This window comes from Maridesulfovibrio sp. (assembly GCF_965230075.1).
Taxonomy (GTDB): Bacteria; Desulfobacterota; Desulfovibrionia; order Desulfovibrionales; family Desulfovibrionaceae; genus Maridesulfovibrio.
Window position 1 is genome coordinate 4,585,172 of record NZ_OZ245945.1, and the last position, 57,671, is coordinate 4,642,842.

General features: G+C 49.6%; 51 protein-coding genes (2 of these 51 running past the window's edge). 37 read left to right on the plus strand and 14 right to left on the minus strand.

The genetic code is table 11. The features are described 5' to 3' along the window. A protein-coding gene (locus tag ACO05Z_RS20715; RefSeq protein WP_421904088.1) for a GGDEF domain-containing protein crosses the window boundary here: on the minus strand, nt 1–245 show its start. 613 nt of this gene lie to the left of the window's left edge; 245 of the gene's 858 nt are visible here — the first part of the coding sequence; it begins with the start codon at nt 243–245; its stop codon lies beyond the left edge, outside the window. 512 nt (nt 246–757) lie between these two features. On the opposite strand from ACO05Z_RS20715, the gene ACO05Z_RS20720 reads away from it, so the two are divergent. The 4 genes from ACO05Z_RS20720 (at nt 758) to ACO05Z_RS20735 (ending at nt 4,899) form a co-directional block, all read left to right on the plus strand. Continuing rightward, a complete protein-coding gene (locus ACO05Z_RS20720) occupies nt 758–1,090 on the plus strand; it encodes a FeoA family protein (protein WP_421904089.1) in 333 nt (110 codons plus the stop codon). A 13-nt stretch (nt 1,091–1,103) separates the two neighbouring features. After that, the gene (gene feoB, locus ACO05Z_RS20725; RefSeq protein ID WP_421904090.1) at nt 1,104–3,614 is read left to right on the plus strand and encodes a ferrous iron transport protein B; all 2,511 of its coding nucleotides are present in this window, start codon (nt 1,104–1,106) and stop codon (nt 3,612–3,614) included. A 20-nt stretch (nt 3,615–3,634) separates the two neighbouring features. After that, nucleotides 3,635–3,958: a hypothetical protein gene (locus ACO05Z_RS20730; protein WP_421904091.1), complete on the plus strand. Its 324-nt coding sequence runs from the start codon at nt 3,635–3,637 to the stop codon at nt 3,956–3,958. Between the two features lie 116 nt (nt 3,959–4,074). After that, nucleotides 4,075–4,899, plus strand: a complete 825-nt coding sequence (locus ACO05Z_RS20735; RefSeq protein ID WP_421904092.1) for a DUF4198 domain-containing protein — start codon at nt 4,075–4,077, stop codon at nt 4,897–4,899. 66 nt (nt 4,900–4,965) lie between these two features. Here ACO05Z_RS20735 and serB read toward each other — a convergent pair whose 3' ends face one another. Then, entirely contained in the window at nt 4,966–6,177 is a 1,212-nt protein-coding gene (gene serB / locus ACO05Z_RS20740; RefSeq protein ID WP_421904093.1) for a phosphoserine phosphatase SerB, read from the minus strand. A gap of 189 nt (nt 6,178–6,366) precedes the next feature. On the opposite strand from serB, the gene ACO05Z_RS20745 reads away from it, so the two are divergent. From ACO05Z_RS20745 to ACO05Z_RS20765, 5 genes are all read left to right on the plus strand, one after another. Continuing rightward, nucleotides 6,367–7,758, plus strand: coding sequence for a sensor histidine kinase (locus tag ACO05Z_RS20745; RefSeq protein ID WP_421904094.1), 1,392 nt, complete (start codon nt 6,367–6,369; stop codon nt 7,756–7,758). A gap of 369 nt (nt 7,759–8,127) precedes the next feature. Further along, nucleotides 8,128–8,814, plus strand: a complete 687-nt coding sequence (locus tag ACO05Z_RS20750) for a LexA family transcriptional regulator (protein WP_012765714.1) — start codon at nt 8,128–8,130, stop codon at nt 8,812–8,814. A gap of 168 nt (nt 8,815–8,982) precedes the next feature. After that, a complete protein-coding gene (gene panB / locus ACO05Z_RS20755) occupies nt 8,983–9,831 on the plus strand; it encodes a 3-methyl-2-oxobutanoate hydroxymethyltransferase (protein WP_421904095.1) in 849 nt (282 codons plus the stop codon). Nucleotides 9,832–9,919: 88 nt separating this feature from the next. Then, nucleotides 9,920–10,189 (plus strand): hypothetical protein, encoded by a 270-nt coding sequence (locus ACO05Z_RS20760; protein WP_421904096.1) that lies wholly within the window; start codon nt 9,920–9,922, stop codon nt 10,187–10,189. A 6-nt stretch (nt 10,190–10,195) separates the two neighbouring features. Then, nucleotides 10,196–11,155 carry a hypothetical protein gene (locus tag ACO05Z_RS20765; RefSeq protein WP_421904097.1) on the plus strand — a complete coding sequence of 320 codons (960 nt, stop codon included), beginning with the start codon at nt 10,196–10,198 and terminating at the stop codon, nt 11,153–11,155. 149 nt (nt 11,156–11,304) lie between these two features. Here the strand turns inward: ACO05Z_RS20765 and ACO05Z_RS20770 are convergent, their stop codons facing one another. The 3 genes from ACO05Z_RS20770 to ACO05Z_RS20780 form a co-directional block, all read right to left on the minus strand. After that, nucleotides 11,305–12,465: a hypothetical protein gene (locus ACO05Z_RS20770; protein WP_421904098.1), complete on the minus strand. Its 1,161-nt coding sequence runs from the start codon at nt 12,463–12,465 to the stop codon at nt 11,305–11,307. A 42-nt stretch (nt 12,466–12,507) separates the two neighbouring features. Next, nucleotides 12,508–13,104, minus strand: coding sequence for a 3'-5' exonuclease (locus ACO05Z_RS20775; protein WP_421904099.1), 597 nt, complete (start codon nt 13,102–13,104; stop codon nt 12,508–12,510). A gap of 376 nt (nt 13,105–13,480) precedes the next feature. Next, a complete protein-coding gene (locus ACO05Z_RS20780; protein ID WP_421904100.1) occupies nt 13,481–15,082 on the minus strand; it encodes a peptide chain release factor 3 in 1,602 nt (533 codons plus the stop codon). 222 nt (nt 15,083–15,304) lie between these two features. Between ACO05Z_RS20780 and ACO05Z_RS20785 the strand changes: the two genes are divergently transcribed. After that, complete coding sequence (locus ACO05Z_RS20785; RefSeq protein WP_421904101.1) at nt 15,305–16,279, plus strand: hypothetical protein; 975 nt, start codon at nt 15,305–15,307, stop codon at nt 16,277–16,279. 2 nt (nt 16,280–16,281) lie between these two features. Here the strand turns inward: ACO05Z_RS20785 and ACO05Z_RS20790 are convergent, their stop codons facing one another. From ACO05Z_RS20790 to ACO05Z_RS20805, 4 genes are all read right to left on the minus strand, one after another. Continuing rightward, a complete protein-coding gene (locus tag ACO05Z_RS20790) occupies nt 16,282–22,692 on the minus strand; it encodes an AAA family ATPase (RefSeq protein ID WP_421904102.1) in 6,411 nt (2,136 codons plus the stop codon). Between the two features lie 188 nt (nt 22,693–22,880). Next, complete coding sequence (locus ACO05Z_RS20795; RefSeq protein WP_421904103.1) at nt 22,881–23,897, minus strand: nickel/cobalt transporter; 1,017 nt, start codon at nt 23,895–23,897, stop codon at nt 22,881–22,883. Between the two features lie 7 nt (nt 23,898–23,904). After that, nucleotides 23,905–24,507, minus strand: a complete 603-nt coding sequence (locus ACO05Z_RS20800) for a DUF1007 family protein (RefSeq protein WP_421904104.1) — start codon at nt 24,505–24,507, stop codon at nt 23,905–23,907. Nucleotides 24,508–24,606: 99 nt separating this feature from the next. Beyond that, nucleotides 24,607–25,191: a TetR/AcrR family transcriptional regulator gene (locus ACO05Z_RS20805; RefSeq protein WP_421904105.1), complete on the minus strand. Its 585-nt coding sequence runs from the start codon at nt 25,189–25,191 to the stop codon at nt 24,607–24,609. Nucleotides 25,192–25,473: 282 nt separating this feature from the next. Here ACO05Z_RS20805 and ACO05Z_RS20810 point away from each other — a divergent pair, with 282 nt between their 5' ends. Both ACO05Z_RS20810 and ACO05Z_RS20815 read left to right on the plus strand, forming a co-directional pair. After that, complete coding sequence (locus ACO05Z_RS20810; RefSeq protein WP_421904106.1) at nt 25,474–26,919, plus strand: RHS repeat domain-containing protein; 1,446 nt, start codon at nt 25,474–25,476, stop codon at nt 26,917–26,919. A gap of 120 nt (nt 26,920–27,039) precedes the next feature. Next, on the plus strand, nt 27,040–27,174 hold the full coding sequence (locus tag ACO05Z_RS20815) for a hypothetical protein (RefSeq protein ID WP_421904107.1): 135 nt from the start codon (nt 27,040–27,042) through the stop codon (nt 27,172–27,174). 115 nt (nt 27,175–27,289) lie between these two features. Here the strand turns inward: ACO05Z_RS20815 and ACO05Z_RS20820 are convergent, their stop codons facing one another. Next, nucleotides 27,290–27,928 carry a TetR/AcrR family transcriptional regulator gene (locus ACO05Z_RS20820; protein WP_421904108.1) on the minus strand — a complete coding sequence of 213 codons (639 nt, stop codon included), beginning with the start codon at nt 27,926–27,928 and terminating at the stop codon, nt 27,290–27,292. 180 nt (nt 27,929–28,108) lie between these two features. Between ACO05Z_RS20820 and buk the strand changes: the two genes are divergently transcribed. The 5 genes from buk to ACO05Z_RS20845 all read left to right on the plus strand — a co-directional run bounded on the left by buk (nt 28,109) and on the right by ACO05Z_RS20845 (nt 33,529). After that, nucleotides 28,109–29,197 (plus strand): butyrate kinase, encoded by a 1,089-nt coding sequence (gene buk / locus ACO05Z_RS20825; protein ID WP_421904109.1) that lies wholly within the window; start codon nt 28,109–28,111, stop codon nt 29,195–29,197. Nucleotides 29,198–29,579: 382 nt separating this feature from the next. Then, nucleotides 29,580–30,419, plus strand: a complete 840-nt coding sequence (nifU, locus tag ACO05Z_RS20830) for a Fe-S cluster assembly protein NifU (protein WP_421904110.1) — start codon at nt 29,580–29,582, stop codon at nt 30,417–30,419. 2 nt (nt 30,420–30,421) lie between these two features. Continuing rightward, nucleotides 30,422–31,612 (plus strand): cysteine desulfurase NifS, encoded by a 1,191-nt coding sequence (gene nifS, locus ACO05Z_RS20835; RefSeq protein ID WP_421904111.1) that lies wholly within the window; start codon nt 30,422–30,424, stop codon nt 31,610–31,612. Between the two features lie 98 nt (nt 31,613–31,710). Then, nucleotides 31,711–32,634 (plus strand): cysteine synthase A, encoded by a 924-nt coding sequence (cysK, locus tag ACO05Z_RS20840; RefSeq protein ID WP_421904112.1) that lies wholly within the window; start codon nt 31,711–31,713, stop codon nt 32,632–32,634. Between the two features lie 10 nt (nt 32,635–32,644). Further along, entirely contained in the window at nt 32,645–33,529 is an 885-nt protein-coding gene (locus ACO05Z_RS20845) for a serine O-acetyltransferase (protein WP_421904113.1), read from the plus strand. A gap of 39 nt (nt 33,530–33,568) precedes the next feature. On the opposite strand, the gene ACO05Z_RS20850 is transcribed toward ACO05Z_RS20845, so the two are convergent. Together ACO05Z_RS20850 and ACO05Z_RS20855 are read right to left on the minus strand one after the other, a co-directional pair. Further along, nucleotides 33,569–34,477 (minus strand): caspase family protein, encoded by a 909-nt coding sequence (locus tag ACO05Z_RS20850; RefSeq protein WP_421904114.1) that lies wholly within the window; start codon nt 34,475–34,477, stop codon nt 33,569–33,571. Between the two features lie 37 nt (nt 34,478–34,514). Continuing rightward, complete coding sequence (locus ACO05Z_RS20855; protein WP_421904115.1) at nt 34,515–34,985, minus strand: DUF2628 domain-containing protein; 471 nt, start codon at nt 34,983–34,985, stop codon at nt 34,515–34,517. A 193-nt stretch (nt 34,986–35,178) separates the two neighbouring features. Here ACO05Z_RS20855 and hisS point away from each other — a divergent pair, with 193 nt between their 5' ends. The 6 genes from hisS (at nt 35,179) to ACO05Z_RS20885 (ending at nt 42,140) form a co-directional block, all read left to right on the plus strand. After that, on the plus strand, nt 35,179–36,417 hold the full coding sequence (gene hisS, locus ACO05Z_RS20860) for a histidine--tRNA ligase (protein ID WP_421904116.1): 1,239 nt from the start codon (nt 35,179–35,181) through the stop codon (nt 36,415–36,417). 32 nt (nt 36,418–36,449) lie between these two features. Beyond that, nucleotides 36,450–38,273: an aspartate--tRNA ligase gene (aspS, locus tag ACO05Z_RS20865; protein WP_421904117.1), complete on the plus strand. Its 1,824-nt coding sequence runs from the start codon at nt 36,450–36,452 to the stop codon at nt 38,271–38,273. Nucleotides 38,274–38,534: 261 nt separating this feature from the next. After that, on the plus strand, nt 38,535–39,047 hold the full coding sequence (def, locus tag ACO05Z_RS20870; RefSeq protein ID WP_421904118.1) for a peptide deformylase: 513 nt from the start codon (nt 38,535–38,537) through the stop codon (nt 39,045–39,047). After that, a complete protein-coding gene (fmt, locus tag ACO05Z_RS20875; protein ID WP_421904119.1) occupies nt 39,023–39,973 on the plus strand; it encodes a methionyl-tRNA formyltransferase in 951 nt (316 codons plus the stop codon). The genes def and fmt overlap by 25 nt, the downstream gene beginning before the upstream one ends. Before the next feature lie 40 nt (nt 39,974–40,013). Beyond that, nucleotides 40,014–40,832, plus strand: coding sequence for a DUF116 domain-containing protein (locus ACO05Z_RS20880; RefSeq protein WP_421904120.1), 819 nt, complete (start codon nt 40,014–40,016; stop codon nt 40,830–40,832). Between the two features lie 15 nt (nt 40,833–40,847). Further along, nucleotides 40,848–42,140 (plus strand): transcription antitermination factor NusB, encoded by a 1,293-nt coding sequence (locus tag ACO05Z_RS20885; protein ID WP_421904121.1) that lies wholly within the window; start codon nt 40,848–40,850, stop codon nt 42,138–42,140. A gap of 65 nt (nt 42,141–42,205) precedes the next feature. Here the strand turns inward: ACO05Z_RS20885 and ACO05Z_RS20890 are convergent, their stop codons facing one another. After that, nucleotides 42,206–42,967, minus strand: a complete 762-nt coding sequence (locus ACO05Z_RS20890; RefSeq protein ID WP_421904122.1) for a tetratricopeptide repeat protein — start codon at nt 42,965–42,967, stop codon at nt 42,206–42,208. A gap of 325 nt (nt 42,968–43,292) precedes the next feature. Between ACO05Z_RS20890 and ACO05Z_RS20895 the strand changes: the two genes are divergently transcribed. From ACO05Z_RS20895 to ACO05Z_RS20935, 9 genes are all read left to right on the plus strand, one after another. Beyond that, a complete protein-coding gene (locus ACO05Z_RS20895) occupies nt 43,293–43,859 on the plus strand; it encodes a helix-turn-helix domain-containing protein (protein WP_421904123.1) in 567 nt (188 codons plus the stop codon). 12 nt (nt 43,860–43,871) lie between these two features. Next, the gene (locus ACO05Z_RS20900) at nt 43,872–45,518 is read left to right on the plus strand and encodes an AMP-binding protein (protein WP_421904124.1); all 1,647 of its coding nucleotides are present in this window, start codon (nt 43,872–43,874) and stop codon (nt 45,516–45,518) included. A gap of 54 nt (nt 45,519–45,572) precedes the next feature. Beyond that, entirely contained in the window at nt 45,573–46,130 is a 558-nt protein-coding gene (locus ACO05Z_RS20905) for a helix-turn-helix domain-containing protein (protein WP_421904125.1), read from the plus strand. Nucleotides 46,131–46,270: 140 nt separating this feature from the next. Continuing rightward, nucleotides 46,271–47,917 carry an AMP-binding protein gene (locus ACO05Z_RS20910; RefSeq protein WP_421904126.1) on the plus strand — a complete coding sequence of 549 codons (1,647 nt, stop codon included), beginning with the start codon at nt 46,271–46,273 and terminating at the stop codon, nt 47,915–47,917. Between the two features lie 207 nt (nt 47,918–48,124). Continuing rightward, complete coding sequence (locus tag ACO05Z_RS20915) at nt 48,125–49,438, plus strand: methyltransferase domain-containing protein (protein ID WP_421904127.1); 1,314 nt, start codon at nt 48,125–48,127, stop codon at nt 49,436–49,438. A 77-nt stretch (nt 49,439–49,515) separates the two neighbouring features. After that, on the plus strand, nt 49,516–49,689 hold the full coding sequence (locus tag ACO05Z_RS20920) for a hypothetical protein (protein WP_421904128.1): 174 nt from the start codon (nt 49,516–49,518) through the stop codon (nt 49,687–49,689). A gap of 177 nt (nt 49,690–49,866) precedes the next feature. Beyond that, a complete protein-coding gene (locus ACO05Z_RS20925; RefSeq protein ID WP_421904129.1) occupies nt 49,867–50,322 on the plus strand; it encodes a YccF domain-containing protein in 456 nt (151 codons plus the stop codon). Nucleotides 50,323–50,442: 120 nt separating this feature from the next. After that, nucleotides 50,443–51,207 (plus strand): Fic family protein, encoded by a 765-nt coding sequence (locus ACO05Z_RS20930; protein WP_421904130.1) that lies wholly within the window; start codon nt 50,443–50,445, stop codon nt 51,205–51,207. A gap of 10 nt (nt 51,208–51,217) precedes the next feature. Next, a complete protein-coding gene (locus ACO05Z_RS20935) occupies nt 51,218–51,700 on the plus strand; it encodes a hypothetical protein (RefSeq protein ID WP_421904131.1) in 483 nt (160 codons plus the stop codon). A gap of 72 nt (nt 51,701–51,772) precedes the next feature. Here ACO05Z_RS20935 and ACO05Z_RS20940 read toward each other — a convergent pair whose 3' ends face one another. Continuing rightward, on the minus strand, nt 51,773–52,699 hold the full coding sequence (locus ACO05Z_RS20940; RefSeq protein ID WP_421904132.1) for a tRNA (adenine-N1)-methyltransferase: 927 nt from the start codon (nt 52,697–52,699) through the stop codon (nt 51,773–51,775). Nucleotides 52,700–53,025: 326 nt separating this feature from the next. Between ACO05Z_RS20940 and ACO05Z_RS20945 the strand changes: the two genes are divergently transcribed. From ACO05Z_RS20945 to hemW, 5 genes are all read left to right on the plus strand, one after another. After that, a complete protein-coding gene (locus ACO05Z_RS20945; RefSeq protein ID WP_421904133.1) occupies nt 53,026–54,012 on the plus strand; it encodes a radical SAM protein in 987 nt (328 codons plus the stop codon). A gap of 51 nt (nt 54,013–54,063) precedes the next feature. Further along, nucleotides 54,064–55,536 carry an Rne/Rng family ribonuclease gene (locus ACO05Z_RS20950; RefSeq protein WP_421904134.1) on the plus strand — a complete coding sequence of 491 codons (1,473 nt, stop codon included), beginning with the start codon at nt 54,064–54,066 and terminating at the stop codon, nt 55,534–55,536. Nucleotides 55,537–55,591: 55 nt separating this feature from the next. Continuing rightward, nucleotides 55,592–56,143: an epoxyqueuosine reductase QueH gene (locus tag ACO05Z_RS20955; RefSeq protein ID WP_421904135.1), complete on the plus strand. Its 552-nt coding sequence runs from the start codon at nt 55,592–55,594 to the stop codon at nt 56,141–56,143. Nucleotides 56,144–56,247: 104 nt separating this feature from the next. Next, a complete protein-coding gene (locus ACO05Z_RS20960; RefSeq protein ID WP_421904136.1) occupies nt 56,248–57,081 on the plus strand; it encodes a universal stress protein in 834 nt (277 codons plus the stop codon). A gap of 18 nt (nt 57,082–57,099) precedes the next feature. After that, nucleotides 57,100–57,671, plus strand: the 5' portion of a protein-coding gene (gene hemW / locus ACO05Z_RS20965) for a radical SAM family heme chaperone HemW (RefSeq protein ID WP_421904137.1). 625 nt of this gene lie beyond the right edge of the window; only the first 572 of its 1,197 coding nucleotides appear in the window; it begins with the start codon at nt 57,100–57,102; the stop codon falls past the right edge of the window.

The following is a 57,671-nucleotide window of genomic DNA, read 5'->3' on the forward strand; positions in this document are numbered from 1 at the left end:
TTATGCTGTAGCAGGCTCATTTCGTCGGTGGCAACGCCAACCTTGTTGGAATAAAGCTCCAGACGCTGGTCCAGTTTGCCTTGTTTGAGCTTAACGCAGAAATTGTTCATCTTGTGTAGTTCTCGGTTGACCATCCAGTCCTCAAGCCAGTTTGCTATTGGCATGCATAGGGCGATGCACAAACTGAAATGCAGGCAGACATACATGGCCAAAGAATTTCGGTCCGCGAATTCTGCGACTGCCATCAAGGCTCCTGCCGGTAGAATCAGCATGAGCAGGACTGCGACAAACGATTTTGCTTTGAGTTTGTTACGGCCACTTGGGCTGTTGGATAAAATAATATTTTTAAATTTGTTCTTTATTAATTTTACCATTGGTATGTACCTCCCCGGCAAAATCTATCGGAAATCCCCGACCGCAGCTGGATAACTGTGGCCCATTCTGATTGGAAATGCCGTATTGACCCCGTACCACTACTTCGGATAATGAAAACGAAAGTCAATTTCAAGCAAAAAAGGTATGTAATTTTACTTTTGATTTTTCATGGTCCATCCACTCAATGGCTGTGAGGCTTAGGTTAGAGGTGAAATAGAGGAGGGTAGATGTTAAGTTTTCCGATAAAACAGATGGTTAAGCGTAGGTTGGGGGGTGTTCAGCACGGCTGGTGCTTTTGTAGTTGACAAGAAAATTTTGGCTATATAGTAATTGATTTCGAAATTCATTCGCAAAATCGGATGCAAACAAAGAGGCAATAATTATGTTGAACAAGTTTGATTTCTTTAACCGTGAACCTGCTTCCGCAAGGAAGAGGGGGCATGGTGCTGGCGGAAGAAGACAGGGGAAGCCTTGCCGCATGCGTGGCAAAAGCCTTCTGGACATCCCAATTGGAGGAAAAGCCATTATTCGTGGTCATTCTTCCGGTGGCGCGGTGAGGCAGAGGTTGCTTGATTTGGGTTTTGTCCCCGGCAGGGAGATCGAAGTGGTCCGTGTGGCAACACTGGGCTGCCCTCTTGAATTGCGTGTAGCCGGGTACTGCGTGACCCTGCGTCGTACCGAAGCATATCAGATTGAGGTGGAAGATGAGCGCTGAGGGGAAAAAGACGATGAAAGACAACTTTCTCGTCGCTCTTGCCGGGCAGCAGAACGCCGGTAAATCAACAACATATAATATGATCACCGGGGCCAATCAGCATGTGGCCAACTATCCCGGTGTAACTGTAGATAAAAAAGTCGGTAGCTATCGCGAAGGTAAGACTCGTTACGAGGTGGTTGACCTTCCCGGTACTTACAGCCTCACTTCTTTCTCGCTTGAGGAGCGTGTATCCCGCGAATTCCTGCTGGAAGAAAAACCTGACGTGGTCGTAAACGTTATGGATGCCACCTGTTTGCGCCGCAGTCTTTATTTTACCTTTCAGGTTCTGGAAATGAATTTTCCGGTTACCGTGGCCCTGAATATGATGGATGTTGCTGCTAGTCAGGGACTCACAATTGATTTGAAAGAACTCACCAATCGACTTGGCGTGGACGTTGTTGCCACTGTCGGCCGCAAAGGTAAGGGTAAGCAGGCCCTGAAAGCTGCCATTCGTAAGGCAGTTAATCAGGAGTCCTACTCTCGTCCGGTGGTTATCGATTACGGCGACCTTGAGACACATGCAAAAGCCCTTGAAGAGCAGTTGGCTGCAGATGCCAGCCTTGGCGTGCTTTATCCTTTGCGTTGGCTGGCAATCAAGCTTTTGGAGAATGATTCCGAAGCCCGGAGAATTGTTGAGACCAAGCATGCAAACGGCAAGGTCATCATTGAAGAAGCTCTTTCCCGCAGGATGGCTTTTGAAGATGAGACCGGCGTAGATACCAGCGACTACATTGTTGCCTGCCGCGACAGGGTGGCCGGGGAAATCGTCGATGCCTGCGTGACTAAGGAAGAAGATTCCGGTCAGCCTATTTCTGAAAGAATCGACCGCTGGGTGCTGAACCGCGCTTTGGCTCCGTTCTTCCTGCTGGCAACTGTATACCTCATTTATGAACTTTCTATTGTTCAAGGGTATGAGTTGACCAAATATACGTGGCCGTTTCTAGCCAAGTTCAGGGATATTGTCGCTTCAGTCCTGCCTCCGGCTGGGTTGATTGAAGATTCTCTGTTGCGCTCCATGATCCTTTGGATGGTGGATAGTGCCAACACACTGCTTAACTACGTGCCCATTTTCCTGATTCTATTTGCGTTGATCGCTATTCTTGAGGACTCAGGATATATGGCCCGAATTGCCTTTATTCTGGACCGCATTTTTCACAGTTTCGGCTTACATGGGCAATCGACTCTGCCATTCATTCTTGGGGGAGTTTTTGCCGGGGGCTGCGCTGTTCCGGGGATTATGTCTACCAAAGGTATTCCTGATGAGCGTTCGAGGCTGGCAACCATCCTGACTGTTCCATTCATGAATTGCCTGGCCAAAATTCCGCTCTACACCTTGCTGGTGAATATCTATTTTGCGGACCATAAGTCATGGGCAATGTTCTTTATCTCGACCATTACCATCATCATGGCCCTGATCATCGCCAAGCTCCTGACCACAACGGTCCTCAAAGGTCGTGAAACAGCTCCCTTCATCATGGAGATGCCCAACTATCATGCTCCCACTTTTTTTGGTGTGGCTCAGCGGTCACTGGAAAGAACCTGGGAATACATTAAAAAGGTCGGCTCCATTGTTGTTGCGGTTTCTCTGTGCGTGTTCTCCCTGTTGCAGTTTCCCGGACTCAGCGAGGATCGTATGGATTATTATGAAACCGAGATGAACAAGGCTATTGCAACTTTTGATTCTAAAGTTGCAGGCAATGCTTACGCTGATCTTGCCACCGGTGAAAAGATGCTGCCGCTGCTTAATCTCTATGATGATTACAAGCGTGCCCGCATGAATGCTTCCGGTAAAGAAGGAGCCGCACGGGTGGACAGCTCTTTTAAAGAAGCCAACCCGGAGACTTTTGTACTGATCAAGCCCCGTGGCGATAAAGCGGCTAAGATCGTTAACCGTGCCCTGCGCAAGGTTTCAACCGCAAGGAAGTCACTGCGTCGTAAGATCAAGGAAGAAAAGATCAAAACTTCCTTTTTCGGCATGATCGGGCGTTCACTCGAGCCTGTAACCCAATATGCGGGTTTTGATTGGAAAATTAACATCGCCCTGATCAGTTCCTTTGCAGCTCGCGAATCCTCTGTTGCGACCATGGGTGTACTGTATCAGCAGGGTGCTGATGACAACCAGACCCTTGAACAGCGCATGGACAATGAGAGCCAGCACAACGGCATGAATTCCCTGCATGCACTTGCGGTTATTCTCTTCTTTGCACTGTATCCTCCCTGCCTTGCGGCCACTATTATGGTCAAGGTGCAGACCGGATCATATAGATGGATGCTCTTTTCCATTTTCTTCCCGACAGCTGTGGGCTTCGGAGTGGCTTCTGCGGTCTTCACTTTCGGGAGTGCTATTGGAGCCAGCGGTATAACAATGATGAAAGGGTTCTATGTGCTGGCCCTGTCCGTGGCCTTATTAATCGCGCTAGCGCATAAGATCGCTTCGGACAAAGTCTCGGCATCCTATAAATATCAACCAAGTAACCAATAAAAATCTCTCAGGAGACAGCTATGAAAAACATAATTGCTAAACTCGTTGTGGCAGCCGGACTGATCGCACTTTCCGCCACTGCCGCGCTGGCCCATTCCCCCCTGTGCAGCTGCTTTGATAACGGTGACGGCACCGTTCTCTGCGAAGGTGGATTCTCTGACGGTTCTTCTGCTTCCGGTGTGAAAATGTATGTTCGCAATGATTCTGGAGCAGTAGTTCTCAAGGGAGCTATGAATGAGAACAGTGAGTTCGAATTCAAAAAACCTGCAGGTCACTACACTGTTACTTTTGATGGTGGCGAAGGCCATTCCATTGAAATCGACGGTTCTGATATTGTTGAGTAGTCAATTTCCTGCACGCATTATGAGCGTTCCATAGTGCGTGCAGTTAATCCCTAAATTCAAAAAATTTTCTTTATCTTTTGATAAAGAGGATCAAAATCACAATCAGGAGAAACAAGATGAAGATGAAGGTAGTTTTTCTCAATCTGTTGTTGGTCGTTGCTATGGCGGTTCCCGCTTCTGCACATTTTCAGATGATCTACACCCCGGAAATCGCCAAGAACAAGGGCGCTGAAACCGACGTTAAGCTCGTTTTCACCCATCCCTTCGAAGCTGGACACACCATGAAAATGGGTATGCCTGAAGAATTCTTCATGCTGCACCAGAAAGGTGAAGAAGGTAAAACCAAAAAGTACGACCTCAAAAAGCTGCTCAAGCCCATCACCTGGACCAGCCTGACCAACTCCGGTGAAGCTTACGAAGCAAAGCTGCCCAAGAAAATCGTTCGTTCCATGGGTGACTACACTCTGGTTCTGGTTCCTGCTCCTTACTATGAAGGTGAAGAAGATATCTACATCCAGCAGATCACCAAGACTTACATGAACGTTGGCGGGCTGCCCGGCAACTGGGCTGCTCCTGCAGGTCTGAAGACCGAATGGATTCCCCTTGTTAAGCCTTATGCTATGTGGACCGGTATGACCTTCAAGGCCCAGCTTCTTTCCGACGGTAAGCCCGTTCCCAATGCTGACGTTGAAGTTGAGTACATGAACCACGAGCCTGACATGAAGAACAACGCTTTCAAGAAAGAAGAAAAGGCTCACGCTCCTCACGATGCTTTCGTAACCATGGGTGTTAAAACCGATGCTCAGGGCTACGTGACTTTCGCTATCCCCAAAGCTGGCTGGTGGGGCTTCTGCGCACTGGGTTCCGGTCCTGACAAAGAGTACAAGGGTAAAGAACTCTCTCAGGATGCTGTAATCTGGATCAAAGCAGTAGATATGTAATCCCTGCTTATTCTTTGGCATGATAAAAGCCCCGTAGGATGACTCCTGCGGGGCTTGTTTTGTTTCTTAATCAGTATCCCTGTCGCGTAGCCCGATCAGGTAGAGAATGGAATCCAGGCCGAAGTGAGAAATGGACTGGCGGGCATCCTGCTTAACCTTGGGTTTGGCGTGAAAGGCGATGCCCAGTCCGGCGATGGAGAGCATGGGCAGGTCATTGGCACCGTCACCCACGGCAATGGACTGCTGCAGGCTGATCTGTTCCTTTTCTGCAATCTTGCGCAGCAGTTCAGCTTTCTTGGCTCCGTCCACGATGTCGCCGATAACTCCGCCGGTCAGCTTACCGCCCTCGATTTCAAGGCGGTTGGCGTAGACGTAATCCACACCCAGCTTTTCCTGTAATTTTTCGCCGAAATAAGTGAACCCACCGGAGATGATGGCGGTCTTATAGCCGAATTTCTTCAGGTTGGAGATAAGCCGCTCCGCCCCTTCAGTGATGGGCAGCTTACGGGCGATATCTTCCATGACGCCTTCATCCAGACCCTTGAGGGTTGCCAGACGCTGGCGCAGGCTTTCCTTGAAGTCGATTTCACCGCGCATGGCTGATTCAGTAATCCGGCTGACAATTTCACCGGAACCGGCGGCCTTGGCCAGTTCATCGATGACTTCAGCCTGAATGAGGGTGGAGTCCATGTCAAAGGCGACAAGGCGTCTGTTTCTGCGGAACACGTTGTCTTCCTGCAGGGCAATGTCCACCTGATCTTCGGCAGCCATTTCCAGAAAGTTGGAGCGCATGCGGTCCAGATCTTCGGGGATGCCGCGGATGGAGAACTCAACACAGGCATGGCGTGGTGCTGGTTCACCGTTCATGGGAATGCGGCCGGACAGGCGGTGGATCATGTCGATGTTCAATCCGTTGTCCGCAATGATCTCGGAAATTCTTGAGATGTGGGCCCCGGTCAGTTTGTGGCCCACGAGGGTGGCAATATGTCTGGGTTTGCCTTGCGCAGCGACCCAGTCCATGTATTTGTCTGATTCAATGGGCTTGAACTTTACGTTGACCCCCAGTTCGTACCCTTTGAACATAATGTCCTTGAGAACCGGGGCTGATTCCGCTTCACGGGGAATGCGGATAAGTATGCCAAGTACCAGCTGGCTGTGAATCACGCTCTGGCCGATATCCAGAATATCAATGCCGTAGCCCGCCAGAACTCCTGTGAGAGCAGAAGTCAGGCCGGGTTTGTCCTCGCCGGAGATTTGAATGAGAATTATTTCGGGCATGGTTGTTTCCCTGAATAGGTTAGATGGCGGACTTTCTCATAAAATGAAGCCACAGTAAACATTCAGACTGTTGATACGGCTTCCTGATCGGGGGAAGCACAAAAAATAATCTTCTGGCTTGCTCCTTTTCATTAGGGACCGTATGATACAGAGAAGCCCCTTTCTATATTGAACCCCGGATAGATAGTTATGAGCAGCAAAAAGAAAAGCGCAGACGTGTCTTCCTATGAAGCTGAAGGTCCGCTTGGAGAAGGATTCCATCTTTCAACAGGCCCGGGACCTGAGAAGATGTTGCAGATACAGCGGCGTATCCATGAGAAAATGGATGACTATAAAGATTACAGCTTTTCCGCAACTGAAAAACGGGCTTTGATGATTTTTTTTGACCTTGCACAGGAATTTGATTCGTTGGAAGACTTCTTTGCTGTCTGTACCGCAGTTCCGAGGTCGCTTTTTAATCTTGATTGCAGGCTCTATCTGGCCATGGGACCGGATGAGTTCATTCCTGTCGGGCGCACAGAGAGCCGTGCTCCGGTATGTAGCTCCGTTCCCCTTGAAAAGATTTTTCGGGCCGGGCACCTGTTTATACCTATTCGCGGTAATATTGAATTGGTCGACCAGCTTCCTTTTAAACCCGCCGGGGATGTGATCGGTTGTTTTGAATTCTATAAGATGGATGACCTTTCTGACCATCAGTCATTGTTTTTTGAAAAATTCGTCAATCGGGTCGGCTTCCAGCTACATAGCAAGATACTTCGGCGTAAGGGGCAGGAGCATCTAGAATTCGTGCGTAATTTGGTAAAGGATGTCGGGCACAATGTCATTGTTCCGAACATGTATTTCAAGCTTTTTTATAACAGGTTGCGTGACCGTATTGAAAATATCCGCCAATTGGAATCCGGTATTGAAGGAAAAAGCGTAGCTGCAATCCGCCGTGATCTAGAGCAACTCTATGACGGACTGGTCAGCCAGTTCAATGAAATCCACAGCCATTACGAGCAGACTAGTCTGTTTCTGGAAACCCTTTTGCGCCGGCAGCATTTTGAGGAAGGACGCTATATTGTTGAAAAGCGTCCTTGCAACCTGCTCAAACAAATTATTGAACCACAGCTAGAACGTTATCGGTCCCGGTTTGAAGATCGGGGGATCAGGTTGGATATCAGTATGGGCGGTGTGCCGGACCGCGAAGTGCGCATTGTTGCTGATGTGGGGCTTATCTCTCAAGTCTACGCCAACCTTTTTTCCAACGCTGTTAAATACACCCGCGATGAGACCATGTGTGACGGGCGCAGGGATAAATTCGCCGCTTACGGCTGGGATATGGTCAAAGATTATTTCCGCAACGGCTGGGATGGCTTGAAGCTAAATGTCTACACCACTGGGCCGCATATTCAGGAACATGACCGGGAGATGCTCTTTCAGCCTGGTTTTCGCAGCGATAATGTGGGCAATGAATACGGCTCCGGCCATGGACTGTTCTTTGTGCGTCAGGTGGTGGAATTGCATGGCGGTGAGGTTGGGTATGAGCCTCAGGATGGCGGAAATAATTTTTATTTTATCCTTCCGTTGGGTGAGAATTAGCCTTCGTATGTTTTATTCGAAATAGAATAGGCTATTTTTGTATTAGTGTTGCGGGTTAAGAATAGGTTGCTTGGTTTTGTGTGGTGCGTATTTGCTATGTTTCTAATCTGTAAATCAATAAGAAGTGCAATTGTACACATTTGTTGTGTGCATGTGATTAATTTAACTTAAGCGTTTTACATTCTTTTTAGTCTGTATTGAAGTGTTCAATTTTAATGTTTTGCCAGTTTATAAATTTCGTGATAGCCCCTTAATATATTGTTCGTAAGAGATAGATTGTAAGCATAGAAAAACGATCTTCTTTATAGGGTTATTTGATTTGCAGATGATTAATAGTTGTTTTTGACTTTGCTTTCACAGGAGGTAAGCGTGTCAAAGTGGTTTGATGAAAGCTTGGAAAGAATCAAGAAGGCTACCGGAACAAGAACTCAGGTTCAGCTTGCCGAAATTCTGAATATTCGACAGTCCAGCATCTCCGATGCCAAGAGAAGAAGCTCTATTCCTGCTGAGTGGTTCATCAAGCTGTACAGGACCCACGGACTGAACCCTGAATGGCTTTCCGACGGAATTGAGCCCGTCTACCTGAAGCCCGGCAAAGGCAAAATTGCCGCTGACCAGATTTTGAGTGAAACAACCGCCCAGTATGGTCAGGTGCAGTCCAGAGGCAGGATCGTGCCGGTTTCATCCATGGCCGGTGAAGATGCGGGAGCCGAAGTCTGGAAACCGCAGCAGGTTTCAGAACTTAGCATTCCCGAAACTTACTACCGTTCATCTCTTGTTGTTCTTAAGGCTGAAGGCTCCTCCATGGAACCCTCGGTTCGCAGAGATGCATTTGTAGGGATTGATGATTCCCAGAAACGCCTCATGGCCGGTGATATTTACGCTATCCATGTCCCTTATCAGGGAGTGGTTATCCGCCGGGTCTTTTTTGATCCTGAAAATTCCCGTTTTATTCTTCGTCCTGATGATTCTCAACATCCTGAACAGTATATTCCGGTTGAAAATCATGAAAAACATGTGGTCGGACGGGTTGTCTGGGTCATGCAGGAATTATAAGTTTTTATTTTTTAGATTGTTAAGGAGGTTCGGCAACTGCCGGACCTCTTTTTTTGTGCACAATGATACATTTTTCACTAGACTTGATTTAGTGTTATCCTGTCCGTATCAAGGTTTTGCACCATAATCCTTCCTTATTCAGTCGAATCTTAATCTGTGAGGAAAAGAATGAAAAAAGTAACAGCTCCCGACATTACCGCCCTTAAAGGCCAGCGTAAGATTTCCATGGTAACCGCCTATGATTATCCTTCCGGACAGATCGTAGATGCTGCAGAAGTGGATATGATCCTTGTTGGTGATTCATTGGGGATGGTTGTGCTCGGTTATGAAGATACCCTTTCCGTTACTATGGATGACATGCTGCACCATGCGGCAGCTGTTTCCCGCGGCGCAAAACGGGCGCTTATTGTCGGTGACCTGCCGTTCATGTCCTACCAGCCTTCAGTGCAGATGGCAGTTGAGAATGCCGGGAAATTTTTGAGCCGCACCGGTGCCCGTGCGGTTAAGCTTGAAGGCGGATTTCCTTTTCTGGAACATGTACGGGCCATCATTGATTCCGGTGTTCCGGTTCAAGGCCATATCGGGTTGACCCCGCAGCATGTGGCCCGTTTCGGCGGATTCAAGGCACAGGGGAAGAACGCCCGTTCAGCCGCTGCCCTCGTTGATGAAGCTTTGGCTCTTGAGGCTGCTGGCTGTTTTTCTATTGTTCTCGAAGCCGTTCCCCATGAGGTGGCTCAGGAAATAACCGCGAGGCTGTCTATCCCGACCATCGGCATCGGTGCCGGTCCGGACACTGACGGACAGGTCCTGGTCTATCATGACATTCTTGGGCTTTTTGATCGCTTTGTGCCTATGTTTGTAAAGAAATTCGCCCAGCTGCGCGGGGAAAGCATTGATGCTGTTAAACGTTATATCGCGGAAGTTGGCGACGGCTCATTTCCAGCAGAAGGTAACTTCAGCCACATGGACCCCGAAGAACTGAAAAGGTTTAAAAGCTTATTACAGGATAAAGTTTAACACTCCGGGCCGGAATGGTTTTTTCTCTGGCCCTTGAAGCTGTTCAAGTATACTTTTATTGTATCACCAACCAATTACGGAGGAAGCGATGGCTGTATCTATTTTTGATCTCGGACTTTCCGTTGAAGCTAACTCTCTTTTCCTGCTGATCGAAGGAATGTTGGGCAGCAAAATTGATCCTGACAAGAATTGTAAGGCTGCTCCCGGCAGTGTTACCATTGAAGGTTGCCTTGCGAAATGGAATGGCGAGGAGAATGATTTTCTGGTTGCCATGAAGGAGCTAGTTGATGCCGGAATCCTCACCGAGAATGACTCTGAGCTGCGGGTAAGTGCACCTGAAAATTGGAAGAAAAAGTAGGTTTAATTGTCTCTTGAACTTCTCTGGAGTGGGTTGGGCTGGCCCCTGATCCGGCTTTTGTTATTTATCAGCCTCGGCCTTTTGGTCGGTAATATTGTTGAGGGACTGCGTTGGACTCGGGCCATGGGTAGATTGGCAAATCCGCTTATCCGGGCCGGAAGGCTTAAGGATATCAGCGGAGCCAGTTTTGCTCTGGCCTTTTTTTCCGGTGTGGCCGCAAACTCAATGCTTTCCGAAGCTTATGAAAAAGGGGAGATCAATGACCGTGAACTGGTTATCTCCAACCTTTTCAACAGCCTGCCAACTTATTTCCTGCACATGCCCACAGTTTTTTTTATTGCCGCACCGTTTATCGGCCATGTGGCCTTTACTTACGTGGGCTTGACCCTGCTGGCGGCTTTTGTGCGTACCGGGGCCATTGTGCTCTGGGGCCGCTTTTCCTTGCCCGCCGATGGTGGCTGCGGTGATGTGGCTGAACGGCTCAAGGAGCAGGAAGCAAAGTCATTTCGAGAGGTCTTGGATAAGGCTGTCAAACGCCTTAAACGCAGACTGCCCAAGGTGGCTTACCTGACCATCCCTATTTACACGGCTTTCTTTTTCCTGCGCCATTACGGTGTGTTCACTGCATTCCAAAGCTATCTGGGCGAACACCTTTCCTTTCTTTCGTGGCTTGATCCACAGGTGTTCGGCATTATCGCTTTCAGTCTTGCTGCTGAGTTCACTGCGGGGCTTGCCGCAGCAGGTTCCCTACTCGGGAGCGGGGCCATTGATCCCCGGGGAATAGTGCTGGCACTGATCATCGGTAATCTGCTTTCCACTCCGGTGCGTGCCCTGCGCCACCAGCTTCCCTACTACGCCGGAATCTTTCGCGGTAAGATGGCCTTGAAACTCATTGTCTACAATCAGGGCTTACGTGCGGCCAGCCTTGTGCTGGTCGGTAGCTTTTATTTTGTGCTGACCATGTAGTTTCTCTCTGGTGGTCCTGGCAAGGGTTAAGAATCCCAAACTTTTTATAGTGGCTTCGTCTCTTGGTATGGAAATACGTTACAAGTAAAAAAGGGTGAAACAGTTTGTACTGTTTCACCCTTTTAAAATTTTGTGAGTAAATTTAAAGCTTACTGCTTGAAAGTGCATCGCGCCTTGGAGCAGGAGATGGTTCCTAAGGTCTTTCCTGCGCTGTTTTTGAGTATGCATTTTTTATAGGCGTATCCACTGGTGGCATAGTAGTCAGTAAGCAGCTTGAATAGCTTGCGGTTGGCCGATGCAGATTTACCGTTCAAGGCTTTACTGTTGATGGTTGCGTAGAGGGTTGCACCGCGATTGCTGCTTTTGCTGATCAGCTTTTCACCGGAAGCAATGTGCAGGCTCTTGAATCGTTCCAGTCCCTGCTGCTTGGATTCGTAGGCAACAAGTTTCTTGGTGTACAGGGTGGAGTGCGGAGCCAGTTCTTTCAAGGCCTTATAGCCGTTAATGTTCTGCTGTATTTTGAATCCGGGCAGAGATTGCACGTGGCGCATAAGCAGCTCTTCTTCATTGGAACCCAGCATTTCCTGATATTCAACAGGGCAGCTGGCCAACCTGTTGCTGAGGTCTGCGGAGTAGGCTATGACGCACATTTTTTTCTCCGGTCTCGGAGTTTCTTGTGCGACTCTGTCCATGAAGGCTTCCGCTGTTTTAAGCGGTGTGTCTCCAGCGACCACAAAGAGATAGAAATCCCTCTTGATCTTGAGGTTAAGGATGCTTTTATCCTTGGGAAATTCTTTAAGGCAACGAGCTATATATTCTGCCCGTGTTTTAACCAGTTCAACCCTTTTGGCGTAATGCTCTCTGCGGGCTTTGTAATAACTGTTTTGCGGAGCAAGTTCGGAAAGTTTTTCATACCCTTTCAGGTTCTCATCCACCTGAACCGGGCTGAGCTTGTAGACGTAGTCATAAAGCAGCTTGGTCAGCTCTTTTTTGGACATGGAAGCTGAAGAAGAACTTTTCACCTGCTCAAGGTTGTTGTTCATAACAGCAACAGAAATACCGGAAAAATCACATTCCCCGGAATTCTTTTTGCGCAGTTTGCTAATCTGGGAAACAACGCTGACAGCTTTTTTCTTGCTTCCTTCCTTGAGGATAGCGAGGAAACCACCATCATTCCGGACCACGGCGTTCACGCCGGAGATGTTTTCAAGCTCGGCTTTGAAAATATCAGGGCAGTCCTGCTGTGCAAAAGCCGGAAGTGCAGTGATTATCAGAATGAACAAGGTGATGAGTATATGTCTGGCTTTCATGGTGATATCCTTTCCGGTAGCAGTTATTGTCCGCGGTAAAATTTAGAGGACTCCGAGTTCTTGGAATTTCAGGTAAATTTCACGGCTTACCCAAGCATCTGTTGCAGCATAGGTTATCTGCTGCGGGGTCAGTTCCTTGCGGCCCCAGTTAGAGCATTGTACGCCCTTGGAAATACGGAATCCGAGCAGGTTGGCGGCAAGGTTGCGCAGGCCGTTTGTCTGCATTTCCAGTGATCTGGCAAGGTCGCCGAGGTCTACGAATCCTTTGCCTTCAAAGGGGGAAACATCTCGCAATTCCTTAACATCATTGATAACCGCCACCCCGGTTTTGATTATATCGGCAGAGGAGAGCACTTCCTTAATATGATCGGAAAGGGAAATATGATTGAGGTGCAGCAGGTAAACGCAGTCTTCAGTTGCCAGCTGGATCAGGGAAGGGGGGTAGGAGACCCCTTTGCGGAAGACCGGACGGGTTTCGGTATCAAAACCAAGCAATGCACAGCTGCTCAACTCTTCAATAGCAGCCGGAACATCTTCTTCGCGGTCAATGAGTTTGATCGGCCCTTCGTATTGGCGAAGGGGCATTTCGTTAATTTCATCTTTGGTAAATTTTTTCTTATATTGTTCAGGTACTTGCATAAAATATTAAGCCCGGTAGTAATTATATTCCCTTATATGGAAACAAAGAATTCCTACCGGCCCGTGATGCTTCAGGGCAATTAAGTTCCTGAAAAACCACGGGCGGGCAGGATAAAAAGTATCCCCTTTGGATATTAGCCAAACAAGGCTTCGTCAACCCCCAGACAGCGGATTAACTGTATAGAAGCTCTCTGGTTAATTCAGTAAAGCTTTCCACTAAAGTAAGTGAAAAGCCCGATAGGGATTCCAAAGGGGATTATTCGGTCCCCTCTCTATAGCCGTAAGACTCGAGCAAGAAGCTCTCGTCTAACGGCTATAGGCCTTTGGCCTCCGGAGGCGAAATCTCCTATCAAAAGCGCGAAGCGCATCAAATCAATTACTGATGTTCGCGAGTCTGGTTAAAATTGATCTTGGGCCATTCCTCTTCAGCCTGCTGCAAACGCCATTGGCTGGGAGCGAGGAAGGTCAGGTTGTCGTCACCGTCAAGGGCCACGAAACGGGGATAGCGTTTTTTGATCCCGTCAATTTCTTTCTGCTCATCACTGCCGATCCAGCGGGCGGTGTGGTATTCCACCGGCTCGTAGAGAGCGGCAACGCCGTACTCGTCCTTGAGACGGGACATGATCACGTCGAACTGGAGCAGACCTACTGCACCGAGAATCTTGTCGTTGTTGCCCAGCGGTTTGAAGAGCTGCACCGCACCTTCTTCAGCCAGCTGGTGCAGACCTTTGTCGAGCTGCTTGCTCTTGAGCGGGTCCTTGAGGATAACGCGGCGGAAATGTTCTGGTGCGAAGTTGGGGATACCGGTGAATTTGAGTTCTTCCTTGGTCCCGGTAAAAGTGTCGCCGATCTTGATGGTTCCGTGGTTGTGGACACCGATGATGTCACCGGGAAAAGCCTCTTCAACGCCAGTTCTGTCCTGAGCCATGAAGATGGTGGCGTTGGCGATCTGCACTTCTTTGCCGATGCGGTGGTGGCGGACCTTCATGCCGCGCTTGAATTTACCGGAACAAATGCGCATGAAAGCGATGCGGTCACGGTGTGCGGGGTCCATGTTGGCCTGAATCTTAAAGGCCACAGCAGAAAAATCGGACTCAAAGGGAGATACTTCGCGGGTTGTGGTGGCACGCGGCTTAGGGTGCGGAGCCAGTTCCACAAAGGAATCCAGCATTTCCTGAACACCGAAGTTGTTGATGGCACTGCCGAAAAATACCGGAGTCTGCTTACCCGCCAGATAACGTTCCTTGTCAAAGGGGTAACCTGCGCCTTCGAGCAGCTCCAGTTCTTCGCGGAGGGAATCCGCCTGATCACCGAGCAGTTCGTCAAGGCGGGGGTCGGAAAGGTCCTTGATGACTTCACCCTTCTGGATGCCGCCGCCGTGAATGGCGGAGAAAAGATGCAGCTCGCCCTTGTGGATGTTGTAGGTGCCCTTGAAGTCGGAACCCATGCCGATGGGCCAGCTAAGGGGCGCGCATTCGATGTTCAGGGTTTCTTCAATGTCCTGCAGGAGATCGAAGGGATCGATACCTTCGCGGTCCAGCTTGTTGATGAAGGTGATGATGGGGGTGTCGCGCATACGGCAGACTTCCATCAGCTTCTTGGTCTGAACCTCAACACCCTTGGCGCAGTCGATGACCATGAGCGCGGAGTCTACTGCGGTGAGCACGCGGTAGGTGTCTTCGGAAAAGTCTTGGTGACCGGGGGTGTCCAGCAGGTTGACCTCGTAGTCGTGGTAGTTGAACTTCATGACCGAGGTGGTTACGGAAATACCACGCTCCTGTTCCATGGCCATCCAGTCGGAGGTGGCATGGCGGGCGGCTTTACGGGATTTAACGGTTCCGGCCATCTGGATCGCTCCACCGTAGAGGAGCAGTTTTTCAGTCAGAGTGGTCTTACCGGCGTCCGGGTGACTGATAATGCCGAAGGTCCGGCGACGTTCTACTTCTTTCTTGATATTGGGATCTATATTCTGGGACATGATTGTTCCTGTGCGTTGATGATATTTTGATCGTGGCGGTGAACTCTGGTAAAGGCGTTTTGCCATTAGTTATAGATGCGTTCACCGCAAGTGCTGGGTTGTCCGTATCAGGATTAGCGCAAAGGTCAAGTCTTAGATTGCTCCAATTCAGTGGTAATAGATTGTAAAAAGCTGTAGAATTAAGCTTCATCAGCAGTACAAAAATCAAGGCGGGTACAGATAATGATCAAAAAAGCCAGCTTGCGTTTATTACAGCGCCCAGCAATGGAAGAGACTGTTTTGCCGGGAGAAATTTATCGCCGGACCTCACTTAATGAGGATCTTGCCGAAGCCGGTAATCCCGAGGTTGAACTGGATGGGCCGTTGCTGCTGAACATTATGGTGAAATTTTTTCATGCCTATGTTTATCCCGGCTCCCACGAGCAGGTTTTAAAGCTCGAAGATGTGTCGTTGCTCTTCGACCGTTTCGTGCACCGCAGGCTGGGCAGTGACGTGCTGGAAAATTGCCTTGAGCTGCGCAAACAGCTTTTGTCCTACGGATTTGCCCTGTGCATGCTGGCTGACCTGCCCAAGAGTGTGCACATCTTTAAGGCCATAGCAGAGGCAAAGCCAAAGCTGGATGACGAGCCCTTTACCGGACTGGATATAGGGTCCGGCACTGGTATCCTCATGCTGGCTATGGACGTGCAGGCCAAGCGCAATGGTTTTGAAAGCTCCTCGCTGGTAGGCATAGAGCGCAATCAGATTGTTGCCGAGCGGACCAATGAGGTGCTGGGAACTATGGGGCTTGGTAATGTCCTTGTGGCCGATGCTAAAAAAGTGGATACATACGGATTTTTGGAAGAAAGAAAACTGCATTTTGTCTGCAATGAAACACTTCCCGGTGCCGGACGCAGTTTGTGGAAGGAAGATTTTATTTTTATCAGCAAAACCCTTTTTGATGGTTTGGAAGCGCATACCGCCCACGCAGGATTTTTTCCCGAAGCAGTGCTGGTGGGCCGTTCTCCTGAAGAGATGCTTACCGTACTGGACCGTTCTTCCGGATTTCAGCTCAGAGATGAAAAATATCCCCTCCGGCTTATGAAGCCATACGGCATCAGTCTGTCCGGCGAAATGACTGGTCTTGAGAATGTTGGGCAGGCTTATGAGGCCTTGATTCCGTCTCGCTGGCGGACGGTTCTGACCCGCCGCTGGTAGTGTTATTCCGAGACCGGACCAAGGTATTCCGCCAGAACCCGGAGCAGTTTTTTCTTTTTTACCGGTTTGGCCATGTGCGCTGTACAACCGGAAGCAAGAGCCCGTTGCTCATCATCTTGAAAAGCGTTGGCGGTCAGGGCCATTATCGGAGTCGGCTTGAGTCCGTTTTCCTCTTCGTATCTCCTAATGGCTTTTGTTGCTTCGTAGCCGTCCATGATCGGCATCTGAATGTCCATGAGTACTATTCCGTATTCACCCTGTTTGAATTGATCCAGTCCTTCCTGTCCATTTTCCGCATAGGTTATTTTATATGGCTTTTCCTTGAGGAAAAGGTCGATGACCATGCGGTTGTCTTCTGAATCCTCGACCAGCAGAATGGATAAATTGTCGTTTGCTTTTTCTTCTGGGATTTCAGTTTGTTCAATTGCTTCGACCTGTTCGATGTCCAGTGCTGAACTGTCATCTTCTGCTTCAGCTGGAAGCTCACAGGTGTACGCATAGCGAATGTCTTCCACGATTGCTTGCGGATGAACGGGGCGGTGTACATATGTAGCACAGAGCTGCTTGGCCCGTGCAGTTGCTCTCGGCTGGGGCTTTGCCTCCATGATCATCATCAGCTTCCAGCCTTGGCAGGGACCGTGTTTTAGCTTCTTTAAAATCTCAAAGCGGTCATCCTCTCCTTCCGGATTACCAACCAGCAGGACTTTGTTTTCGTATGGTGAATAGGATATTTCCGTTGCATAGGCCGAGGATTCTCCCAGGCTTTCCGCAGAATATACCTTTGCACCGAGATCAGTAAGACTGTGGCTGAGGTAGTCACGGCATATACATTCCCGCTCTACAAGGAGTATTGCACAGTTCCCCAGTGGAGGAGAGAACTCCGGCTGCATGGGAAATTCAGCGTTGATGGTGAAGGCGAAAGCAGCTCCGTCACCTTCTGTGCTGGAAACGAAAATGCCCCCTTGCATGCTTTCCACCATGCGGCTGCAAATGGAAAGCCCCAGTCCGGTCCCACCATAGTTACGGGTTGTAGATGAATCTGCTTGCGAAAAAGTGTCGAAAATCGAATTCATTTTTTCTACGGGGATACCTACTCCTGTATCTTTTACAATGAAACGCAGGTAGCCGATTTCAGTTAAGCCAGCCTCGAAGGTTATGGTCCCTTTTTCTGTAAATTTAAGTGAATTACCAACCAGATTTACGATTATCTGGCGCAAGCGGGTCGGGTCTCCAGTGATTATTCGCGGAACTTCCGGGTCAATATACCAGCAGAAATCAACGCCTTTGATCTGGGCTCTGAGCGCGAAAATGGAACCGATTTCTTCAAACAATTCTTCAAGGTTGAAGTCGATCTTTTCGAGGTCGATCTGTCCGGCTTCAATTTTAGAGAGGTCGAGGATGTCGTTAATCAGCAGGAGCAGGTTTTCTCCGGCATTTTTAAATATTTTTACGTAGTTGCGCTGAATTTTGCTCAGTCGTGATTCCCAGAGCAGATCAGCCATGCCCAGGATTGCGTTCATGGGGGTCCTGATTTCATGGGACATGCTGGCCAGAAAATCACTTTTGGCTTTGTTGGCGGCATTTGCAGCGACTTTTTCTTTTTCGAATTCCTGGGCCTTTCTTTTTTCAGTAATGTCTTCAAGAACGCCTTCAAGGCAATTGTTCTTATTGCCGTCCTGTTCCATCGAGACGGTCATGTTAACCCAGATCGGTGTCCCGTCCTGTTTGCGCATTTTAATTTCCCGGTCACGAACGATGCCACCCTCAAGAAGTTCGTTGAGAATTTCCTGATGCATATCAGGCACAATATATAGTGTTCTGACCTGAGTCTTGCGGAATTCGTTCCAGCCCCGGTATCCGAACATTTCGGCAAGAGCCCTGTTCGCTTTGAGCAGGAGTCCGTCAACCTCAGCTTCTGCCCTGAAAACACCTACGTTGATACTTTCAAGCAGGGTGCGGTGTTGGGTTTCCGAATCGCGAAGGTCGGAATAGAGCCGGGCATTCTGGATCGAGATAGCTGCCTGTGAACACAGCAGATTGAGCACTTCCAGCCGATCATCAGTGAATACTCCGGGGCTGAGGTTGTTTTCAAGGTAGAGAACGCCACGCATAAGCTGCTGGTTGATAACCGGCATGGCCAGAATGGATTTCGGCTTTGTCCTGATGATGTAACTGTCAATGGAGAACGGCCCCTGTGTTCCGGCATCGCGCAGGACAATATTGTCTTTGGAACGCAGCACATAATTTACAATGCTTTTGCAATAAAGCTCCTGCTCCGGATCAGGGTTGGGCTTGGTAGTGATTCCGTGCTCTGAAACAAAGGCATGGGCTGTCAGCTCAAGGCTGTTTTTATTGTTGAGTAGCAGGGTGGCTTTTTGCGCTCCGGCGTTTTCGATTACGATGCGCATCAATTTGTCCAGCAGCCGGTTGAGGACTATTTCGCCGGAAATAGCTTGAGAAGCCTTAACAACCGCGGAAATATCCAGGGAACTGCTGCCCTTGTCGCCTGCTGCATTGCCGGTTGAAAACCCAGCCTCGGTAGCATTACGCAATTGCGGGTATTCGTTGAGCAGACGTTGAACTTTAGCAGACGCACCCCATTCTTCGTAGTAGTGGCAGGCCTCGGCAAGTGTGGCTATGGCAGAGCGTTTTCCTCCGAGACTGAAATGGAATTTGCCGGTCAGTTCACATGCAAGTGCTGCAAAATTATTATATCCGGCATTGGCACTGAAGGTGATAGCCTCTTCGTACAAAGCCAATGCCTTGCTGTTGTTTTCTTTTATTCTAGCCAGTTCGGCGTTTCCGATTAGAACTAGGTGACGGAAGTTCTCAGGGCAGTTGCTTTCCCATTTTTCCAGTCGCGATAAAGAATGATTTATACGTTTCAGATACAGGTTTTGTGTTTTGGAGGACTCATCTTCAAAAAGAGCTGTCATGTTTATGATGGCCAGCAGGTGGAAGATCGCAACTGAATACATACCGAAAAGAGCTTCTTCCACATTGTCGTACAGGTTGTTGACGTATTCGATTGCTTTTGTGTGATATCCGAAAAAGGTAAGAGTTATCAGTTTGGAGATTGCAGTCCAGTTCTCTACAACCTCAGAACCGCTGCTTTTGGCTGTGCTGAGGAGATTGCCTTCACGGAAATTATCGTCATCCAGATATCCGGGGGTATAGGTCTTTCCTTCCATGCTTTTGCACATCTGCAGGGGAAGGGTGATTGCTCCTGAACTCAATGAATTTTTGTTTTTTTGCACGAAGTTCAAATAGCGTTCTGCAAGACTGTATACTTCCGCAATCGAATGTCCCTGCATGAACTTAAGTTGAACCGCGAAGTATCCGGCATAGCGGGCATAGGTGTTGTCGCCGTTCATGAGACCGTTGTGGAAAGCCTTGTCCAGGGTGTTCATGTTCTCCTGCAGAGGGACATGCCAGTGGTCATGGGTACCCCCGCGGAGTGTATTGATTTTTGTTTCCAGTTCCGTATTGCGGAATTTTTTATTCAACTCTACGGCAAGCCGCGTGAATTCCTTTGATTTTTTAAATGAAAAATTTTTCGAAGCTAAAAACATGGCGTAAAGCATGTATCCGAATGAGGAGTACGGCCCGTTACCGTTTTTTATGGAAAAACGGATCATCCGCAGGGCAATATAAAACACAAGATGCTTGTTGAACATGTATGCCGGGGCAATGGTGTGCATCAGCAGCCGCATAACTTCCAGATTATCAGTGGAGTCCATCTCCGGGAGGTTATACAATTGCAGGGTCTTTTTGTTGCCCAGAGCTGTTTTTGTTTTCAGCAGCTCTGTTGCGATGGAAAGCTTGCCCGGAAGATGGGGAATAATGATATCGTAATGTTCAAGTGTATCCAGTCCTATTTTTACTGCATCATGATATCTTCCCTGATCTGAAAACAACTGCATTCTGGACAGTTGTGCCCTTGTGGTATCCTTGCGGTTCTGTGAGTGCTCAATCATGGTTTTGAACACATTCTCAGCCTGTTTTCCTGATCCATCCAGAAATTCGCACTCATACCAATCCAGATGTAGATCAAAGCTTGCCCTGTAGCTTGTTTCCCAGCCATCACTTCCCATGAGTCGGGCTGCAGTGGAAAGGTAACGGGCGGCAGTTTCAAAAGCGGAACTTCGTTTGGCTTTACGGCCGGCCTTTATGAACACATGTGAAATTTCTTTTCTTTCCTGAGGATCTGTAATCGCACTGATGCAGAGGCTGTACTGGGCGGCAATTTCAAAATTGGCTTCATCTATTTCGTCGGGGGAATAGATGGTGAGCATGGCTCTGCCGATATTCAAGTGCAGTTCTGTCTTTTCTGCCGCATCGAGCATGGAGTATGCTGCCTGTTGGACTCGGTCATGCATAAAAGAAAGATAGTATGGCCCGGATTGGGGATTGAAACCGGCAATGGAAGTGACTCCCTCATCAGAGATGATCAACCCTTCATGCAGGGCCATGTTCAGGTAGTCCAGGGTGAGCTGTTCCGGAAACTCCATGAGTTCCGTAAGAATTCGCAGGTCGAATTTACAACCGATCCCTGAGGCGGTCTTAAGGATTTCCTGCCCTTCGTGGGGCTGGGTCAGAATTTTTTCCGCCATCAATTCCACAAGGTTTCCGTCCATGGAAATATTGCGGATGGCCTTTAGGTCCCATTCCCAGCGGGTTTTGTCGTTATCGAAAGATATGAGCTCTGCGCGGTACATGTTGAGCAGGTATTCGCGGACGAAGAGGGGATTTCCGCCGGTCCTGCTGTAGACCATGCGGGCCAGATCTTCAGTCCGTTTGCGGTCGGTCCTTAAGGTTCTGCTGATGAAGCCGTGGACATGGTGCAGCTTCAGTCTGTTCAGTTTCAGGCTGCGCACTTTGGGACTTAGTTCTTCAATGTCTTCAATGCGGGATTTGACCCCTTCATTCATGGGCAGGTTGGTCCGGTATGCGCAGACGAGCATAAGGTGTGAGGTCTCCTGATCTTCAAGCAGGCGCTTCAAAAGTTGCAGGGTGGAGATGTCCGCCCATTGCAGATCGTCGAGGAAGAGGACCAGGGGTTTGTCTATGCTCGGAAAAACTTTGATAAAATTTTTGAATGCAAGGTTGAATCTGTTTCTTGATTCCGTGGGGCTTAACTCCACGGGAGTTTTCTGTTTTCCAATCAGGAGTTCCAGTTCGGGGAGAACTTCGCTTATCAGGCTGGCATTTTGCTCCAGAACACTTGTTATTCGGTGTTTCCAGGCGTTGATTATCGGGGTGGGGCTGGAAAGTCTTTTACGAAGCAGTTCCTGAAAAGCTTGAATCAGGGCGCTGTAGGGTCGATTACGGCGGAATTGATCAAATTTACCGGAGATGAATTCTCCATTTTCTTTATAGACTTGCTTGCTGAAAGAATTAATCAACGAGCTTTTGCCGGTCCCGGCTTCGCCGCTGATAAAAATCGTTTCGCAACTGCCGAGCATTACCTTGCTGAAAGCTGCCTTCAGTTCGGAAAGTTCATCTTTTCTACCGAACAGTTTGCGCGAGAGGGTGAATGTCTCGGATATATCCTGATTTCCCGGGGTGAATTTTTCAAAAATCTTTCCGCTTCCAATGAGGTTCAGGCATTTTTTCAGATCTTGCTTAATGCCATGGGCTGACTGATAGCGGTCTCCGGGATTCTTGGAGAGCAGTTTCATGATCACAGCCGACAGCGGAGAAGGGATCTCAGGATTGATGCTTTGCGGAGCAGGGGGTTCTTTAGCCAGATGGCAATGAATCAGTTCGAGGTCATCTTTAGTCTTAAAGGGCGTTTGGCCGGTGAAAAGTTCGAAAAGGGTAATGCCCAGTGAATAGAAGTCCGACCTTCTGTCCAGTTCTGTGCTGACCCTGCCGCTTTGTTCCGGCGAGATGTATGCGATGTTGTCCGGGGATATGATTTCTGCTGATGTTTGTGGAAATGAATCCGCAATGCGGGTGCTGTTTTGCAGGTTGGTCAGTAGTGCCTCACGGTAATCAGGAGCTATGGCAATGCTGTCCGGCCTGATGTTGCGGTGCAGGAAACCTTTGGTATGCACTAGGCTGATGGAGCTGGCTATACGCAGCGCAATCTGCAGTTTTTGGGCAAGGTCTGCATTGGAATTAGGGATTAGAGAACTGAGCAGGCTGTATCCCTTGTCTTCCAGAATAAGGGCCAGAGAGTTATCGGTCCGGTGCAGGGTTACTGCCGGGACGATGCCTGTGTTGCCGATTTCCTGAGATGTGGCGTATTCGTTTTTAAGACCTGTCAAAAGCCGGGGGGAAGGCAGTTCGGAGTTAGGGTATTTAATAAGGACCGGAAGATCGTCATACCCTCTGACTGCCCTGCAAAGAATCATGTCATTCCCTTCATACAAAGGGGTAACATTTTCATATCCGGCAAGATTGATCATCGTCGAAACACTCCCATGGCATCAGTTGGATATTCCGGCAAGCACTGAGAATATAAGTATATTAGATTTTGGCTGTTTTCCTCTTGAATTCCTCTCGGCAGCACCGTGGTAAGGGGCTGGTTATATTGATAACATTATTGGTGGAATATGTCATGGTTGGATTTTAAAAAGTAGGCAGGTCCTGCTTTTTAGGAAATATGGGCACTAAGCATGAGCAGGCCGAAACAGACGATAACTGTAGCGCCGAGCAGGGAGATGATTGAATAGGCGAGGCGCATTTTATGGGCGAAGGGGTTGCTGTCTATGGCGTTGCGGGCTTTTGCTGCAACAAGGGCAAAGGCGGAGGTGGTTACGGCCATACCTGTGGCCAGAAAGACCATGGCTGCAAGTCCTGCTGTAAGTATGCCAGTGGAGAGGGTGTATACCAGAATAATGGCTGCTCCCGGGCAGGGGACAATACCGGTAACAAAGGCTACAGTTGCAATCTCTTTCAGTGATCCGCGGCTTTGGATTTCGCATTCTTCGCGGTCATTTTTCTTGAAGGAACGCAGGGCTTCAATGATCAGCCAGAAACCGATCAGGGCGACCAGCCCGTAGCTGGCGGTCTGCAAATGGCGGTTGAAATTTTCAAATCCGGACATGCCTTTATCAAGGAACAGGTAGGCAAGGCAGACTGCTGCGGTTGCCGAACCTACATGTACAAGAGTTATAACCCATGACATGAATGAGGCTGCGAACATGGTCCCGCCTCGTGAAATGAAGTAGGCGCATACCACGGATTTACCATGTCCCGGACCTACTGCATGGACGATTCCATACATGAACGCAAAAGCGAGGAACATCCAGAACGACTTACCGAATGGTTCTTTTTTTATGTCTCGTGCAAACCCGGTCAATTTAGCCCTGATTTCTTTTTGCAGCAGGGTAACTTTGAACATAACTTTGCTGTATATCCCTCCGGTCCAGTCCTTCTGGACAGCCTGTTTTGCGGGAGCAGGGACTGATGTTCCGAACGGAGACGGAGCAGGAGCTGCTGTACCGAATGGGGATGATGTCGGTTGAGGTGCTTTTTCCGGTTGGCTGGCTTCCTGCTTTTTGGGAGCAAGAAAAGGATTGTTTGCCTGTGCTTTGGATTCTGTAGCGGAGAAAACGAAAGCGAGAGTAAAAGTCAATATCAGAGTGAGCAGGATGTTTGTGTTCTTCATAATTTCTCTATTTGGGCAGCATGGTCAGTACTGCTGCTTCCGGGACTATCTGGTCGTAAAAATAGGCCATTTCCGCAACCGGTTCCAAATCCAGGTTGGTATTGAATTTTCCGCTTAAGCCCAGCACCTTGTTCTGAGGGTCCATTTGGACTGCAGTGTAAAAACTTTCATCATAAATGGCGACCATAACCACATGTTTGGCACCGTCAGTTATATTGAGGGGTATAAAGAATTCGTAGACAAGGGTGCCCTCTTCAATGGAAGGTTTGAATTGTACGGCTTCCACCGGTTTGTGCTCATTGCCGTCCACAAGGATGCGCGTGAAGTAGTTAAAGTTCTTCAAGTTCACGAACGCGCCTTGCTCAAGTGCAGTTGCTTCGTCCGGGGTAAGTTTATTGTCGTGGTTTTTGTCGAAATCTCCAAGGATCATGGCCGCGAACATCTCATCGAACCACCATTTCTGGCGCACCCCGGCAAGACCGTTGCCGTCGAATTCAAAAGTCAGCGAACAGTCCACAAAGACATGCGGATGGGCGGATGCTTTTGTGGGACCGAGCAGGCAAAGCAGCATTGCACCCAGCAGGAGAAATATAACTGAAGTTTGTTTCATGCAGGCAAGATGGAGGATCATGGCAGATGTGTCAAGCTACGAACAAAAAAGCCGCGTAACCTAAAGGCTGCGCGGCTTTTTTGTGTAGAAATATGAGGACTAATCCCGAGCCCTGATGCTACGGACCACAAAGTCGGTGGTTTCTTCGTAGAGGTTGGGCAGGTCGTAGGGAGAAAGGAATCTGGTCCTGACCGTACCGACAATGTTGGAGTAAACAATGGTGGTGGTGTCATCCACCGAAAGGCTGCGGATGGAGCCGTCTTCAATGCCGCGTTCCACAGATTCGCGAATGACATTCAAGAGCTGTTGGAATTTAACGGCAATGCGGGTCCGGTCCAGTTCGATCTGGACATCGGAAAACGGAGAGCAGCGCAGCAGTACCGGAAAGGTATTGCGGTGTTGCAGGGTGTAACTCAGGTAGCTGCGCATGAAGGTCTGGATTCCGTCCAGTCCGTTTTCAGCTTTGCGCGTTTCCGTGCTCAAATATTCTGTAAGGTCTTCAACAATGGATACCCCGGCCGTGATGAAGAGTTCCTCTTTTGATCCGAAATAGTGGGAGACAAGTCCAAATGCTACTCCCGCCCGTTCGGAGATCATCTTCACTGTTGTTCCGGCATAGCCGTAGCGCCCGAATATCTCCTGAGCTGCATATAGGATTGCATCTTTTTTATTTTTACCTTTCATGGCCCCCTCGCTGGCACGTTAAAGGTTCACGGTCAGGCTTAACCTTGGAATGGACCGGATAAAGTCTGCCGTCATATGGTTGCTCGCTTGCGGTTTTATAGGCCGGATTGATTGTCCGGTCAAATAGGGGGTAGGCATTTTCTTAACAGCCTGACGGGGGCGGACGTGAGTTAGGTAACTCAGGTCCGCCCTGTTTTGTATCCATTGTTTTTGAAGCTGGGATTATGCCCATGAATCAAGGGATTTCGGGCATTTTTGGTTAACTTAAACAATGGAGAATTTATGAGTATCAGGAATGATTTTAAGTTGAGGCCCAAAAAACGGGATGATCTAAGCCTTGCTCTGCGCATGTATGGCGAAAATGAGTCACCGGAAATGCAGATTGAAAATCTGTGGGAAATCTACTCCCCGTCTACAGGAATGGGGCTCGTCGAGCCGTGTCCTGATTTTTCGGAATTTTCACGTGGTGACCGCATGTACCCTTCCATGATGAAGCCGGAGGTCAAGGCTCGCTGGGAGCAGAAGAATAAGGAATGGAAGATTGAAAAGGAACGTTACGCATGGCGTAAACGTCTGGCCCAGATGCGTTTCATACGCGAGAACCCTGACCTGCCGCTAGCGCAGGATTTGGCCCTGACTGAATACGGCAAGGCCCTTATTGAAGAGTTTTCCTCTAAACAACCGCAAACAGGCACTGGCGAAAATCTGTACGATGAATTCGAGCGCGACAGCGTGGAATTCGACCCCGAAGATCCGATCAGGGTAACCCCCTTCGTAATTCCCGGAGCGGAAGAACCTTTCTCCGTTCTGGCGACCGGGCGCGATGGAGACGGGCGTATTGTGGAAAAGCTCTGTTCCCTTGAACCCAAGGACCACCATGTTCAATATGAATATGACGCAGGCGGCAGGCTTTGTGCGGTCTGGAAAGAAGAGCGGCTTATCGAGGAATATAAGTATGGCAAGCAGGGCGAACGCTATTTCGGTTCCACCCCGCAGACCGGGCAACACCGTTTCACTTACGGTCCGGGCCTGCGTCTGGAACGGTCCGGGGAAGTGAAATATTCTTACGATGGCGAGGGGCGTCTGGTCATGAAGCAGGACGGTTTGGAGGTCACAACCTATGAATACCACCATTCTGGACAGCTGGAGCAGGTCAATCTGCCAGATGGTCGCCGCGTTTCATACACCATTGACCCTGAGGGCAAACGCACATCTAAATCCGTCAACGGTAAAACCGTAGAAGAATACCTCTGGCATAGTTTCACTACGCTGGCAGTTATCAGCGATGAACATGGCAACCGCACGGACTTTGCTTACGACGAGGAAGGCGATCCTGTTGTAATGCGTTGCAATGATGAAGTCTATTTTCTAGCTTCCGATCAGGTCGGAACAATTTATATGGTTGCTAATAAAGAAGGTCATGAGGTAAAGCGGATTATTCGCGATTCGTTCGGGAATCTGATTGTCGATACCAATGAACATATGAATATTCCTGTTGGTTTTGCCGGCGGTCTCTATGACCGGGACACAGGTCTAGTACATTTCGGTTTCCGTGAATACGATCCCTCCAGCGGCAGGTTCATCACACCAGATCCGCTGGGCCTTGAAGGCGGCGATGTGGATGTTTACGGCTATTGCCATGATGATCCGGTTAATTTTGTGGATCGAGGTAGAAGTAAGAAGGATAGTGAGAAAAAAGAAGTAAAGTTTATGGACGACTTGAGGTAACTATGGCAGCCCCGGTGCGTTTGTGCCGGGGCTGCTTTTTTAATGTATAGTTCTCCACTTGCCTGTAAAATCCCTAACTGCTAGCTTCCTCAAGAATACCACCAAAAAGGAGCCACCCCCATGGACCCATCCACCCTCAATATAATCCTCACTGCAATCATCATCCTCGGCGCAACTGTGCTTCCTTTCATCTTGGGCACAAGACTGCGCCGCTCCAAGCCGAATGTGCTCTGGATTGGATTCCGTGGTTCTTGATTGTACTCGGGGTCTGTGTCGGCGCGCAACAGTTCCTGTCAGCGGAGATGGCTATGGTTGCCATGGTGGTAGTCTCGCCGCTGGTCATGTTTTTCAGGATGAAGAAGTAGCTGAACTACTCCTGCGGTTCCCGGCAGGGGCAGAGTAATCCGCGCAGCATATCCTGCATGGCTGCCTCCATGCGTTCACAGCCGACCTCGTCTTGCAGGCTGACCCCGCCGAAGTGTTTGGTGTTCAAGGAGCGGATGGAGAGATAGGATATGGCTCCGCCCAATATTGCTACCGCGGCTGCAAGGTCCACATCATCGGGTACATCCGGGGTCATGTGTTCGAAAAATTCCAGCGCGGTACGTACCCGCACATCTTCCAGTAAATCAGAGAGCGGGGTCCGCTCCAGCATTTCCCAAGCCAGCAGACGCAGGGTGTCCGGCCTTGTTTCCAAGGTCCGGCGCAGAGCGGTGAAAAATGCTGCAACCTGCTTTTCCGGCTCTATTTCCGGGAATTCCGGCGGCGCATTGGACAGCAATTCTTCGGTGGTCGGCCAGTAAATACCGGATACCGCTAACTCACTCATTAAATTTTCCAAGCCATTGAAATAGCTGTAGAGGGTCTTGCGGGTTACCCCGGCCTTAAGTGTAATTTCATCCACATCAAGATTGTTGAATCCGGTCTTTGCCGCACATTTGTAGGCGGCATGCAGGATTTTACGGCGTGTTGCGGTCAGGGTGTTGATGGGTACTACTTTTAAAGTCATAGCGGTGGCCTTTTGAGTGAAGGGTGTTGTTTGTATTTGTAATTATACCATATTTTAAAAAGTAACTCTCACTTGATTTTAGTCAAGGAGTCCGGGAATGTAGAGTGTTACTTTTGTTTTTCTCCATTTTAGCACATAATGCATAAACTTAAATTTGCAGCAAACTTACGGAGAATATTAATGGGTTCGAGAATTCTTGTAATTAATCCCGGATCAACATCAACCAAAGTGGCGATCTTCAACGAAGGTAAGATAGATTTTGACGCTGAAGTGAGCCATCCCCGTGAAAGAATAGATAAGTTTTCCACTGTAATGGAACAAAAAGATTTTCGCAGTGCAGCTGTTATGGCACTTATTAAAGATGAGCATGAAAAAGGAACACCGGATATGGTTGTGGGGCGCGGCGGTTTGCTTAAGCCCATCCCCGGCGGACCTTATTCCATAAGTGATGAGATGATTTCAGATTTGGAAAGCGGGCGCTACGGTGTCCATCCCTGCAATCTCGGGGCGATGCTTGCCCGTGAATTTGCAGAGCAATGGGGCGTGCCGTCCATGATCATGGACCCAGTGGTCACCGATGAAATGGACCCTGTTGCCAAGGTTACCGGGTTGCCGGAGATCAAGCGGCGCAGCGTTTTTCATGCTTTGAGCCAGCGCGGGGTTGCCCGCAGCGTGGCCGCTGAAATGGGATTGGAATACGAGCAGGCTAAGTTCATTGTCGGGCACATGGGCGGCGGGGTGTCCATCGGCGCCCACAGATACGGCAAGGTGGTCGATGTAATCAACGCCCTTGACGGTGAAGGCCCTTTTAGTCCTGAGCGTTCCGGGACATTGCCTATTCTTCCTGTGCTCAATCTTGTGGAATCAGGGCAATATTCTTTTGATGAAATGCGTAAGGTTATCACCTCCAGATCAGGCGTTTTAGGATTGCTGGGAACTAATGATATGCGCGAGGTGCAGGCCCGCATGGAAGACGGAGATGATGAAGCTCGTTTGGTGCTGGATGCTCTCGTTTACAATGCTTCCAAACATATTTGCTCCTTTATCCCGGCTCTGATGAAGGATGATCCGCAAAAGCGCCCCATTGATGCGATTATCCTTACCGGCGGTGTGGCCCGTAGTGAGTTGTTGGTCAAGGCTGTGGAGGAGGTGGTCGGATTCATTGCTCCGGTGAAAGTGGTTACCGGCCTTGAAGAAATGGAAGTTATGGGCCGGGGCGGTCTGGCGGTGTTGCGCGGTGAGCTGCAGCCGCAGGAATATAAGAGTTAATTTGATGCGCTTTGCGCGATTTGATGAAAAGAATTTGCCTCCGGCGGCTTAAAACCTTTGAAAAGGGTTTAAGAATCCCAAACTTTTTTAATAGGGCTTCGCCGTTTTATATCGTAAAGTGTGCGGTTTTTTGTGGATGAAATTTGGGGGAATTCCAGTTCCCCCTCTTGTCATTTAAAGATTACAACCTAATATCTACGGTGAAAGCACAAAAAACTTGCTAAGCATGGGGCTTGAGCGTAGAATAAATCATACCAAAATGGTATGAAATTTTGCTGAAAATAGAAGGCAGGCCGTTTTTCTTTCGAAAAAATTCGTAAGAGGGTATGCTTAAAATATTTCTTATAAACCTGATTCACGCAATTGATATGCGGAGGATAATATGTGGGAATATACTAGTAAGGTTCAGGAACACTTTCTCAACCCCAAGAATGTCGGGGTAATTGAAGACGCAGATGCCATCGGCGAAGTCGGTTCTCTATCCTGTGGTGATGCCTTGAGGTTGTTTCTTAAAATTGATGAAGACGAGCGCATTACTGATGCCAAGTTTCAGACCTTCGGCTGCGCCAGCGCCATTGCTTCCAGCTCCGTGCTCACTGAGCTGATCAAGGGCATGACTCTTGATGAAGCTGCCAAGGTCAGCAACAAGGATATTGCTGAGGCCCTTGGCGGATTGCCCAAGGAAAAGATGCACTGTTCAGTCATGGGACAGGAAGCCCTTGAAGATGCAATCCGTAAGTATCGCGGCCTCGAAGCTGCCCCCGCACCTGAAGGTGAGATTGTCTGTAAGTGCTTCGGCGTGACTGACCTTCAGATCATTCGTGCCGTTAAGGAAAACAAGCTGACCACCCTTGAAGAAGTAACCAACTTCACCAAGGCCGGTGGCGGTTGTGAGGACTGTCATGGTCGCATTAACGAGATCATTACCGAAGTCCTGACCGGTGAAGCAGCAAAGCCTGCCCCGGAGCCGGAAAAGCCGGCCAAGCTGACCAACATTAAGCGTTTTCAGCTGGTAACCAAGGTTATCGATGAAGAGATTCGTCCGGCCCTGAACAAGGATGGCGGCGACATTGAACTTATCGATATTGACGGTCACGAAGTAATCGTTTCCCTGCGCGGAGCCTGCGTAGGCTGTCCTTCCAGCGGGCGCACTCTCAAGGATTTTGTTGAGCGCCGGCTCAAGGAAACTGTGGAACCTGAAATCAGCGTGCGGGAGGGCTAATCATGTCAGCATATCTCGATAACAACGCTACTACCATGGTCGCACCTGAAGTTCGTGAAGCAATTCTGCCTCTGCTCGGTGATGAATTCGGTAACCCCTCATCCATGCACCGTCTCGGCGGTCAGTCCGGCATGCTCATGGAGCAGGCCCGTCAGAAAATTGCTGCCGGGTTGAATTGCGACCCCAGTGAAATCATTTTCACCTCCTGTGGAACCGAGGGCGACAATACCGCCATTTTTTCCGCTCTCGAAGCTCAGCCTGAAAAACGTCACATCATCACCACCCGTATAGAGCATCCGGCGGTACTCAATGTCGCCAAGCATTATGAGCGCAAGGGGTACGACGTGACCTACCTGTCCGTTGATTCCAAGGGCAAGTTCGATATGGATCAGTACCGCACTGCTTTTCGTCCCGACACCGCCCTTGTCTCGGTTATGTATGCCAACAATGAATCCGGTGTAATTTCGCCCATTCAGGAAATGGCTGAAATCGCTAAGAAGCACGGTGTGCTTTTCCATACAGATGCTGTGCAGGCTGTGGGTAAGATTGCCATTGACCTCCAGACTCTGCCCGTGGATTACCTAGTCCTTTCCGGACACAAGATTCACGCCCCCAAGGGAATCGGTGCCCTGTTCGTGCGCAAGAATGCCCCCTTCCGTCCCTTCATGCTCGGTGGTCATCAGGAACACGGCAGGCGCGGTGGAACTGAGAATATTCCAGGTATTGTAGGGCTCGGCGTAGCCATGGAGCTTGCAGTCAAGCACATTGACGATGAGAACACCCGTGTGCGGGCCATGCGTGATCGCCTTGAAAAAGGGCTTATGGCTGCTATTCCCGATGCCATCATCAATGGTGATCGGGAAATGAGACTGCCCAACACCCTGTCCATCGCTTTCAAATATATTGAAGGTGAGGCCATGCTGCTCATGCTCGACCAGTTCGGCATTGCCGCAAGCTCCGGTTCTGCATGTACTTCCGGTTCCCTTGAACCGTCACACGTGCTTCGGGCCATGGGTGTGCCTTTTACTTTTGCCCACGGTTCGCTTCGTTTCTCCCTGTCCACCTACAACACCGATGAAGATATCGATCTGGTGCTTAAGGAACTGCCGCCCATCATCAGCAGATTGCGTGAGATGTCTCCCTTCCGTCGCGGTGATGAAGGCCTGGATTGGGTAGACGATCACGATCATTAAGATTCAATGGGTGAAATTTTATATATTTTAAAATTTCACCCATATTTTTGCTTTTTGCATTGAATTAAGGCAGGGATTTAGAAACAAGTGAGTTTAACATGAATATTCATGATTCCATGATTTCTTTAGTGGGCAACACTCCTTTAGTCAGGTTGAATAAAGTTACTGAAGGCTGCACTGCCCAAGTTGTTGCCAAGCTGGAGTTTTTTAACCCCTGTTCATCAGTTAAAGACCGTATCGGCGTTTCCATGATTGAGGAAGCCGAAAAGCGTGGTGTGCTCAAGCCGGGTGCTACTGTGGTGGAACCGACGAGTGGTAATACCGGTATCGGGCTGGCTTTTGTCTGCGCGGTCAAAGGGTATAAGCTGATTTTGACCATGCCGGAGTCCATGAGTCAGGAACGCAAGGACCTGCTTAAAGGTTTCGGTGCTGAACTGGTACTGACCCCGGCGGCACAGGGCATGACCGGAGCAGTGAACAAAGCTAAGGAAATTGCCGAGGCCGACCCCAATGCATTCCTGCCTTTGCAGTTCGATAACCCGGACAATCCGTTGGCCCACCGTAATAAAACCGTCAATGAAATCTGGGAAGATACTGACGGCAATATTGATATTTTTGTGGCTGGAGTCGGTACTGGTGGCACCATCACTGGAGTCGGCGCTGAGCTGAAGAAACGCAACCCGGCAATCAAGGTTGTTGCGGTTGAACCGGAAAAATCCCCGGTCCTGTCCGGCGGCGGACCATCCCCGCACGGTATTCAGGGCATCGGGGCCGGGTTTGTTCCTGAGGTCTTGCAGGCTGATATAGTTGACGAGATAGTTAAGGTTGCGGATGAGGATGCCATTGCCATGTCCCGCAGACTTATTCAGGAAGAAGGAATTTTATGCGGTATCTCAGCCGGGGCAGCGGCCCATGCGGCTGTGGAGATCGCAAAACTTGAAGAAAACAAGGACAAGCTGGTGCTCTTTGTGGTTCCCGATACTGGGGAGCGTTACTTAAGCACCGCCTTGTTCAAGGACTGAGGTTTAGAAAATGGTTAGTAAGATCGGCGGCTCCGTGCTGACGAAGGTTGTGGACGCCTTGTGCGAGGAAGAGTCATATCAGACTGTGTATCACATGCCTGAACATGACCGTCCAATGCCTTCTGTTACTGCTCTGGGCGAGTTTGTGGAAAGGCTGCGGGCGGTTCTGTTTCCCGGTTATTTCGGGGATTCCGAAATCCGTCCCGAGACCATGCGCTATCACATCGGGGGCAACCTTGATGTGGCATACAGGATTCTGGAAGAACAGATTCTGCGCGGACATTGTTTTTTCTGCAAGGCCGATGAATTTAACTGTACCAGCTGTGAAGCAGATGCGCAGCGCATAGCTTCACAGTTTATGGAAAAGTTGCCGGAAATTCGCCGTCTGCTCGCTACTGACGTGCAGGCCGCTTACGTGGGTGACCCTGCGTCCAAGAGTCCCGGCGAGACTATTTTCTGCTACCCCAGCATCATCGCTATGACCCACCATCGTATCGCCCATGAGCTGTACAAGCTGGAGGTGGACCTCATTCCGCGCATCATCGGTGAGATGGCCCATTCCAAAACCGGGATCGATATCCATCCCGGTGCGCAGGTGGGCGAGCACTTTTTCATCGACCACGGCACAGGTACCGTTATCGGTGAAACCTGCATCATTGGTCGCAACGTACGTCTCTATCAGGGCGTAACCTTGGGAGCTAAGAGCTTCCCATCAGATGATTCCGGTCAGTTGATCAAAGGCATTCCTCGTCATCCCATTGTGGAAGATGACGTCATCGTCTACTCCGGGGCCACTATCCTCGGTCGAGTTACCATCGGTGAAGGTTCGGTCATCGGCGGTAACGTCTGGGTGACCCGCTCAGTCGATGCCGGTGAGAGATTGCTGCAAAGATAATTAAAAAGGCCCGCTCAAGCGGGCCTTTTCTTTTATGATCTAATTCAAAATCATATCCATAATCTGCTCATCTTTGTTCTTCTTGGGTTTGGGTGGCGGCGGGGGAGTGTATTGCTGCTGATTACTTGCCGGCTGACTTGAAGGCTGCGAAGCTGAAGAGCTGGAAGAACTGGAGGAGGCTGAGCCTTTTCCGGCAAAGTAGAAGTCGCCGACCATGGAAGAGGATTCCCACGGGACCTGCTTTTTGCCTGTGTCTTTCATTACACCGCGGCGGACCTGTTTGAAGAATTTTTCAATGGTCACGCCTTTCCTGTTCATATTGCCGATCATGTGGGTTACGTAGGGACTGTTGCGGCCCTTGCCGTCATAGGCAACCTTGCCCGGAGAAGTGGCAAAGGCGATGAATGAGCCGGTGGGCGCGTCCATCTGAGCCAGACCGTTACGTGCAGAACGGAAGCTGCGTTTGAAGGGGTTGTTGCGGCAGGCATCGAGGATGACCACGTTCATACGGTTTCCGGCATCTTCCATTTTAGCCAGCACCTTTCCGGCATCGATTGCTTCATAAGGCACATCGGATTGTCCCTGAAGTTTCATGCCCAGCGGGCAGAGGTAGTTGATGCCGTTGACCTGCAGACCGTGACCGGAAAAATAAAACAATCCCACATCATAGTTTTTAAGCTGACTTCCGAATTTATCAATTGCCCGGCCTATGGCGTTCCGGTCCGCATTTTTCAGCACCATGACATCAAAGCCTACTCTTTTAAGTGCGCTGTTCATGGCGGCGACATCATTGACCGGATTCTTCAGCGGGCCGTTTTTATAAGCTGAGTTGCCGATAAGCAGCGCCAACCTTTTTTGAGCCAGACAATCATTAGCGGAAAGCAGCATGATTGACATTGCTGCCACAAAGAAAGCGCAGAGCAGCCGGAGTGAGATAGCTGTTTTCATTTAGGAACCCCCCTTCAAATTATGGTATCTACAACTGTTATACCACAACTTGATGGAAAGAAAAGATGAAAGCACTCCCGAAGAAAAGGGACATGAAGAAAATCCAGATCGGTTGCAGGAAAAAGCAGAGCAGGCCGACAATCTTTACCCAGCCGTGAACCCCTCCGGTATCGCGCATGATGATTGAGGCTCCGCCGACCGGGGCGGTGGATTTGATGGCTCCGATTTTGGCTGTGCTGTCTCGGTAGTAGAAAAAGTATGCACTCATGCCGTAGCCGATCTGGGCAATGAAATTTCCGAAGGGCAGAAATCCGATCAGGAAAGTTACTGCTGCCCAAAAGTACATTTTGCGGTACAGGAACCACCAGAACCCGAACAGAAATGCGGGCCAGTGCCATGTGACTGTAAAGCCGTCATGCAGTTGCTGGAATTTGGCAAAGTTGAAAAGATATTTTCCCGCATTGGGGCCGATGTATTCTTCGTAATCCTGTGAAGTGATCATTTCCATAATGTTTAATCTCCTGACCCCTTAATGCCGCAGCTTGAGCTGTTTAGCAATAAGGGCAATCTAAATGATTGTGCCGCAGTAAGGCTTTTTGACATTCATATGATAATAGACTAACGAAATTTGGTTCCACGCTCCGTGCCGGGGGCGGACTACAAATATCAGCATTCCCCGGAAATTCGCAAAGAGAAGAGAAATGGCAAAAATACAGAAAATCAAAGGCGTTGCAGACCTCTTTCCAGAGGATAGTGCAAGATATGCGTTCATGGAGAAGACCGCAAGGGATGTTTTCACCTCTTACGGTTTCGGCGAACTGAGGACTCCCATCCTTGAAAAGACCGAACTTTTCTGCCGCTCCATCGGTGAAGAAACCGATGTTGTGCAGAAAGAAATGTACACCTTCCCCGACCGTAAGAACCGTTCCCTGACCATGCGCCCCGAAGCAACCGCCGGGGTTGTTCGTGCTTACGTGGAAAACAAGATCTACCAGCCGGGCAAGGTCAGCAAATTTTTCACCTTCGGTCCCATGTTCCGCTATGAAAGGCCGCAGGCCGGACGTATGCGCCAGTTTCACCAGATAAATGCTGAGGTTTTCGGCGCATCCGAGCCTCAGGCTGACGCGGAAGTTCTGCTTATGCTTTCCGGTTTCCTGAAAGGAATCGGTCTGGAGAAACTTTCCTTTGAGCTGAACTCTCTTGGCTGCCCTGAGTGTCGTCCCAAGTACAATCAGGCTCTCAAGGATTTCTTCAATTCTCTCGACAAGAGCGAACTTTGCGATGACTGCCAGCGTCGCGTGGACACCAACCCCCTGCGTGTGCTCGATTGCAAGGTCAAGAGATGTAAGGAGCTGACCAAGGATGCTCCCTCCATTCCCGACCACCTTTGCACAGAGTGCCGCGAGCACTTCGATGTTGTCATCAGCCTTATCGATGAAGCCGGACTGGAATACACCCTTAATCCCCGCCTTGTGCGCGGATTGGACTATTACCAGCGGACTACCTTTGAAGTCACTTCCGGAGACATCGGTGCGCAGACCGCTGTTGCCGGCGGCGGCCGTTACGACGGTCTGGTAGAATCCCTTGGTGGACCTAAGAAGGTGCCGGGTATCGGTTTTGCCTGCGGTATGGAACGTCTTGCCATGCTGCTGGAAGGTGAATACGAAGCTGCTACTGATTTTTATGTGGCCCTCGTAGATGAAAGGGCTGCCAAGGACGCACTCATCTTCGGTGAGAAATTGCGTCGCTCCGGCCTTAAAGGTGAAGTTGGCTTCACAGCCAAGAGCATGAAAGCCCAGCTCCGCCATGCCAACAAGATTAATGCAGCGAAGTGTTTTATCTTCGGTGCGGATGAATTCGAAAACGGAACGGTCACCATCAAGGATATGACCGAAGGCGGCGAACAGGAAACTGTCAGCCGCGACGAATATTTCAAATAGAAAATTTCAAATAAATATCGGGAGAGACAAAAATGTCTGAACAAATTGAAGAACGCGATTACGACGAATACCGAGTGATTGAATCCCTCGGCGACTGGACACGCACCCACAGCTGCAACGAGATCACCGCAGCAAACATGGGCGAAAAAGTCCTGATTATGGGTTGGGTGCAGTTCCGCCGTGACCACGGTGGTCTGATTTTCATCGACCTGCGTGACCGTGAAGGTCTTACTCAGGTTGTTTTCAGCCCCGAGCACAATGCAGATGCTCACGAGCGTGCACACGCTATCCGTTCCGAATACGTGGTAGCCATCAAAGGTGAAGTTCGCGAACGCCCCGACGGCATGCGCAACACCAACCTGACCACCGGTGAGATCGAAATCGTTGTTGACGAGTGGAAGCTTCTCAACACTTCTGAAACTCCCCCGTTCGCCATTGAAGACCGCTCCGATGCGTCCGAAATGCTGCGTCTGAAATACCGTTTTCTGGACCTGCGCCGCCCCACACTTGCCAAGAATTTTATCCTGCGCAACAAGGCTGCCCAGTCCGTACGCCGTTACCTCGACAACCTCGGTTTCCTCGAAATCGAAACTCCGGTGCTGACCAAGTCCACCCCCGAAGGTGCGCGTGACTTCCTTGTACCCAGCCGTATGAACAACGGTGATTTCTACGCCCTGCCGCAGTCTCCGCAGCTATTCAAGCAGATGCTCATGGTTTCCGGCATGGACCGTTATTTCCAGATTGTTAAATGCTTTCGCGACGAAGACCTCCGTGCCGACCGTCAGCCCGAGTTCACCCAGATCGATATTGAGATGAGCTTTGTGAACGAAGAACAGGTCATGGGTATGGCTGAAGAAATGGTTCGCACTGTTTTTAAAGAGACCATCGAAACTGAACTGCCCGCATCCTTCCCCCGCATGAGCTATGCAGACGCCATGCGCGATTACGGTTGCGACAAGCCTGACGTACGTTTCGACCTTAAGCTTCAGGAAGCTACCGATATCTTCAAGGGGTCCGACTTCAAGGTCTTCGCCAGCTCCGAGCTGATCAAGATCCTGCGTGTTCCCAACGGTGCCGAACTTTCCCGTAAGGAAATCGACGAGTACACCAAGTTTGTTGAAATCTACGGTTCCAAAGGTCTGGCATGGATCAAAGTTAAGGAAGACGGCGAATGGCAGTCTCCCATTGTTAAATTCTTCTCCGAAGAAGAGTGCGCCAAGCTGCGTGAACTCACCAACTGCCAGCCCGGCGACATCCTTTTCTTCCAGGCCGGAGCAGCCGACATCGTCAACGCCGCTCTTGCCGCTCTGCGTCTCAAGCTTGGTGAGCGTTTTGAACTCATCGATGAGTCCAAGTTCGCACCCCTCTGGGTTACCGACTTCCCGCTGCTTGAGTACAACGCTGACGAAAAACGTTACGTTGCCCGTCACCATCCCTTTACCTCTCCGCAGGAAGGGCAGATCGACGAACTGGCAGATAAGCCCGCCGAAGCCCTCGCCCGTGCATACGACCTCGTTATGAACGGTTACGAAGTAGGTGGCGGTTCCATTCGTATCCACACCCCCGAAATGCAGGAAAAAATGTTTGCTGCTCTGGGCATTGACGAAGAAGAAGCCCGCGCCAAGTTCGGCTTCCTCATGGATGCACTCCAGTTCGGCGCACCGCCGCATGGTGGTATTGCTTTTGGTCTGGACAGACTTATTATGATTCTGTGCGGCGCAAAATCCATCAGGGACGTAATCGCTTTCCCCAAAACCCAGAAAGCAACCTGCCTGATGACCGAAGCACCCGCAGGCGTATCCGCTACCCAGCTCCGTGAGCTCGGTATTCGTCTTAGAGAAAAGAAAGAAGCATAAGAATGCCTCCGGCGGCCCTCCGGGGGCCAAAGAACCCTTTTACAAAAGGGTTCTCTGGACTCTTCCAAAACCTTTTAATAGTTTTGGTTTGGGCTGGTTTGAGGACTTCTACTTGCTTGATATACGAAGAACTACTTTACGCTAACGATGGCGAAGCCCTAATAAAAAGTTTTTTTGGAGAGTCCAGAGAACCTTTTCTTTCCAAGAAAAGGTTCTCTGGTCCCCGAAGGGACTCCCGGTAGGGCCGCCGGAGGCATAGATATGAAACTAGATATTTTAGCTTATCCTGAACCTTCTTTGAAAGAAGTATGCGTTAAGGTCGAAGAAGTTACTCCTGAATTGAAGGAGCAGGTCGATAACATGATTGAGACCATGTACGAGGACGACGGTGTGGGCCTTGCTGCCCCGCAGGTCGGAATCCAGAAGCGTCTGATAGTTATTGATCCTTCCGGCCCTAAAGAGCGCACTGACCTGCAGGTCATCATCAACCCTGAAATCGTTGAAAAAAGCAGTCAGAAGGTGGATTCCGAAGAAGCCTGCCTTTCCTGCCCCGGTTTCAAATGCGTGATCAAGCGCCACGAGACAGTTACCGTTACCGGTACTGACCTCGAAGGTAATGAACTGCGCATTGAAGCAGACGATTTTTTGGCCATTGTGCTGCAGCATGAAATTGACCATCTGGATGGAACTCTCATTGTCGACCGTGTAGGCCGCCTGAAACGTGCAATGTACGATAAGAAGGTGAAAAAATGGCTGAAAAGCGCTGGAAAATAGTATTTATGGGAACACCTGACTTTGCGTCCACCATTCTCGAATATCTCGTGGAATGGGACGGATGTGAAGTCATTGCAGCTTATACCCAGCCGGACCGCAAATGCGGCCGCGGGCAGAAGGTGCGTTGTTCCGCTGTTAAGGATGTTGCTCTCAATAACGACATACCGGTTTACCAGCCCTTGAATTTCAAGGACGAAAAGGATGTTGAAGAGCTGCGTGCTCTGGAGCCGGACTTTCTGGTGGTTGCTGCCTATGGGCTGATCCTGCCCCAGTCTGTGCTGGACGTTCCTGCTGTCATGCCCATCAACGTGCATGCTTCCCTGCTGCCCAAGTACCGCGGTGCAGCGCCCATTCATAGGTCGGTTGCCAATGGCGATAACGCCACTGGGATCACCATCATGAAGATGGAAGCTGGCCTTGATACCGGACCTATTCTGGTTCAGCAGGCTCTTGGCATTGCTTGGGATGACTTTACCGGAAAAGTTCATGATGAACTGGCTGACATGGGTGGCCCGCTGGTTATGGAAACGCTGTTGCGTTACCGTGATGGTCGGCTGACTGTCATGCCGCAGGATGATTCCATTGCCACCTATGCTGAAAAGTTGAGCAAGGAAGAAGGGCTGATCGATTGGAACCTTCCGGTCAAGGAAGTGCACAACAAGATCAGGGGGATGTATCCGTGGCCGGGTGCCTATTTCTTCTGGACTCCCGAAGGCAAAGATCCTATCCGCCTCGTGCTTTCTCCCGGTAAACCCGGTGATGACGAGGTCGGTGATCACGCCCCCGGAACCATCGTCGGCGAGTATGATGGTATGCTCGGCATCGCCTGCCAAGATAAGATTTACCTCGCATCCAAGGTCAAGCCTGCCGGAAAGAAAGAAATGGACGGCAAGGCCTTCATGTGCGGCTATATGAATAAATGCTAAATTACCGGGCGGTCCGCTGCCCGGTTTGGATTTAATATAGATGAGTGTAGAAAAAGATAACAAAAAGCGTCTTTTTATCGGTCTGATCACCGGAACCTGTGTATTGCTTTGTGCTTTTCTGGCCCTGCTTTGGTATGTGCCTTATGCCGGACTGGATTCTTTTGGTGCGTGGGCTTCATGGAGCTGGGGACTGTTCATTTTCGCGCTCATCGTGCTGGTCGGCTGGGGCTATGTCGGCCTGCTTACCAATGTGGTGCTCCAGCGCACTTTCCCATTTTCTCAGAAAGCGCGTGGACTGAGCGTTAAGCTTTTCCTGCCCCTGATGACCATTCTGGGGCGCGTGTTCGGGCTTTCCAAGCGCAAGATTCGTGGTTCTTTTATTAAGGTCAATAACGAGTTGGTCCTTTCTGAGGTCGGTCGTTTTGATCCTGAGAAGATCATGATCCTGACTCCGCACTGTCTGCAGGCCAGCCGATGCGATATGCGCCTGACCTACGACATTGATAACTGCAAGCGCTGCGGTTTGTGCACCATCAAAGGTCTGCTGGAACTGCGTGACAAGTACGGCGTGCATTTCCACGTTGCAACTGGGGGTACAATTGCCCGCCGTCTGGTTGTGCAGAACCGTCCGCGTATGATCATTGCCATCGCCTGTGAACGTGACCTTGCCAGCGGTATTCAGGATACCTATCCGCTTCCGGTTTACGGTGTGCTCAATGAGCGTCCTAACGGTCCTTGCCTTGATACACAGGTTTCTCTCATTGATGTGGAGAACGCACTGCGTCGTTTTATCAAGGAAGATAAGCTGCCCGAAGATGTGGACAAAAACGTTGCCCTGACCCCTCTTACCGGGCTTTAGGCCGGGAATCTGCAGATGAAAAAGCAAAAGAAAGCCAATTCTTTGCCCGGACCGAGGGGTGTTGCCTATGAATGTGTGACCCGCGCTTTAGACGGTGGGGCTGACGCACAGGCCGTGCTCGATAATGCTCTGACATCGGCAAATCTGGACGGTCGTGACCGGGGATTTGTCACTGAAATTCTCTACGGCTACCTGCGTATGCGTTTGCGCTTGCAAGCTGTTCTGAATTGTTTTCTTTCCCGCCCTGACGGATTACCAGTTCCCGTGCTGCGCGTACTGGGGATGGCTGCTTATGAAATTCTGCATATGGATGTTCCGGCTTATGCTTCCGTGGACTGGGGTGTGGATTCCGCAAAGCGCCTTTCCCGTGGTAAACTTGGCGGTCTGGCAAATGCTGTGCTGCGTAAGGTGGCAAGGCTTGCAGAAGATGGTGCTGACGAAGATTTCTTCCGCCGCAACAGCGATTCCGAAATCGAATTTCTTTCCGCTTATTATTCCTGCCCGGAATGGATTGTGGAACTTTGGGTGGACAGCTACGGCCGTGATAAGGCCGTCCAGTATCTGGAAGCCCAGATCTGCCCCCCGGCAGCCGGTTTCGTGCTTGATACTGAGGATAAAAAGGCCAAGGCCGCTGCCGTGGTTCTGCTGGCTGAGGATGATTACATTGCTTCCGACGGACAGGCTTTTGCTTTTTATTCCGGTTACTGGCCAGAGGTCTTTAAAGGTTTGAAGGAATCTGTGACCCGCCAGAGCTATGCGGCCCGTGAAGCTCTTTCCGTACTTGATCCACAGGAATGGCCGACTCCGGTTTGGGACGGTTGTTCCGGCCGTGGCGGTAAATCTCGTTTTCTCCATTCAAAGAATATTTCACCTATTATTGCCAGCGATCCCCATAAACGCAGATTGGCAGCCCTGAAAAGGGAAGTTCCTTCTGTGGCGGCTTTCCGTGCTTCAGCTATCAACCCGCCGCTGGCAAAAGAGTCCATAGGTACTGCATTGCTGGATGTGCCCTGTTCCGGGCTGGGCGTGCTTTCCCGCAGGCCGGACACCAAGTTCAAACGTACCCCGGAAGATGTTGATTCTTTGGTCCATCTGCAGTCACGTATTCTGGACAACGCATGGAAAACCATACGTAAGGGAGGGCGGTTGGCCTATATCACCTGCACCCTCAATCCGGCTGAGAACGAAGGTCAGATTGGGGCATTTCTCAAGCGGCACAAGGATGCGGTCCCGGTTAAAGAGTGGACCACACCGCCGGATTCGGAATTGCACGAATTTTTCTATTCGGCTTTGATTGAGAAAAAATAGTTAAAAAGAAATCCCCTTTCATCATTTGATGGAAGGGGATTTTAAATTTGCTGCTATCAGAGCAGTTATGCGACCTGCTCAGGGTGATGTTTCTTGAGAAATTCCAGAAATTTGGCTGCTTCCTCATGTCCCTCGTTTAATTCAAGTGCCTTTTTCAGATGCGCGGAGCATTTATCGAGTACGCCTTTTTCAAAATATGCCCGGGCAATGTTGTAGTGCAGGTTTTCATCGTTGCTGGTCATTTCAAGGGCCCGTTCGTAATAATCGATGGCCTGATCCTGCATGCCGGTTTTGCGCAGGTTGATACCGAATTCATTGAACAGGTGTTTATGTTCAGTCTGGAAGGCGGCATCAAGCTTAACCAACCTGTTGAAAATATCGTTGGCCTTGTTGGATTCCCCGCGTTCCATGTAAGTGAGCCCGAGGCCGAAGTTTGCTTTAACGTTATCTTCATCAACACCCAGCGCATTTTGGAATTCAAATTCCGCACTGTAAGTCGCTCCGGCCTGCCTTGCTTTTTCCCCACGCTCAATGGTGGTGTTCAGCTCCTGCATTTTGGGGTAGACCGTAGAAACGTAAAATTCAGGCTCAGGAGAATATTTTGAAAGGAACTCTTCCATGGGAACAACGGACTTCGGTCCGGCAGGGATATAACTTGTGTTCAGGGCCTGCACTTCTACATTCTCAGGGTTAAGTTCCTCAGCCATCCAGTACATTTTACTGATGGTCCGGCGCACGGTGGTACCTGTTCCAATCTTTTGTACATTCTGACTGGAGAAGACACCCTTGATTTGCTGTCTATCTGTATTGTGATCTGCCGCGGCCATTTATCTTCCCTTTTGATTTCCTGTAATTTATGCGCACTATAGATAATATTTACAAAAAATTCCACTAACAAAATTTAGTATTGACGCACGATTATTATTGTCATCTGAAATAGCGAGAAAAAATCTGTTACTGCCTAATTTTGTTCTTCATTTTTCTTGATGGAAGATTTAGACTGACTGTCGTTTTGATGATTGTTAAAAATAAGTGCATTAAGGTTGATAAAGATGACAAACTTTCGACATTGATGTAAGTACTCATTTTTAACTTTTTTTTGTGGTTTTATCAAAATGCCGTGTAAGCGGGTTTAGAAAAGTAGAGGGAGTTATGAGCAAAGCAAAAGTAGGACATCGTATTAAGACATTTAGGGAAAAACAGGGCATCAGCCTTGAAGAGTTTTCCTCACGCACAGGCCTTGGAGTTGATTTCCTTGAAGCCGTAGAAGAAAAAGAAAAATACCCCTCCCTAGGCCCCCTACTTAAGATTGCAAGAGCCCTTGGCGTCAGACTCGGCACTTTCCTTGATGATCAGGTCAGCAAAGACCCGCTCATCGTCAAGCTTGGCGAGCGTAAGGAAGAGTTCACCATGCATTCCGATCAGGAAAAGACCGCATCCATGAAGTACTTCTCCCTTGCCAAAGGCAAGAGCGACCGTCACATGGAGCCCTTTTTCATCGAGATCCAGCCTGAGGACGGCGAACCCAAACTGACTTCTCACGAAGGTGAGGAATTCATCATCGTTGTTTCCGGTAAACTCAAAGTGGTTTACGGCAAGGAAGAAAGCGTGTTGGAAGCTGGTGACAGCGTATATTTCAATTCCGTGGTTCCGCACTATGTTGCTGCTGAAGGCAATGAAAAGTGTGATATCTACGCGGTTCTTTATTTCCCGGAATAAGAGGGGAGTTTTATGGAACAATCACATCTTAGGGAAATTACTCTCGGGGGATTGCTGGACGAGGCTGTTGAAAAATGGCCCGATCAGGAAGCCGTTGTTTATGTGGACCGCGATTTTCGCCTGACTTACCGCGAATTCGGTGAGCTGGTGGATGATCTGGCTATGGGCCTCATGGCTCTCGGCATCAAAAAGGGTGAGAAGGTCGCCGTCTGGGCTACCAACGTGCCTTATTGGGTGGCTTTGCAGTTTGCTACTGCCAAGATCGGGGCTATCCTGCTGACCGTTAATACTTTTTACCGCACCACTGAGCTGGAATACCTGCTCAAGCAGTCCGAGTGCGAGAACCTGGTCATCATCGACGGTTTCAGGGAGATCGACTATCTCCAGACTGCATATGAGTTGATTCCTGAGCTTAAGACTCAGGAACGCGGCTACCTGAAGAGCGAAAAATTCCCAGATCTGAAAAGGGTTTTCTTCCTCGGTCAGGAAAAGCACCGCGGCATGTACTCCATGGCCGAAGTGATCAACCTTTCCGCAGTTACCACTGAAGAAGATTATGAAGCCCGTCAGGCTACTCTTGATCCCCATGACGTGGTCAACATGCAGTACACTTCCGGAACCACCGGGTTCCCCAAGGGTGTGCAGCTGACTCATTACAATATCGGCAACAACGGCTTCTGGATCGGCGAGAACCAGGGCTTCCAGCCCGGTGACCGTCTCTGTCTGCCCGTGCCCCTGTTCCACTGCTTCGGCTGTGTACTCGGTGTACTGGCCGCAGTGAACCACGGTACCACCATGGTCATCCTTGAAGGATTTGATCCGCTGCTGGTTATGGCGTCCGTGGATCAAGAGAAGTGTACCGCTTTGTACGGCGTGCCGACCATGTTCATCGCTATTCTTGAGCACAAGCTGTTTGAGAAATTCGACTATTCTTCCCTGCGTACCGGTATCATGGCCGGATCGCCCTGTCCCATTGAGGTCATGAAGAAGGTCATGGACAAGATGAACATGAAAGACATCACCATCTGTTACGGCCTGACCGAGGCTTCCCCGGTTATGACCCAGACCCGCATGAGCGACAGTTTGCAGCGCCGCACCGAAACCGTTGGCCGGGCAATGCCTGAAATCGAAGTGGCTATCATCAACCCGGAAACAGGTGAGATGTGCGAAAACGGTGAAACAGGCGAAATCTGCTGCCGTGGTTACAACGTTATGAAGGGTTACTACAACAATCCCGAAGCCACCAATTCTACGATTGATGTGGATGGCTGGCTCCATTCCGGTGACCTTGGAACCATGGATGAAGAAGGGTACGTTGATGTAACCGGACGCCTCAAGGATATGATTATTCGTGGTGGCGAGAACATCTACCCCCGTGAAATCGAAGAATTCCTCTACACCATGGACGGTATTCTCGATGTACAGGTAGCCGGAGTTCCCAGTGAAAAGTACGGCGAGCAGGTCGGTGCATTCATCATCCTCAAGGATGGTGTGGAAATGACCAAGCAGGATGTCATCGACTACTGTCGTGGACAGATTTCCCGCTACAAGATTCCCAAGTACATTACTTTCCTTGACGCTTATCCCATGACTGCAAGCGGCAAGATTCAGAAATACAAACTCCGGGATATGGCTGCAGAGCTTTACCCTGACGCATAAAACGCAAAGGGGGCTTTGCTCCGGCAAAGCCCCTTTTTTAATAACGGAGGCAATATGAGTAACGAACAGGCTTATAAGGAAATTGCACCGAGGCTTGCCGGCCTGCGTGATGCAATGGACATGAGCATTGAAGAGTTGGCTGAGAAGGTCGGGGTTACCCCTGAGCGTGCTGAACAGTTCGAATCCGGTACTGTAGAGATTCCGGTCAGCTACCTGATGGATGTGGCTCACCTTTGCGGAGTCAGTCTGACAGTGCTGATTTCCGGCAGCGAAGCCCGCCTGACCAACTACGCGCTGGTGCGCAAGGGTAAGGGGCTGGCTGTGGACCGCCGCGAGGACTACGATTACAAGAACCTTGCATCCACTTTTGTGGGTCGTCGTATGGAGCCTTTCATGGTCGAAGTTCCGTCCAAAGAGGTTTCCGACATGAATTTCACCACCCACCGCGGGCAGGAGTTCATTTACGTGCTTGAAGGACGTCTTGAATTGAGGCTCGGTGATTCCGTGCTTGAGCTTGAAAAAGGCGATTCCCTGTACTTTGATTCCAATACTCCCCACGCTCTGCGAGGTCTTGACGGCAAATCCGCGCGTATGCTGGACGTCATTCTCTAGCAGGTCGCTTCGGAATGTATTCACCCGGTGAATGCTTCTGCGGCCTGCGGTAAAAAACACGGTTTTTACATTTGAGGATTTAACGTCAACCAACAGCAAATATCAGGATACAAAGCTATCCTCCGTGGAGATATAAGAAAATGGAAAAGCAGAAATACGGCTCTCACGAAGAGTTCTGTGCCGAATACAAGACCGAAGTTCCCGAGAATTACAATTTTGCCTTTGATTGCGTGGACAAGATTGCCGCTGACGATCCCAGTCGTTTGGCAATGATCCACATCGGGCCGGATGGCACCCGCACTGAAAAAGATTTCGACTTTTTTTCCAAGAAGTCCGCACGCCTCGCCAATGCATTGAGCAAGGCCGGGGTTGAAAAGGGTGACCGGATCATGATCATCCTTTACCGCCGTATCGACTGGTGGGTAGCTATGTTGGCCTGCCACAAGATCGGTGCTGTGCCCGTTCCTTCCCCGAACCTGCTCACCGTGAAGGACATTGAGTTCCGGGTAAATTTCGCCAAGATCAAGGGCATTATCGCTGAGGATTCCGTTGCTGACCGTGCTGATGAAGCGCAGAAAAAATGTCCTTCTCTTCAGGTTATGGTTCAGGCTGGAGAAGGTGATCTGCATGACGGCTGGCTCGATTTCGAGACCATCTGCAATGAAGCTTCCGATTCTTTTCCCCGTCCGTCAGATTGTGCGGGCGGAGACGATTCCCTGCTCATCTTCTTCTCTTCCGGTACCACCGGACAGCCGAAGATGGTTGAGCATACGCATAACTACCCGCTGGGCCACTATGTGACCGGGGCTTATTGGCATGACCTTGAGCCCGGAGACGTTCACCTGACCCTCGCTGATACCGGCTGGGGTAAGGCTGTCTGGGGTAAATATTACGGTCAGTGGATGGCCGGGGCCGTGGTTTTTGTCTGGGATTTCCGTGGCAAGTTCGAGCCTTCCGAGCTGCTGCGTGTCCTTGCAGAAAACAAGGTTACTACCTTCTGCGCACCTCCCACAGTTTACCGTTTCATGATCCGCGAAGATCTTTCAAAGTATGATCTTTCCGCGCTGCACCACTGCACCACTGCTGGCGAGCTGCTTAATGCTTCCGTATTTGAGGCATGGAAGGAAGCCACTGGACTGCCCCTTTACGAAGGTTACGGTCAGACTGAATCCGTGCTGCAGATCGCAACCTTCCCCAACATGAAGCCCAAACCGGGTTCCATCGGTAAGCCTTGTCCTGGTTGGGATATTGCGCTCATCGACACCGAAGGCAATCTTTGTTCTCCCGGTGAAGAAGGCCAGATCTGCGTTAAACTTGATCCCCGTCCAGTTGGATTGTTCACCGGATATCTTGATGAGCCTCAGAAAACCGAGAACGTCATGGTCGACGGATACTACCAGACAGGTGACAAGGCCTGGATGGACGAGGACGGCTATTACTGGTTCCTCGGACGAACCGATGACCTGATCAAGAGTTCCGGTTACCGTATCGGACCCTTCGAAGTTGAGTCTGCCTTGATCACCCACGACGCGATCGTTGAAGCCGCCGTAACCGGTGTGCCCTGCGATGTGCGTGGTCAGGCCGTAAAAGCCACCGTTGTTCTCGCTCCCGGATATGAAGGCGGCGAGGAGCTGACCAAGGAATTGCAGAATCACGTTAAGAAGGTTACCGCTCCTTACAAGTACCCGCGCATCATCGATTACGTTAAAGAGTTGCCCAAGACCATCAGCGGCAAAATCAAACGTGCCGAGATCCGTGCTAAGGATGAGGAAGAAGCAAAGGCATAAAGGCATGCCTCCGGCGGCTTAAACCCTTTTGGGAAAAGGGTTTAAGAATCCCAAAACTTTTTATTGGGCTTCGCCGTGTAGCTTATAAAATACGTCTAGTAAGAGACCGCAATATCTTTTGAAGATATTGCGGTCTTTTTTGTTTGACCTGTCTATAACTTCATAGTTCATGTTAGGTTCATTGCATAGCTATGCATGGAGTTAATTATGGTTAAAACATCGTCAGGTTTGACTGTGGGACGGCTGGCTAAGAAATATGGCCTCTCGCGCAGTACTTTGCTTTATTATGATTCGATTGGGTTGTTGTCTCCAACGAAGCATATGAAGGGTGAATACCGTTCATATGGCGCAGAGGAGGAAAAGCGGCTGGCTCATATCTGCCATTACCGCAAAGCCGGGATTCCCCTTAAGGAGATTAAGGTCATACTTGATTCTCCGGTGAGTGGAATAACTGAGGTGCTGGAGACAAGGCTCAAGGAGTTGAATGAGGAGATTGCCTCGCTCCATGAGCAGCGGGAGTTCATTTCCGGGATATTGAAGAGTTCTCCGGAGGTTAAATCCACAAAGCTCAACAAGGCAGCGTGGACTGAAGTGTTGCGTTCCTCCGGGTTCAGTGAAAAGGACATGGAAGAGTGGCACAAGGCTTTTGAACATACCCATCCGGATAAGCATCAGCAGTTTCTGGAATATTTACAGATACCAGACGATGAAATCCGCCTGATCCGCAAGTGGTCCGCAGGGCCACAACGGATCCAGAAAATACAAAAAGCGAGTGAGAGATATATGGAACTTTTCTTTGAATTTTTTGCCGGATTGAACATGCTTGGCCCGGGCAGCACTGAGACTACCAAACGGGCTTTGGCAGCCACCAGCGGATTACCGCAAAAGGCACAGGTGCTTGATGTCGGTTGCGGAACTGGGCGACAGGCAATTGATCTATGCAAGGATAGCGAGTTTACAATAACAGCTGTAGATAACTGGCAGGACGCGTTGGATAAATTGGCTGCTAATGCTGAACATGCCGGGGTTGCTGAGCGCATTATAGTGCAGCAGGGCGATATGAATGATCTGGGATATGAAGCTGATTCATTCGACCTGATCTGGAGCGAGGGGGCCATCTATTTAATGGGTTTTGAAAACGGCATCTCCAAATGGAAGGAGTTCCTCAAGCCCGGTGGCTGGATCGCACTTAGCGAGATGACCTGGACGACTGATGAGCGTCCCGCAGAAGCTGTCGCGTTCTGGAATGAAGGCTATCCGGAGATGAAATCCATTGCCGAGAACATTGCTATTCTCGAGCGGCAGGGCTTTGAGGTTGTGGAGCATTTTGTCCTTCCGCAATCGGATTGGTGGGATGTATTTTACAAGGACATCGCCGATGCTACCCCCGCATTCATTGAGAAGCACAATGGCTCTGCGGAAGCGCAGGCTGTGGTTGATTGCAATGAAAAGGAAATGGAAATTATGCGCAAGTATCATGATTACCTTGGGTATGTTTTCTACATTGCCCGCAAGAAATAATAAGCAGTAATCTGCAGATTAATATAAACCGCAGCCATGCAGGCCACATGGTTGCAAATTAAGAGCAGGAGAGCACAATGGATAAGGAAAAATGGATTGAAATATTCCGCGAGGCCGGATTCAGCGATGAAGATATGCATAACTGGCACAAGGCTTTTGAAAAGCTTTACCCGGAAAAGCATCAGGCTTTCCTGGAGCACATCAAGGTGGATCAGGAAGAAATCAAGAAGATCAGGGAATGGTCGAAATAGGTTTGGCTGTTGTTTGAATAATAGTAAGCCCCGGTGTGCCCCAGTGCGGTCGTACCGGGGCTTTCTTATGCGTGAATAAGACTTGATGTTTTGCCGGGATAAGGGGAAAAGAGAATATGCAACTCTCCGCAATTTCGTTTTGGTGTGGGGTAGAGCTTTAAACTTTGGAGTTAAAAAATGAGAACACTCGGAAACATCCTTTGGTATTTTCCTTTCTTCGGATTCATAAACGCGATCATGTTCTTCCTGCTCGGTTCACTGCTGGTGCTGACCGTAGTAGCTTCGCCGCTCGGTCTGGGCTTAATCCAGTATAGTAAGTTTCTGTTCGCGCCCTTCAGCTGGTCCATGGTCTCCAAAGAGGACCTCAATGTGGAAAGTAACCCCGCTTGGGAAGCCTATTCCACAATCATCATGATCCTCTGGATTCCCTTCGGGATCATCTTCGCTCTGATCACCATCACCCAGATAGTAGGTCTGGCAATATCAATTGTCGGTATCCCGGTAGCTTTGGTGTTAGCAAAGTCCCTGCGGACTATCTTCAATCCAGTCGGTATGGTCTGCGTGCCCGCCGTTGTTGCCCATGAAGTGCAGCGTCGTAAGGATGAGGAAGCTATTAATAAGCATATCCGTTAGTTGTTGAAGTTTTGTTGGAGATTTGAAAAGCCCCGTGCTCGTGTGAGTGCGGGGCTTTTGTTGCTGATAGCGGATTGACCTTCATAGGCTAAGTAAATACTTTGTGGTAAAGGAGTCCCTATGCCTACTGATTACCTTAAATCCGAATCCCTGACCGCGTTATTGAGCGAAATTGATGAGCGCAAGGCACAGCTTGATGCATGCCGCGATTCCGTCAGTTCTCAGATCGTGGAAGCTCTGAATATTGAATATACCTACGACAGTAACCGCATTGAGGGTAACACCCTGACTCTGCGCGAGACTGACCTTGTTATCAACAAGGGGCTGACCATCGGTGGCAAGTCCATGCAGGAGCACCTTGAAGCGGTTAACCATTACGAAGCCATTCAGTATATTCGTGAACTGTCCGCAGAACCAGTTTTTTCTGAGAAGGTCATCAAGGACATCCACGGCATCATCCTGCAAGGCATTGATCGCGATAACGCAGGTAGATACCGCAGCGTACCTGTTGCGATTTCCGGCAGCCGCCACATCCCTCCGCAACCATGGCAGGTTCCGATATTCATGGAACAGTTGAGAGCATGGTACGAAGAGAATGAACCTGTGCTGCATCCTGTAGTGCTTGCTGCGGAAGTTCATGAGCGCATTGCTACCATCCATCCATTCATAGACGGCAATGGGCGAACCGCACGTTTGGTCATGAATTTAATCTTGATGCAGCGTGGCTATCTGGTCGTTAACATCGCCGGGGATACCGAGAGTCGTCTGGCTTATTACAATGCTTTGGAGAAGCGTAATCTTGAGGATGACAAGATTGAATTTATTAAGTTGATTGCCGGGTATGTTTTGAAGAGTTTGAGTGGGGTTTTGGAGCGGGTGAGGTAGGGGGATGAGTGTGACTGACGATAAATATCTTGAAGATTGTAAAGTCTGCCTTGCGACTAGGACTGTTACCTACGAGCATGCTAAAAGTGCGTTACAGCAATATGCTCAAAAGATTGCATCAATAGGTTACGTAGGTTTTTTGGCTCTATGGGCACAACTTTGGGATAAAGGTGTAGAAGATTTTTGGATGGCAGCATCGGGATGTTTGATTTTAATTTCAGGTGGACTTTTTGTTGGGCTTGAAGTTGTTATGATGCGGTGTAATTTTTCTGCAATAGCTAAAGAAAAAGTTCTCTTATCAAAGCTGGCAAAGTCACTTGAAGATGGAGATAAAGAACGAATAGAATCCGTTTTGGATGAGATATATACAGACCAAAAACCGGAAGAGGGATTTAGTCTTTCAAATTTTTTGGCGATTATATCTATCGTTACTGGATTTAGTGCCGCGGGAGTCCTTTTTTTAGGAATTGCATGCTCATTTTTTGTGAAATGATTCAAAAAAACCGGGCCTCCCAACGGAGACCCGGCTTTTCACTTTCATATCTTCAACTATCCACAACCGAACTTACTCAGCCTTCTCCTCACTGGATTCAGGCTTAGCTTCTTCAGATGCTTCAGGAACATCTTTCTTGGCGTGAATCATGTCCTTACGGTCAACTTTATACTTGTCAGCTGCGGGCTTGCCGCGATTCTCACGCTTTTTCTTGGGCGGTTCGATGCTCATTTCGCAGCCGGCCATGTTGCGGGCGAAGACGAGGTATCCGGTGTGGGCTACCATGCGGTCTTCGGGGCGCAACCGTTCTGCGATAGGCTTGTAGCGGCGAACTAAGATTTCGCAGACTTCCTGTTCTTCGAAGGGCGCACTTTCCATGGCCTTGAGCAGATCGCTGACCTGATTGGTGGTCGGCAGCAGGAAACCGCACATGGCGCCGGGGATAACCGCTTTGGGGATGTGATGCAGAAAATCCCACGGATTGGGTACGTCGAGGAAGAGGGCGTCGCAATCGGAGGCCAGAAAGCCGTCCTCGATATCGAGGTTGAACTGCTCAACGCGGTGTGCAAGTCCGGCCCATTCTAAGTTCTTGCGGACCAGCTTGTAAAATTCGGGGCGTTTTTCGTGGGTGTACACCTTACCGGTATCACCTACGTAGTAGGCCAGAGCAGTGGTCAGGCCGCCGGAACCGGAGCCGGATTCAACTACACGGGTGCCGGGACCGATACCCAGTTTGAGCAGCAGGTAGCTGATCTCTTTGGGGTACATGATCTGGGTCTGGCGTTTGAGGCCCTTAATGATATCGTAAATGGTGGGTTTGAGGATCTGGTATTTGTGGCCCAAGTGGGTTTCCACAACCTTTCCGTACCCTGCGGCGAGGATGTTATCGGTATACATCATGCCGTCATGTGTATGTATTTCTTCCCCGGCGTTAAGTGTGCGCAGGTAGCGCTTGCCTTTGGGGTTAACGAGCAAAATTAGTTGTCCAGCTTCAAGCATTAGACTTCCTCCTGAATTGATCTATGGCCCGATTACGGATGAAACCGCATAAAGTCAAGGCTGCAGATAAAGCACCATCTGCGTCACATATATATAACTTGAGTTTTTTGACATTTAAGAATAAGTGCTTAACTACCGCATTGAATGAATTTTATCTTCGCGCAGTTATTTTTACACATCTCCCGCAAAAATCACAGTTGGAATTAAGGTAGGACGCATTTAGTGTTCATGCCCGGATTTAACTATTAGGGATTCCAAAGGCCGTTAGCCTTAGGCGCGAAGTGTATCAAAATTAAAAGCATTTTTTGCTTCTTGATGAGGCCGTTATGGGTTATAGGTATGTCTTCGGGCCGGTTTTTTCCGGCAGGATAGGGCGTTCACTGGGATTGGACCTGCTTGGTAGCAGGGTCTGTTCCATGGATTGTGTTTATTGTGAAGTGGGTAAGACTGATTTGCTCACTGGTGAACGTGATGTTTATGTACCCGCGGCTGATATTCTTGATGAACTTGAGAAGTGGAAGCAGGAGGGGCATCAGCCGCCCGAGGTGATTACCCTTGGGGGACTCGGGGAACCGACCCTCAACTCTGAAATGCCCGAAGTTATTCGCGGCGTAAAAAAACTTTTCCCGTCCATGCCTGTGGCCGTGCTGACAAACGCGACCGCCATGACGGACCCCGAAGTGCGTAGGGAACTGCTGGAAGCCGATGTGGTGCTTCCTTCCATGGATTCCCTTGTTGCTTCGGAATTCAGGGCCATAAACAGGCCGTGCAAAGGGACAGACCCTACGGCAATTGCCAAAGCCCTGATCGAATTCCGCAAGGAGTTCAACGGTAAGATTTTTCTGGAAGTGCTCCTTTCACGGGGATACAACGATTCGGATGAAAACCTTTCGCTGATGAAAGATTTCTGCACCGAACTTGCCCCGGACCGCATTGATGTGGTCACTCTTTCGCGTCCCGGTACTCTGGAGAAGGCCGGTCCGGTTGATTCCGAGACCCTAGGCCACTGGAAAAAAGTTCTTGATGCCGCGCCCTGCAAAGACAGGGATTGCGGACCGGATATCGGCGCAAAGAAAAGGAGCGGTGATGAGACATTAGCCCATGTGCAGGGCGATGACTCCCACGCATTTGACCGGATTCAGGCTTCTATCATGCGCAGGCCGCAGACAGCGCAACAGCTCGCCGGAGCACTTGAGATTCCCTTGGAGAGGGTGGAACAGGTTCTGGCGGAACTGGAAAAAAGCGGCAGACTGCACGTCAAGCAGACTGGAAATGACATCTATTACGATTGCAGGCTTGACGACGAATCATGAATTAAGCTGCTGAATCCGGGGAAAATTTAAAAACTTTTCTTTGGATTAAAAATGACAGGTAAAAAGCAGAAGAAAAAAGAGAAAATGTTCATCAGCGTTCTCCCCGGCGAACAGGTGGAGGTCGCGCTGACTCAGGAAGGTCAGGTTATTGAGTATTACGTAGAAATGCTCCATCAGGCCAAGACCAAAGGTAACATTTACAAAGGTTACATCCACAATATCGATGCCGCATTGCAGGCGGCGTTCATCAACTACGGGGCCGAACGCAACGGCTTTCTGCAGGTTGATGAGGTGCATCCCGAGTACTATCAGGGTGCTTACAAGCTCAAGAAAGGGCACCGCTACCCCCTGCTCCAGAAGGTGTTGAAACCCGGGCAGGAAATTTTCGTACAGGTGGTCAAGGAACCCACCGGTAAGAAAGGTGCATTCCTTTCCTCTTATCTTTCCATTCCGGGCCGTTACTTTGTACTTACTCCCGGACGTGAGCAGATCGGTATTTCCCGTAAGATTGAAGACGAGAAAGAACGAGAAAGACTCAAGGAACTCATTGATGAGGTCAATCCCGGAGCCGGGGTGGGCGTTATCGTACGTACCGCCAGCAAGGGCCAGAGCAAATCCGCCCTGCGCCGTGATTTCAAGTTCCTGACCCGTCTCTGGAATGACATCCGCGAAAAAGGACAGGACGCCAAGCCTCCGTCCCTCGTATACGAGGAAATGGGACTGGCAGCCCGTGCTGTGCGTGATTACTTGTCTTCCGACGTTGTGGAAATCTGGGTTGATGATCAGGAGACCCTTGAACAGGTCAAGAAGCTGGCTACCCTTTCTTTCCCGCGCCGCTCCAATCTGGTTAAGCTCCATTCGGATACCGACAAATCCCTCTGGGAACGCTTCAATCTGGTTAAGCAGATCGAGCAGATTTATGGCCGCGAGGTCAATCTGCCTTCCGGCGGACGCCTTGTCTTCGACCAGACCGAGGCTTTGACTGCAATCGACATCAACTCCGGTAAGATCGGCGGCGAGCGCAATTTCAAGGAAATGGCCCTGAAGACCAACAAGGAAAGTGCTGAAATGATCGCCCGCCAGCTCAAGCTGCGTGATCTTGGCGGTCAGGTGGTTATCGATTTCATTGAAATGAAGGACCCCAAGCACTGTCGCGAGGTGGAAAAGACCATGCGTGCAGCGCTCAAGGGTGACCGTGCGCGCACCGATGTGGGGCGTATTTCCCGTTTCGGGCTTATGGAGCTGGTCCGCCAGCGTCTTGGATCGTCTGCTATTGCGGTTTCCACTGAAGCCTGTCCCTGCTGTGACGGTACCGGTATCCGCCGCAACATGGAATGGCAGGCCATGCAGGCTATTAAAGATATTTACCGCATGCTGCGCAAGCCCAACTGTGAATCCCCGTTGGTTTACGATGCCGAGGAAGAGTTGGCTCTTTATCTACTCAACCATAAGCGCGATGCAATTACCCAGTACGAAAAGATGTTCGATACCAAGATCAACATCGAAATTCAGTGGAATGAATAATTAATAAATTAGTGGGGGAGTGTTTTAACACTCCCCCACTAATCTTTTTATAGCTATGTCAAAAAGAATTTTACTTCACGCCTGTTGCGGCCCCTGCTCTATCACTACTATTGATGTGCTGAGAGATCAGGGGTTTGAAGTCTCTGCGTTTTTCTACAATCCGAATATTCACCCTTTGCAGGAATATCTGCGCCGTAGAGACGGTTTTCTTGAAGTCTGCGAAAAAATGAATGTTAAGGTCATCGGCAGGCTGGATGAGTACGATTCCAAGAAATGGTTCCGTAATGCCGCCTTCCGCGAAGCAAACCGCTGCTTCCATTGCTATGCGGACCGTCTGGAGCGGACCCTTTCCCTTGCCAAGCGCGGCAATTTTGATTTCTACACCACCACCTTGCTTTACAGTAAATTCCAACAGCATGATCGCATTGCCGAACTCGGGAAAGACATGGCTGGAAAAAGCAAATGCGAATTCTACTACTATGATTTTCGTGAAGGCTGGAAAGAAGGTATTGAACGTTCCAAGGAAATGGGTATCTATCGCCAGCAGTATTGTGGTTGCCTGTTCAGTGAAAATGAACGTTATGAGAATGAGTTGAAAAAAAACTAGCTTGTTTTAATGCTTCTCTATGGTTATCCTGTCTTAAGTGATTGTAATCGAAAGTAGTGCTGCTGCTTTTTGCTATATTTTGACAGCAACAGGATGAGGTAGACATGGAAAAGCATCTTCTGGTTTGTGTCCGTGCGGACTCTACGGCTTCATACGCGGTCAGATTTATAAAGAATTTTTTTCACTCTCCATGCGATGTGCGCATTACTCTTTTTCATGTGGCTCCCCCGAAGAGTTCATGGAGTAAAGGGTCTCTGGCGAAGGGACGCAAGTTGCTTGATGAAACCCGGCAGTGGTTTATTGACCACAATTTCTGTGCAGACAGCAAAATTGATGTGAAGAGTATTTACTCCCGGGGGAATACTGCCCGCGAGATAGTTCAGGAAGGGCATAAGGGCATGTATGATGCGGTCATACTTGGTCGCCAGACCCAGTCTGTACTTGAGGAGTTCTTTGATTACAGTGTCGGTTCCAAGGTTATCTGGGAAGAGATTGACTTTCCGCTCTGGTTCTGCAAATGCCCGGAAGAGCTTCCGCGCAAGGACGTATTGCTTTGCGTGGATGAAGATGCTCCTTCGCAGAGGATTGCGGATCATGTGGGATTCGTGCTCGGGGATAATCCAAACCATGATATCACCATGCTCCATGTCCATGATTCAAAGGAGAAGGGTGCGGCAACATCGGAAGATATTTTTGAGGTCACCCGTGAACATCTTGAAGCTAACGGCGTAGCCCCGGAACGGATCAAGGAACTTGTTGTAGACGGTGATGATGTTGCCAAGGCCATTCTGGCGGAAGTTGCCAAGAAACCCTACGCCGCAGTCGCTGCCGGACGCGGTGAGCACGATAAGACTGCTATTGAAAAGCTTTTTCCCCGTTCGCTCAGTGTTAAGCTTCTGCACCAATTGGAAGGGGCAACTCTCTGGATAAGCAGGTAAAGATAAGGATTTCTATTAATGGGACTGACTCCCGCATTTTTTAATGCCCCGTTATTGCGTGGAGACGGCAGTGAAGCCAGAAACCTTCTGGTCTACATTCACGTGCCTTTCTGCAAACGCAAGTGTAACTATTGCGCTTTCCATTCCCAGCCTTTTGAGCAGGTCGGCTTTGCATGGTACATGAAGACCCTGCTTTCCGAGATTGAACTCTGGGGTAAGCGGCTCAAGAATCCGCGTATCGGCACAGTCTATTTCGGCGGTGGCACACCCAGCCTGATCCCGCCGTTCCAGCTTGAGTTGATTATGGATGCGCTACGCAAGCATTTCAGCTTCACTAAGGGTATGGAAATCACCCTTGAAGCCAACCCCGATTCCGCAAATGACCTTTCATATTTCAAGGCCCTCTACGATATGGGCATCAACCGGCTCAGCCTTGGCTTTCAGTCCCTTGATGACCGCAATCTTGAAACCCTAGGCCGTCCGCATTCCGCAAGGCAGGCTGCTGATTCATATTACATGGCCCGCAAGGCGGGGTTCGGAAATATCAGCATTGATTTGATCTGGGGGTTACCGCGCCAAAAGGTCAAGGA

Excerpts from the sequence above, each read along its gene's own strand:
- ACO05Z_RS20720 (WP_421904089.1), top strand. The coding sequence starts at position 758 with ATGTTGAACAAGTTTGATTTCTTTAACCGTGAACCTGCTTCCGCAAGG.
- feoB (WP_421904090.1), top strand. The coding sequence starts at position 1,104 with ATGAAAGACAACTTTCTCGTCGCTCTTGCCGGGCAGCAGAACGCCGGT.
- ACO05Z_RS20730 (WP_421904091.1), top strand. The coding sequence starts at position 3,635 with ATGAAAAACATAATTGCTAAACTCGTTGTGGCAGCCGGACTGATCGCA.
- ACO05Z_RS20735 (WP_421904092.1), top strand. The coding sequence starts at position 4,075 with ATGAAGATGAAGGTAGTTTTTCTCAATCTGTTGTTGGTCGTTGCTATG.
- serB (WP_421904093.1), bottom strand. The coding sequence starts at position 6,177 with ATGCCCGAAATAATTCTCATTCAAATCTCCGGCGAGGACAAACCCGGC.
- ACO05Z_RS20745 (WP_421904094.1), top strand. The coding sequence starts at position 6,367 with ATGAGCAGCAAAAAGAAAAGCGCAGACGTGTCTTCCTATGAAGCTGAA.
- panB (WP_421904095.1), top strand. The coding sequence starts at position 8,983 with ATGAAAAAAGTAACAGCTCCCGACATTACCGCCCTTAAAGGCCAGCGT.
- ACO05Z_RS20760 (WP_421904096.1), top strand. The coding sequence starts at position 9,920 with ATGGCTGTATCTATTTTTGATCTCGGACTTTCCGTTGAAGCTAACTCT.
- ACO05Z_RS20770 (WP_421904098.1), bottom strand. The coding sequence starts at position 12,465 with ATGAAAGCCAGACATATACTCATCACCTTGTTCATTCTGATAATCACT.
- ACO05Z_RS20775 (WP_421904099.1), bottom strand. The coding sequence starts at position 13,104 with ATGCAAGTACCTGAACAATATAAGAAAAAATTTACCAAAGATGAAATT.
- ACO05Z_RS20780 (WP_421904100.1), bottom strand. The coding sequence starts at position 15,082 with ATGTCCCAGAATATAGATCCCAATATCAAGAAAGAAGTAGAACGTCGC.
- ACO05Z_RS20785 (WP_421904101.1), top strand. The coding sequence starts at position 15,305 with ATGATCAAAAAAGCCAGCTTGCGTTTATTACAGCGCCCAGCAATGGAA.
- ACO05Z_RS20790 (WP_421904102.1), bottom strand. The coding sequence starts at position 22,692 with ATGATCAATCTTGCCGGATATGAAAATGTTACCCCTTTGTATGAAGGG.
- ACO05Z_RS20795 (WP_421904103.1), bottom strand. The coding sequence starts at position 23,897 with ATGAAGAACACAAACATCCTGCTCACTCTGATATTGACTTTTACTCTC.
- ACO05Z_RS20800 (WP_421904104.1), bottom strand. The coding sequence starts at position 24,507 with ATGAAACAAACTTCAGTTATATTTCTCCTGCTGGGTGCAATGCTGCTT.
- ACO05Z_RS20805 (WP_421904105.1), bottom strand. The coding sequence starts at position 25,191 with ATGAAAGGTAAAAATAAAAAAGATGCAATCCTATATGCAGCTCAGGAG.
- ACO05Z_RS20810 (WP_421904106.1), top strand. The coding sequence starts at position 25,474 with ATGAGTATCAGGAATGATTTTAAGTTGAGGCCCAAAAAACGGGATGAT.
- ACO05Z_RS20815 (WP_421904107.1), top strand. The coding sequence starts at position 27,040 with ATGGACCCATCCACCCTCAATATAATCCTCACTGCAATCATCATCCTC.
- ACO05Z_RS20820 (WP_421904108.1), bottom strand. The coding sequence starts at position 27,928 with ATGACTTTAAAAGTAGTACCCATCAACACCCTGACCGCAACACGCCGT.
- buk (WP_421904109.1), top strand. The coding sequence starts at position 28,109 with ATGGGTTCGAGAATTCTTGTAATTAATCCCGGATCAACATCAACCAAA.
- nifU (WP_421904110.1), top strand. The coding sequence starts at position 29,580 with ATGTGGGAATATACTAGTAAGGTTCAGGAACACTTTCTCAACCCCAAG.
- nifS (WP_421904111.1), top strand. The coding sequence starts at position 30,422 with ATGTCAGCATATCTCGATAACAACGCTACTACCATGGTCGCACCTGAA.
- cysK (WP_421904112.1), top strand. The coding sequence starts at position 31,711 with ATGAATATTCATGATTCCATGATTTCTTTAGTGGGCAACACTCCTTTA.
- ACO05Z_RS20845 (WP_421904113.1), top strand. The coding sequence starts at position 32,645 with ATGGTTAGTAAGATCGGCGGCTCCGTGCTGACGAAGGTTGTGGACGCC.
- ACO05Z_RS20850 (WP_421904114.1), bottom strand. The coding sequence starts at position 34,477 with ATGAAAACAGCTATCTCACTCCGGCTGCTCTGCGCTTTCTTTGTGGCA.
- ACO05Z_RS20855 (WP_421904115.1), bottom strand. The coding sequence starts at position 34,985 with ATGGAAATGATCACTTCACAGGATTACGAAGAATACATCGGCCCCAAT.
- hisS (WP_421904116.1), top strand. The coding sequence starts at position 35,179 with ATGGCAAAAATACAGAAAATCAAAGGCGTTGCAGACCTCTTTCCAGAG.
- aspS (WP_421904117.1), top strand. The coding sequence starts at position 36,450 with ATGTCTGAACAAATTGAAGAACGCGATTACGACGAATACCGAGTGATT.
- def (WP_421904118.1), top strand. The coding sequence starts at position 38,535 with ATGAAACTAGATATTTTAGCTTATCCTGAACCTTCTTTGAAAGAAGTA.
- fmt (WP_421904119.1), top strand. The coding sequence starts at position 39,023 with ATGGCTGAAAAGCGCTGGAAAATAGTATTTATGGGAACACCTGACTTT.
- ACO05Z_RS20880 (WP_421904120.1), top strand. The coding sequence starts at position 40,014 with ATGAGTGTAGAAAAAGATAACAAAAAGCGTCTTTTTATCGGTCTGATC.
- ACO05Z_RS20885 (WP_421904121.1), top strand. The coding sequence starts at position 40,848 with ATGAAAAAGCAAAAGAAAGCCAATTCTTTGCCCGGACCGAGGGGTGTT.
- ACO05Z_RS20890 (WP_421904122.1), bottom strand. The coding sequence starts at position 42,967 with ATGGCCGCGGCAGATCACAATACAGATAGACAGCAAATCAAGGGTGTC.
- ACO05Z_RS20895 (WP_421904123.1), top strand. The coding sequence starts at position 43,293 with ATGAGCAAAGCAAAAGTAGGACATCGTATTAAGACATTTAGGGAAAAA.
- ACO05Z_RS20900 (WP_421904124.1), top strand. The coding sequence starts at position 43,872 with ATGGAACAATCACATCTTAGGGAAATTACTCTCGGGGGATTGCTGGAC.
- ACO05Z_RS20905 (WP_421904125.1), top strand. The coding sequence starts at position 45,573 with ATGAGTAACGAACAGGCTTATAAGGAAATTGCACCGAGGCTTGCCGGC.
- ACO05Z_RS20910 (WP_421904126.1), top strand. The coding sequence starts at position 46,271 with ATGGAAAAGCAGAAATACGGCTCTCACGAAGAGTTCTGTGCCGAATAC.
- ACO05Z_RS20915 (WP_421904127.1), top strand. The coding sequence starts at position 48,125 with ATGGTTAAAACATCGTCAGGTTTGACTGTGGGACGGCTGGCTAAGAAA.
- ACO05Z_RS20920 (WP_421904128.1), top strand. The coding sequence starts at position 49,516 with ATGGATAAGGAAAAATGGATTGAAATATTCCGCGAGGCCGGATTCAGC.
- ACO05Z_RS20925 (WP_421904129.1), top strand. The coding sequence starts at position 49,867 with ATGAGAACACTCGGAAACATCCTTTGGTATTTTCCTTTCTTCGGATTC.
- ACO05Z_RS20930 (WP_421904130.1), top strand. The coding sequence starts at position 50,443 with ATGCCTACTGATTACCTTAAATCCGAATCCCTGACCGCGTTATTGAGC.
- ACO05Z_RS20940 (WP_421904132.1), bottom strand. The coding sequence starts at position 52,699 with ATGCTTGAAGCTGGACAACTAATTTTGCTCGTTAACCCCAAAGGCAAG.
- ACO05Z_RS20945 (WP_421904133.1), top strand. The coding sequence starts at position 53,026 with ATGGGTTATAGGTATGTCTTCGGGCCGGTTTTTTCCGGCAGGATAGGG.
- ACO05Z_RS20950 (WP_421904134.1), top strand. The coding sequence starts at position 54,064 with ATGACAGGTAAAAAGCAGAAGAAAAAAGAGAAAATGTTCATCAGCGTT.
- ACO05Z_RS20955 (WP_421904135.1), top strand. The coding sequence starts at position 55,592 with ATGTCAAAAAGAATTTTACTTCACGCCTGTTGCGGCCCCTGCTCTATC.
- ACO05Z_RS20960 (WP_421904136.1), top strand. The coding sequence starts at position 56,248 with ATGGAAAAGCATCTTCTGGTTTGTGTCCGTGCGGACTCTACGGCTTCA.